This window comes from Streptomyces formicae, from assembly GCF_002556545.1.
Taxonomy (GTDB): Bacteria; Actinomycetota; Actinomycetes; order Streptomycetales; family Streptomycetaceae; genus Streptomyces; species Streptomyces formicae_A.
In genome coordinates this window covers 8,496,115-8,553,785 of the sequence record NZ_CP022685.1, presented here as the reverse complement: position 1 = coordinate 8,553,785, position 57,671 = coordinate 8,496,115, and the positions used below count along the sequence as shown (strand labels likewise).

At 72.8% G+C, this 57,671-nt stretch carries 30 protein-coding genes and 1 tRNA gene (1 of these 31 running past the window's edge); 13 read left to right on the top strand and 18 right to left on the bottom strand.

What is annotated here, in order from left to right; all coding sequences use genetic code 11:
• From KY5_RS37150 to KY5_RS37140, 3 genes are all read right to left on the bottom strand, one after another.
• A protein-coding gene (locus tag KY5_RS37150; protein WP_098246317.1) for a type I polyketide synthase crosses the window boundary here: on the bottom strand, positions 1–15,538 show its 5' portion. 3,602 nt of this gene lie to the left of the window's left edge; 15,538 of the gene's 19,140 nt are visible here — the first part of the coding sequence; the start codon lies at positions 15,536–15,538; the stop codon falls past the left edge of the window.
• A gap of 53 nt (positions 15,539–15,591) precedes the next feature.
• Positions 15,592–27,777 (bottom strand): type I polyketide synthase, encoded by a 12,186-nt coding sequence (locus tag KY5_RS37145; RefSeq protein WP_107645732.1) that lies wholly within the window; start codon positions 27,775–27,777, stop codon positions 15,592–15,594.
• A 1,215-nt stretch (positions 27,778–28,992) separates the two neighbouring features.
• A complete protein-coding gene (locus KY5_RS37140) occupies positions 28,993–29,943 on the bottom strand; it encodes a LysR family transcriptional regulator (RefSeq protein WP_098246315.1) in 951 nt (316 codons plus the stop codon).
• A gap of 101 nt (positions 29,944–30,044) precedes the next feature.
• On the opposite strand from KY5_RS37140, the gene KY5_RS37135 reads away from it, so the two are divergent.
• Positions 30,045–30,461, top strand: a complete 417-nt coding sequence (locus tag KY5_RS37135; protein WP_098246314.1) for a tautomerase family protein — start codon at positions 30,045–30,047, stop codon at positions 30,459–30,461.
• A 2-nt stretch (positions 30,462–30,463) separates the two neighbouring features.
• Positions 30,464–31,570, top strand: coding sequence for a bifunctional class I SAM-dependent methyltransferase/NUDIX hydrolase (locus tag KY5_RS43135; protein ID WP_098246313.1), 1,107 nt, complete (start codon positions 30,464–30,466; stop codon positions 31,568–31,570).
• Here KY5_RS43135 and KY5_RS37125 read toward each other — a convergent pair.
• The 6 genes from KY5_RS37125 to KY5_RS37100 form a co-directional block, all read right to left on the bottom strand.
• Positions 31,554–32,600: a methyltransferase gene (locus tag KY5_RS37125; RefSeq protein ID WP_159072692.1), complete on the bottom strand. Its 1,047-nt coding sequence runs from the start codon at positions 32,598–32,600 to the stop codon at positions 31,554–31,556. The two genes, KY5_RS43135 and KY5_RS37125, sit on opposite strands and share 17 nt — an antisense overlap.
• 108 nt (positions 32,601–32,708) lie before the next feature.
• A complete protein-coding gene (locus tag KY5_RS37120; protein ID WP_098246311.1) occupies positions 32,709–33,929 on the bottom strand; it encodes a metallophosphoesterase in 1,221 nt (406 codons plus the stop codon).
• A 166-nt stretch (positions 33,930–34,095) separates the two neighbouring features.
• On the bottom strand, positions 34,096–35,982 hold the full coding sequence (locus KY5_RS37115) for an ABC transporter ATP-binding protein (RefSeq protein ID WP_098246310.1): 1,887 nt from the start codon (positions 35,980–35,982) through the stop codon (positions 34,096–34,098).
• Positions 35,983–36,099: 117 nt separating this feature from the next.
• Positions 36,100–36,957, bottom strand: coding sequence for a GNAT family N-acetyltransferase (locus KY5_RS37110; RefSeq protein WP_098246309.1), 858 nt, complete (start codon positions 36,955–36,957; stop codon positions 36,100–36,102).
• 71 nt (positions 36,958–37,028) lie between these two features.
• The gene (locus KY5_RS37105) at positions 37,029–38,315 is read right to left on the bottom strand and encodes a CynX/NimT family MFS transporter (RefSeq protein WP_098246308.1); all 1,287 of its coding nucleotides are present in this window, start codon (positions 38,313–38,315) and stop codon (positions 37,029–37,031) included.
• Entirely contained in the window at positions 38,308–39,048 is a 741-nt protein-coding gene (locus KY5_RS37100) for a FadR/GntR family transcriptional regulator (RefSeq protein WP_098246307.1), read from the bottom strand. The genes KY5_RS37105 and KY5_RS37100 overlap by 8 nt, the downstream gene beginning before the upstream one ends.
• Positions 39,049–39,419: 371 nt before the next feature.
• On the opposite strand from KY5_RS37100, the gene KY5_RS37095 reads away from it, so the two are divergent.
• A complete protein-coding gene (locus KY5_RS37095) occupies positions 39,420–40,307 on the top strand; it encodes a glycoside hydrolase family 19 protein (RefSeq protein WP_098246306.1) in 888 nt (295 codons plus the stop codon).
• A gap of 116 nt (positions 40,308–40,423) precedes the next feature.
• Here the strand turns inward: KY5_RS37095 and KY5_RS37090 are convergent, their stop codons facing one another.
• Both KY5_RS37090 and KY5_RS37085 read right to left on the bottom strand, forming a co-directional pair.
• Positions 40,424–40,861 carry a nitroreductase/quinone reductase family protein gene (locus KY5_RS37090; protein WP_098246305.1) on the bottom strand — a complete coding sequence of 146 codons (438 nt, stop codon included), beginning with the start codon at positions 40,859–40,861 and terminating at the stop codon, positions 40,424–40,426.
• Positions 40,862–40,898: 37 nt separating this feature from the next.
• Positions 40,899–41,450 carry a TetR/AcrR family transcriptional regulator gene (locus KY5_RS37085; protein ID WP_098246304.1) on the bottom strand — a complete coding sequence of 184 codons (552 nt, stop codon included), beginning with the start codon at positions 41,448–41,450 and terminating at the stop codon, positions 40,899–40,901.
• A 170-nt stretch (positions 41,451–41,620) separates the two neighbouring features.
• On the opposite strand from KY5_RS37085, the gene KY5_RS37080 reads away from it, so the two are divergent.
• From KY5_RS37080 to KY5_RS37070, 3 genes are all read left to right on the top strand, one after another.
• Positions 41,621–42,094: a DUF1348 family protein gene (locus KY5_RS37080; RefSeq protein ID WP_098246303.1), complete on the top strand. Its 474-nt coding sequence runs from the start codon at positions 41,621–41,623 to the stop codon at positions 42,092–42,094.
• 99 nt (positions 42,095–42,193) lie between these two features.
• Complete coding sequence (locus tag KY5_RS37075) at positions 42,194–43,600, top strand: NADP-dependent succinic semialdehyde dehydrogenase (RefSeq protein ID WP_098246302.1); 1,407 nt, start codon at positions 42,194–42,196, stop codon at positions 43,598–43,600.
• Complete coding sequence (locus KY5_RS37070; protein WP_098246301.1) at positions 43,593–44,087, top strand: DUF6328 family protein; 495 nt, start codon at positions 43,593–43,595, stop codon at positions 44,085–44,087. Before KY5_RS37075 ends, KY5_RS37070 begins: the two co-directional genes overlap by 8 nt.
• Before the next feature lie 227 nt (positions 44,088–44,314).
• Here KY5_RS37070 and KY5_RS37060 read toward each other — a convergent pair whose 3' ends face one another.
• Positions 44,315–45,328 (bottom strand): NADPH:quinone reductase, encoded by a 1,014-nt coding sequence (locus KY5_RS37060; RefSeq protein WP_098246300.1) that lies wholly within the window; start codon positions 45,326–45,328, stop codon positions 44,315–44,317.
• A 257-nt stretch (positions 45,329–45,585) separates the two neighbouring features.
• On the opposite strand from KY5_RS37060, the gene KY5_RS37055 reads away from it, so the two are divergent.
• Positions 45,586–46,425: an alpha/beta fold hydrolase gene (locus tag KY5_RS37055; protein ID WP_098246299.1), complete on the top strand. Its 840-nt coding sequence runs from the start codon at positions 45,586–45,588 to the stop codon at positions 46,423–46,425.
• Between the two features lie 24 nt (positions 46,426–46,449).
• Here KY5_RS37055 and KY5_RS37050 read toward each other — a convergent pair whose 3' ends face one another.
• Positions 46,450–47,052, bottom strand: coding sequence for a hypothetical protein (locus KY5_RS37050; RefSeq protein ID WP_098246298.1), 603 nt, complete (start codon positions 47,050–47,052; stop codon positions 46,450–46,452).
• A 258-nt stretch (positions 47,053–47,310) separates the two neighbouring features.
• On the opposite strand from KY5_RS37050, the gene KY5_RS37045 reads away from it, so the two are divergent.
• The 3 genes from KY5_RS37045 to KY5_RS37035 are packed head-to-tail and all read left to right on the top strand — an operon-like array spanning position 47,311 to position 49,623.
• Positions 47,311–48,039 carry a cytidylate kinase family protein gene (locus KY5_RS37045; RefSeq protein ID WP_098246297.1) on the top strand — a complete coding sequence of 243 codons (729 nt, stop codon included), beginning with the start codon at positions 47,311–47,313 and terminating at the stop codon, positions 48,037–48,039.
• Between the two features lie 42 nt (positions 48,040–48,081).
• Complete coding sequence (locus KY5_RS37040; RefSeq protein ID WP_098246296.1) at positions 48,082–48,933, top strand: alpha/beta fold hydrolase; 852 nt, start codon at positions 48,082–48,084, stop codon at positions 48,931–48,933.
• A gap of 57 nt (positions 48,934–48,990) precedes the next feature.
• The gene (locus KY5_RS37035; protein ID WP_234363045.1) at positions 48,991–49,623 is read left to right on the top strand and encodes a DUF2461 family protein; all 633 of its coding nucleotides are present in this window, start codon (positions 48,991–48,993) and stop codon (positions 49,621–49,623) included.
• Positions 49,624–49,754: 131 nt separating this feature from the next.
• Here the strand turns inward: KY5_RS37035 and KY5_RS37030 are convergent.
• Positions 49,755–49,831, bottom strand: a tRNA-Pro gene (locus KY5_RS37030).
• Positions 49,832–49,938: 107 nt separating this feature from the next.
• Between KY5_RS37030 and KY5_RS37025 the strand changes: the two genes are divergently transcribed.
• On the top strand, positions 49,939–50,478 hold the full coding sequence (locus tag KY5_RS37025; protein ID WP_098246295.1) for a DUF309 domain-containing protein: 540 nt from the start codon (positions 49,939–49,941) through the stop codon (positions 50,476–50,478).
• Positions 50,479–50,744: 266 nt separating this feature from the next.
• On the top strand, positions 50,745–52,730 hold the full coding sequence (locus KY5_RS37020; RefSeq protein ID WP_098247729.1) for an MDR family MFS transporter: 1,986 nt from the start codon (positions 50,745–50,747) through the stop codon (positions 52,728–52,730).
• A 15-nt stretch (positions 52,731–52,745) separates the two neighbouring features.
• On the opposite strand, the gene KY5_RS37015 is transcribed toward KY5_RS37020, so the two are convergent.
• Both KY5_RS37015 and KY5_RS37010 read right to left on the bottom strand, forming a co-directional pair.
• The gene (locus tag KY5_RS37015; RefSeq protein WP_098246294.1) at positions 52,746–53,516 is read right to left on the bottom strand and encodes a sulfite exporter TauE/SafE family protein; all 771 of its coding nucleotides are present in this window, start codon (positions 53,514–53,516) and stop codon (positions 52,746–52,748) included.
• A gap of 64 nt (positions 53,517–53,580) precedes the next feature.
• Positions 53,581–53,895, bottom strand: a complete 315-nt coding sequence (locus KY5_RS37010; RefSeq protein ID WP_098246293.1) for a hypothetical protein — start codon at positions 53,893–53,895, stop codon at positions 53,581–53,583.
• Between the two features lie 94 nt (positions 53,896–53,989).
• On the opposite strand from KY5_RS37010, the gene KY5_RS37005 reads away from it, so the two are divergent.
• Positions 53,990–54,865, top strand: coding sequence for a LysR family transcriptional regulator (locus KY5_RS37005; RefSeq protein ID WP_098246292.1), 876 nt, complete (start codon positions 53,990–53,992; stop codon positions 54,863–54,865).
• Here KY5_RS37005 and KY5_RS37000 read toward each other — a convergent pair.
• Complete coding sequence (locus tag KY5_RS37000; protein ID WP_098246291.1) at positions 54,850–56,367, bottom strand: long-chain-fatty-acid--CoA ligase; 1,518 nt, start codon at positions 56,365–56,367, stop codon at positions 54,850–54,852. The two genes, KY5_RS37005 and KY5_RS37000, sit on opposite strands and share 16 nt — an antisense overlap.
• 116 nt (positions 56,368–56,483) lie before the next feature.
• On the bottom strand, positions 56,484–57,671 hold the full coding sequence (locus KY5_RS36995; protein ID WP_098246290.1) for a thiolase family protein: 1,188 nt from the start codon (positions 57,669–57,671) through the stop codon (positions 56,484–56,486).

The window sequence follows — 57,671 nt, the reverse complement described above, 5'->3', positions numbered from 1 at the left end:
CGGGCTGGACGACGTCGAGACGTTCCATCAGGGCGTCGTCGTGGATCGCGTCGATGAGGGACCAGTCGACGTGCTCCGCCAGTGCCGCCGCGCACTCCTCCATGCGGGTGCGGAACACGGGCGAGGACTCCAGGAGGTCGCCCGCCATGCCGAGCCACTGCGTGCCGTGGCCGGGGAAGACGAACACCGGTCCTGTGCCGTGGTGCTCCGCGACGCCGGTCACGACGTTGGGTGCCTCGCGGCCTTCGGCGAGGGCGGTGAGTCCGGCGAGGAAGTCCTCCCGGTCGCGGCCCACCACGACGGCCCTGCGGTCGAACGCGGAGCGGGTGCGCAGGGAGTGGGCGATGTCGGCGACCGGCGCGGCGCTCTCGTGCGCGCACTCGTCGCGGAGGCGGGCCGCCTGTTCCCGCAGCGCTTCCACAGACCGTGCCGAGAGGACCCACGGCACCACGCCGCCCGTCTCCGCGGGTTCGGTGTCGGCCTCGGTCGGCAGCGCCCGGGGGGCCTGCTCGATGACGGTGTGCGCGTTGGTGCCGCTGAAGCCGAACGACGACACGCCCGCGCGCCACGGCCGGTCCACGGCGGGCCAGTCACGCTCGTCGGTGAGCAGACGCACCGCGCCTGCCGACCAGTCCACGTGCGTCGAGGGTTCGTCGACGTGCAGGGTGCGGGGCAGGACGCCGTGGCGCATCGCCATGACCATCTTGATGATGCCCGCGACACCGGCGGCCGCCTGGGTGTGACCGAGGTTCGACTTGATGGAACCGAGCCACAGCGGCCGGTCGGCGTCGCGGCCCTGGCCGTAGGTGGCGAGGAGCGCCTGCGCCTCGATCGGGTCACCGAGGGTCGTGCCGGTGCCGTGCGCCTCGACCGCGTCCACGTCGGAGGCGGCGAGCCCGGCGCTGGCGAGCGCCTGCCGGATCACGCGCTGCTGCGAGGGGCCGTTCGGCGCGGTCAGGCCGTTGGACGCGCCGTCCTGGTTCACCGCGGATCCTCGTACGACGGCGAGCACTTGGTGACCGTTGCGCTGGGCGTCGGAGAGGCGCTCGACGAGCAGCATGCCGATGCCCTCGCCCCAGCCGGTGCCGTCGGCGGCGTCGGCGAACGCCTTGCAGCGGCCGTCGACCGACAGGCCGCGCTGGCGGCTGAACTCGATGAAGGCACCCGGCGTCGACATCACGGTCACACCACCCGCGAGTGCCATCTCGCACTCGCCCTGGTGGAGCGCCTGCACCGCGAGGTGCAGGGCGACGAGCGAGGAGGAGCAGGCCGTGTCGACCGTGACGGCCGGGCCTTCGAGGCCGAAGGTGTACGAGAGGCGGCCCGACATCACGCTGGCCGCGCTGCCCGTCGCCACGTGCCCGCCGACGTCCTCGGCGGCTCCTTCCAGGACCAGTCCGTAGTCCTGCACGTTCGAGCCGACGAACACGCCGACCCGCTCGCCGCGGATCGCGTTCGGGTCCATCCCTGCCCGCTCGAAGGTCTCCCAGGAGGTTTCGAGGAGGAGGCGCTGCTGCGGGTCCATGGCGAGGGCCTCGCGCGGCGAGATGCCGAAGAAGCTCGCGTCGAAGTCCGCGACGCGGTCGAGGAAGGCGCCCCTGCGGCTGTACGTGGTGCCCACCCCTTCGGGGTCGGGGTCGTACAGCGTCTCCATGTCCCAGCCGCGGTCGGCGGGGAACTCCGCCACCGCGTCGCCGCCCTCCCGCAGCACCCGCCACAGGTCCTCCGGGTTGGTCACGCCGCCGGGGTAGCGGCACGCCATCGCGACGATCGCGATCGGCTCGTCGGTCGCGCCGGGGGCCGCGGTCCCCGGGGCCGCGAGCGGCTCGTCCTGCGGTTCGGTGACCTCCGTCAGGAGGTGTTCGGCGAGGACCGCGGGGCTCGGGTAGTCGAAGACCACGGTCGAGGGCAGCGTCAGGCCGGAGACGGCCGTCAGCCGGTTGCGGAGTTCGACGGCGGTCAGCGAGTCGAAGCCCAGCTCGCGGAAGGCCCGGTCGGGGTCGACCGCGGCAGCCGACGTGTGCCCGAGGACGGCTGCGGCCTCGGCGGCCACGAGGCCGCGCACCAGTTCCTTCTGCTTGGCCTCGGCCAGGCCGGTGAGGCGGCGGCGCAGCGCGGCGCCCTCCTCGTCCCCGGTCGCGGCGGCGTCGGAGCTGCCTGCTCCGTCGGCGGCCCGGTCCGCGAGCGCCGCACGCGCCTCGGCGAGGTCGGCCAGCAGCGGGCTGGGCCTGCCGATGGTGAACGCGGGCGCGAACCGCGCCCAGTCGACGTTCACGACGACCGTGCTCGCCGTGCCGCCGCCGACCGCGTCGGCGAGGGCACCCACCGCGAGCTCGGGCGGCAGGGCGAGGAGACCGCGCCGGGACAGCTGCCGCTGCGCCTCGTCGTCGGCCATGCCGCCGCCCGCCCAGGGGCCCCAGGCCACCGCGGTGGCGGGCAGGCCGCGGGCGACGCGGTGTGCGGTGAGCGCGTCGAGGTAGGCGTTCGCCGCGCTGTAGCCGAGCTGGCCGCCGCTGCCCCAGATGCCCGCGATCGAGGAGTACGAGAGGAACGCGTCGAGCGGCGCGTCGGCGAGCAGTTCGTGCAGGTTCCGCGCGCCCGCCACCTTGGCGGTGACGACGTCGGCGAAGCGCGCGAGGTCCGTGGCGTCGGCGGGGACGCTGTCGTTGAGCCCCGCGGTGTGCACGACGGCGCGCACCGGGTCACCGGCGGCGGCCAGGTCGTCGAGCAGGGCGGCGAGCCGTTCCCTGTCGGCGATGTCGACGGCGGCGACCGTGACGCGGGCACCCGACTCGGCGAGTTCGGCGTCCAGTTCGGCCGCTCCCTCGGCGTCGGGTCCGCGCCTGCTCACCAGGACGACGTGTTCGGCGCCGTGCTCGGCGACCCACCGTGCGGCCCTGGCGCCCAGGGCGCCGAGACCACCGGTCACGAGGACCGTGCCGCGCGGAGTCCACGCGGAGCCCGCAGTGGCCCGCCCGGCGCGCCGGAGGCGGCGCGCGAACACACCGGTCCCGCGTACGGCGACCTGGTCCTCCGCTCCCCCGAGCAGACCGCACAGCAGCGCGGCCGCGGTCTCGTCCACCGTCTCCGGCAGATCGACGAGGCCACCCCAGCGCTCGGGGTGTTCGAGGGCCGCGGCACGGCCGAGACCCCACACCATCGACTGCGCGAACCCGCCGACCGCGTCCTCCGCGGCAGCCGACACCGCACCCGACGTCACACACCACAGCGGCGCCCGTACGTCGCTGTCGCCCAGCGCCTGGACCAGTGCGACGGTGGCCGCGACGCCGTTGGGCACGGCGGGATGGTCCGGGTGCGGCGACTCGTCGAACGCCAGCAGCGACAGGACGCCGCCGACCTCCGTGCCGGGGGCGGCCGCGCGCAGCGCGTCGGCGAGAACCTCGCGGTCCGCCCCTTCGGCCTCCACGAGGGTGAGCGAAAGGCCCCGCTCCTTCAACAACTCGCCCAGCGCGGCGGCGCGTTCGTCACCTTCGGGCGCCACGGCCAGCCAGGTGCCCGAGGGAGGCGTGGTCGCCGGGTGGTCCACGGCCGTCCAGTCGACGGTGTAACGCCACTTGTCCATGGCGGACTTCTCGCGGCTCTGGCGCCGCCACGACGACAGCAGGGGCAGCACCGCGCGGAGGGATTCAGTCTCCCCGTCGTCGGTGATCCCGAGGGACGACGCGAGCGCGCCCGCCTCCTCGCTGTCCACGGCGGCCCAGAACTCCGCCTCCTCCACGTCCGCGACGGCCTCGTTCTTTCCGGGCCGGGCGTCCGTCCAGTAGCGCTGGTGCTGGAACGCGTACGTCGGCAGGTCGACGCGGCGCGCTCCGCTGCCCGCGAAGTAGGCACTCCAGTCGACCGCCACGCCCCGCGCGTGGAGCGCGGCGACCGTGGTGACGAGGGCGACCTCCTCGGGCCTGTCCGTGCGCAGCGCGGGCAGGAACACCGCGTCGGGCGCGCTGGCGAAGCCGAGGGCGGAGAGGGTGCCGCCGGGGCCGACCTCGATGAAGGTGCCGATGCCGTCGACTGCCAGCGTCTTCACGGCGTCGGCGAAGCGCACCGACTCGCGGACGTGACGCACCCAGTAGTCCGGCGAGGACAGCTCGTCGGCGGTGGCGCGCACGCCGGTCAGGGTCGACACGATCGGTATCGAGGGGGCCTCGTAGGAGACGCTCTCAAGGACCTCGCGGAAGTCGTCGAGCATCGGGTCCATCAGCGGCGAGTGGAAGGCGTGGCTCACGCGGAGCTTGGTGACCTTGCGGCCCGCCTCACGCCACTTCTCGCCCACGGCCTCCACGTCGGCCGCGACACCGGAAATGACCACGGACGACGGGCCGTTGACCGCCGCGATACCGACCGTCTCCGACAGGGCCCCGGCGATCTCCTCTTCGGTCGCCTGAATGGCCACCATCGCACCACCCTCGGGCAGCGCCTGCATCAACGCACCTCGCGCCGACACGACCTTGACCGCGTCGGGCAGCGTCCACACACCCGACACATGTGCCGCAGCGAGCTCACCGATCGAGTGACCAGCCAGGACGTCAGGACGTACGCCCCACGACTCAAGAAGCCGGAACAGCGCCACCTCGACTGCGAACAGCGCGGGCTGCGTCACACCCGTCTCGTTCAGCGCATCCGCGTCCTCACCGAACAGCACCTCACGCACCTCAGGCGCCAGCAGATCAAGCACCTCATCCAGAGCGGCGGCGAACACCGGGAAACGGGACGCCAGTTCACGACCCATCCCCAGCCGCTGCGAACCCTGACCCGAGAACAGGAAAACCACCCGCTGCGCATCGGACGCCTCGCCCAGCACGACACCCGGCGCTTCCCGGCCCTCGGCGAGAGCGGAGAGAGCCGACAGGAACTCGGCGGGCTCAGCGGCGACGACCACCGCGCGGTGGTCGAGGGCCGCGCGTGACGTGGCGAGCGAGTAGCCGATCTCGACGGGCTCGTGTTCGTCCACGAGGGACAGGAGTCGCTCCGCCTGGCCGCGCAGCGCACCCTCGTCACTCGCCGACAGGACCCACGGCACCACACCCCCGTCGTGCGTCGCCGCCTCCACCGGCTCGACGCGCGGGGCCTGCTCGATGATGGCGTGCGCGTTCGTGCCGCTGAAGCCGAACGACGACACACCCGCGCGCCACGGCTGACCGGTCTCCGGCCACGGGCGGTCCTGCGTCAGGAGCTCCACCGCACCGGCGCTCCAGTCGACGTGCGGCGACGGCGCGTCGACGTGCAGGGTGCGGGGCAGGACGCCGTGGCGCATCGCCATGACCATCTTGATCACACCCGCCACACCGGCCGCCGCCTGGGTGTGACCGATGTTCGACTTCACCGAACCCAGCCACAACGGCCGGTCCGCGTCGCGCCCCTGGCCGTACGTGGCAAGAAGCGCCTGGGCCTCGATCGGGTCGCCCAGCTTGGTGCCCGTGCCGTGCGCCTCGACCGCGTCCACGTCGGCGGGGGCGAGACCGGCGGCCGCGAGGGCCTGGCGGATCACACGCTGCTGCGAGGGACCGTTCGGAGCGGTCAGACCGTTCGACGCGCCGTCCTGGTTCACCGCCGAACCCCGTACGACAGCGAGCACTTGGTGCCCGTTGCGCTCGGCGTCGGAGAGGCGCTCCACGAACAGCATGCCGACGCCTTCGCCCCAGCTGGTGCCGTCGGCCGCGGCCGCGAACGCCTTGCAGCGGCCGTCCATCGACAGGCCGCGCTGGCGGCTGAACTCGATGAACGCGCCCGGCGTCGACATCACGGTCACACCGCCCGCGAGCGCCATCTCGCACTCGCCCGAGCGCAGGGCCTGCACCGCCAGGTGCAGCGCCACCAGGGACGACGAGCACGCGGTGTCGACCGTCACTGCCGGGCCTTCGAAACCGAAGGTGTACGACAGGCGGCCCGAGGCCACACTCGCCGCGTTGCCGGTCGCCACATAGCCGCCGACGTCCTCGCCGGACTCGCCGAGCACGAGGCCGTAGTCCTGGGCGTTCGAACCGACGAACACGCCGACGCGCTCACCGCGCAGCGAGGCGGGGTCGATGCCCGCGCGCTCGAGCAGTTCCCAGGAGGTTTCGAGGAGCAGCCGCTGCTGCGGGTCCATCGCCAGGGCCTCGCGCGGCGAGATGCCGAAGAAGCCCGCGTCGAAGCCGCTCACGTCCGACAGGAAGGCGCCCGCGCGCAGGTACGTGGTGCCCACGGAGTCCGGGTCGGGGTCGTACAGCGCCTCCACGTCCCAGCCGCGGTCGGCGGGGAAGTCGGTCACGCCGTCGCCGCCGGAGAGCAGCACCTGCCACAGGTCGTCGGGGCTCGACACGCCACCGGGGAACCGGCAGGACATCGCCACGATTGCGATCGGCTCGTCCGCCGCGCCCGAGGCCGCCACGGGGGCGGCGGTCGTGACGTCGGCGTCCGCTCCGACCAGTTGGGTGCGCAGGTACGCGGCCAGTTCGGCGGCGGTCGGGTAGTCGAAGACCAGGGTCGCGGGCAGGGCGACGCCGGTGGCCTCGCTCAGTCGGGTCCGCAGTTCCACCGCCGTCAGGGAGTCGAAGCCCAGGTCCTTGAAGGCACGTGTGGCGGAGAAGGCGTCGGCCGAGACGTGACCGAGTACCGTGGCCGCCTCGTACCGGACGAGGTCGGTGAGCTGCCGCTCCTGCTCCGCCTCGTCCAGACCGGCGAGCCTCTGCGCGAGAGCCGACGACCCCTGCTCGGGCGTCGACGCCTCGAACACGGCCCGCACCTGCGGGAGTTCACTCAGCAGCGGGCTCGTCCGCTGCGCCATGAACGTACCGGCGAAACGCTCCCAGTCGACGTCGGCGACGACGACCCCGCCCTCGCCCCGCTCAAGCGCGGTCGCCAGGCCCGCGATCGCGACGGCCGGAGCCATCGTCGACAGACCCCAACGGTGCAGCAGCGCGGCCTGCTCGCCGGTGGCGACCATGCCGCCACCGCCCCACGGGCCCCACGCCACGGCCGTGGCGGGCAGACCGGCGGCCCTGCGGTGCGCGGCGAGCCCGTCCAGGTAGGCGTTGGCGGCCGCGTACGCGCCTTGTCCGCTGCTCCCCCAGACGCCCGCGATCGACGAGAAGACGACGAACGCGTCCAACGGCGCGTCGGCGAGCAGCTCGTGCAGGTTGCGCGCGCCGTCGACCTTGGCGGCCAGCACGCCCGCGAGCTCGTCCGCTCCCAGATCGGCGAGGGAGGCCGAACGCTCGATGCCCGCCGTGTGCACGACGGCGTCGAGTGCGGGGAGGCTCTCCAGCAGCGCGGCGACGGACTCACGGTCGGCCACGTCGCAGGCCGCGAAGGTCACTCGCGCGCCCAACTCGTCGAGCTCTGCGGCCAGTTCGTCGGCACCTTCGGCGTCGGCGCCACGACGGCTCGCCAGGGCCACGTGCTCGGCACCGTGCGCCGCGAGCCAGCGCGCCACATGCCCGCCGAGGGCGCCGAGGCCACCGGTCACGAGGACCGTGCCGCGCGGCGTCCAGCCGGATCCGGGGGCCTGCGCACTCAGCGGCGCGGGGACCAGGCGGCGGCCGAGGAGCTCGCCGCCGCGTACGGCGACCTGGTCCTCACCACTCGTCCCGGCAAGGGCCGAGACGAGCAGATCGCCGGTCGCCTCGTCGGCGAAGTCCGGTACGTCGACCAGGCCACCCCAACGGCCCGGCTGCTCCAGGGCGGCCACCCGGCCAAGACCCCACACCATCGACTGCTCGAACCCGGCCACGGCATCATCCGCTGCCGCCGCCACCGCACCGGACGTCAGGCACCACAGCGGAGCCGACACACCCGCGTCGCCGAGGGACCGCAGGAGAGTGACCGTGTGCGCGACGCCCCCATCCGCGAGCGCCAACAGGGACACCACACCACTCAGTACGGGCAGCTCGCTCAGCCGCTCGGACCAGTCGGCCGACTCCGGATCCACCTCGACGAGGCGCGCCTCGGCGCCATGTCGCGTGAGCGCGTCCCGCACCCACGCGGCCCTGTCCTCACCGACCGGCGCCACGACCAGCCACGTACCGCTCAGCTCGCGGGAACCAGCGGCCACCGGACGCCACTCGATCCCATAGCGCCAGCCATCCGCGACAGAGCGGTCCTGCTGCTCCCTACGCCACGCGGAGAGCCGGGGCAACACCGCACTCAGCGGATCGTCCGACGACACATCCAGCGTCCGGGCGAAGTCCGCGACATCGCCCTCCTCGACGGCCTCCCAGAACCGCGCCTCCACCGGAGACATCCGCCCGACGGCACCCTCACCCGCCGGCGCGACATCCAGCCAGAAACGCTCTCGCTGGAACGCGTACGTCGGCAGGTCCACCCACTGTGAGCCACGACCGGCGAGGAACTCCTCCCAGTCCACCGCCACACCGCGTACGTGCAGCTGACCCGCAGCCGTCGTCGCGGCCACTGCCTCGGGGCGGTCACCGCGCAGCACGGGTACGAAGGCGGCGTCCGGCGCGGATTCCTGGCCGAGGGCGCACAGAGCGCCGCCGGGGCCGACCTCGACGAACGTGTCGATGCCGTCGGCGACGAGCGTGCGCACGGCGTCGGCGAACCGCACGGACTCGCGCACGTGGCTCACCCAGTAATCGGGCGACGTCAGTTCCTCGGGCGTGGCCGACCTGCCGGTCAGGGTCGACACGATCGGGATCGAGGGAGCCTCGTAGGAGACGCTCTCCAGGACCTGGCGGAACTCGTCCAGCATCGGGTCCATCAGCGGCGAGTGGAACGCGTGACTCACCCGGAGCTTGGTGACCTTGCGGCCCGCCTCACGCCACTTCTCCCCCACAGCCTCCACGTCAGCCGCGACACCGGAAATCACCACGGACGACGGGCCGTTGACCGCCGCGATACCGACGCCGTCCGGCAGGTCGGCGGCGACCTCTTCCTCGGTCGCCTGGATCGCGACCATCGCGCCGCCCTCGGGCAGCGCCTGCATCAGACCCGCACGCGCCGACACCACCTTCACGGCGTCGGACAGCGTCCACACACCTGCCACATGTGCCGCAGCGAGCTCACCGATCGAGTGACCAGCCAGGACGTCAGGACGTACGCCCCACGACTCAAGAAGCCGGAACAGCGCCACCTCCACCGCGAACAACGCAGGCTGCGTCACACCCGTCTCATTCAGCGCATCCGCGTCCTCACCGAACAGCACCTCACGCACCTGAGGCACCATCAGCCCAAGGACCTCGTCCAGCGTGGCGGCGAACACCGGGAACCGCTGGGCCAGTTCACGACCCATTCCCAGCCGCTGCGCCCCCTGCCCCGAGAACAAGAAGCCCACCCGCTGCGCTTCCGCCTCACCCGTCACCACACCCGGGCCGCCCCGCCCCTCGGCGAGAGCTGTCAGGGCCGAGCGGAACTCGGAGTGCTCCGTGGCGACGAGCACCGCGCGGTGCTCAAGGGCCGCACGCGAGAACAGCAGCGCACGGCTCACGTCCGCCACCGGCAGGTCGGTCGAGGTCTCCACGAAGGACTTCAGCCGTGCGGCCTGGTCGCGCAGCCCCTCGGGGGTGTTGGCCGACAGCGCCCACGGGACGACCGTGCCGACGGGCAGCGGCTCGGGGGCCTGCTCCCGCTCGACGACAGGGGCCTGCTCCACGATCACGTGTGCGTTCGTGCCGCTGAAGCCGAAGGACGACACACCCGCCCGCCACGGCCGGTCGGCGGCAGGCCACTCGCGCTCCTCGGCGAGGAGTTCCAGGGCACCGGCCGACCAGTCGACGTGCGGCGAAGGCTCGTCCGCGTGGAGGGTCTTGGGCAGCACGCCGTGCCGCATCGCCATGACCATCTTGATCACACCCGCCACGCCTGCGGCGGCCTGGGTGTGACCGATGTTGGACTTGATCGAGCCGAGCAGGAGCGGCTGGTCGGCGTCGCGGTCCTGACCGTACGTCGCGAGGAGGGCCTGGGCCTCGATCGGGTCGCCCAGCTTGGTGCCCGTGCCGTGCGCCTCGACCGCGTCCACGTCGGCGGGGGCGAGACCGGCCGCCGCGAGGGCCTGGCGGATCACACGCTGCTGCGAGGGACCGTTCGGAGCGGTCAGACCGTTCGACGCGCCGTCCTGGTTCACCGCCGAACCCCGTACGACAGCGAGCACTTGATGCCCGTTGCGCTCGGCGTCCGACAGGCGCTCGACGACGAGCATGCCGATGCCCTCGCCCCAGCCCGTGCCGTCCGCGTCCGCGCCGAACGCCTTGCAGCGGCCGTCGAAGGACAGACCCCGCTGCTTGCTGAACTCCACGAACGCGGCAGGGGTGGACATCACCGTCACGCCGCCCGCGAGGGCCATCTCGCACTCGCCTGACCGCAGGGCCTGCACCGCGAGGTGCAGCGCCACCAGGGACGACGAGCAGGCCGTGTCGACCGTGACGGCCGGGCCTTCGAGGCCGAACGTGTACGAGAGGCGGCCGGAGATGACGCTCGCCGCGCTGCCGGTGCCGAAGTAGCCCTCGACGGTGTCCGGAGCGGCCATCATCAGGGTCGTGTAGTCCTGGCCGTTGGTGCCGACGAACACGCCGGACCGGCTGCCGCGCAGGGCGTGCGCGTCGATCCCGGCGCGCTCGACGGCCTCCCACGAGGTTTCGAGGAGGAGCCGCTGCTGCGGGTCCATGGCGAGGGCCTCGCGCGGCGAGATACCGAAGAACGCCGGGTCGAACTCGGCCACTTGGTCGAGGAAGGCGCCCTTGCGCGTGTACGAGGTACCGGCGCGGGTGGCGTCCGGGTCGTACAGCGTCTCCAGGTCCCAGCCACGGTCGGTCGGGAACTCCGACACCGCGTCGCCGCCCGACCGCAGGACCTGCCACAGGTCCTCGGGGCTGACCACGCCACCGGGGAACCGGCACGCCATGCCCACGATCGCGATCGGCTCGTCGGTCACGCCCGAGGCGGCCACGGGAGCCTGGGAGGTGAAGTCCGCGCTGGCACCGGACAGTTCGGTACGCAGGTGGGTGGCCAGCTCGGCGGCGGTCGGGTAGTCGAAGACCAGCGTCGAGGGCAGGACGATGCCCGTGACCTCGCTCAGTCGGCTGCGCAGCTCCACCGCCGTCAGCGAGTCGAAGCCCAGCTCGCGGAAGGCACGCGTCGCGGAGAAGGCGTCGCCGGACACGTGGCCGAGGACCGCCGCCGCCTCGTAGCGGACGAGGTCGGTGAGCTGCCGCTCCTGCTCGGCCACGTCGAGACCGGCGAGCCGCCGCGCGAGATCCGACGTGCCCCGCTCAGGTGCCGTGGTCGCGAACGCGGCCTGGACCTGCGGGAGTTCGCCGAGGAGGGGGCTCGGACGCTGCGCCATGAACGTACCGGCGAAACGGTCCCAGTCGACGTCGGCGAGGGTGATCGTCGCGTCGCCGTGGTCGACGGCCGCGCCGAGACCGGCGAGTGCCGCTTCGGGGGTCATCGTGTTCAGGCCCCTGCGCCGCAGGTGGGCGGCCTGCCCGGAGTCGGCGACCATGCCGCCGCCGCCCCACGGGCCCCACGCCACCGCCGTGGCGGGCAGGCCCTGGGCGCGGCGGTGCTCGGCGAGGGCGTCCAGGTAGGCGTTCGCCGCGCCGTAGGCGGGCTGACCGCCGCTGCCCCACACGCCCGCGATCGACGAGAACAGGACGAAGGCGTCCAGCGGGGCGTCGGCGAGCAGCTCGTGCAGGTTGCGCGCGCCGTCGGCCTTCGCCGCCAGTACGTCGGCGAACTCGCCCAGGTCGGACGGGTCGAGGTCCGCGAGGGCGACGGCGCGCTCGATGCCCGCCGTGTGCACGACCGCGCTCAGCTCGGGGACGCTCGCGAGGAGCGCGGCGAGGGCGTCGCGGCCCGCCACGTCACAGGCCGCGAACGTCACCCGGGCGCCCAGCTCGACGAGCTCGGCCGCCAGCTCCTCCGCGCCGTCGGCCGCTCGGCCGCGGCGGCTGGCCAGCACCACGTGCTCGGCCCCGCGCGCCGCCACCCAGCGCGCCACGTGTCCGCCGAGGGCCCCGAGGCCGCCGGTCACCAGGACGGTGCCGCGCGGCGTCCAGCCCTCCACGGGGGCGTCGCCCAGGGGCGCGGGCACCAGCCTGCGGCCGAGGAGCTCGCCGCCGCGTACGGCGACCTGGTCCTCGCCGCGCGCACCGGAGAGGGTCGACGCCAGCAGGTCACCGGTCGCCTCGTCGCGTGCTTGCGGAATGTCGACGAGACCGCCCCAACTGCCGGGCCGCTCCAGAGCGGCCGCCCGGCCGAGACCCCACACCATCGACTGGTCGAGCGCGGTCGGGGCGTCGTCCGTGCCCACCGACACGGCACCCGACGTCAGGCACCACAGCGGGGCCGAGACGCCCGCGTCGTCGAGCGCCCGCAGGAGCCCGATCGTGGCTCCGAGGCCCGGGGGGATGCCCGGCCCTTCCGTGGCGGCGAGCCCCAGGAGGGAGACCACACCGGCCAGGTCGGGCAGTTCGGTGAGCTGCTGCGACCAGTCGACGGCTTCCGGGTCCACTTCCACGAGGCGCGACTCGGCGCCGTTGCGCGTGAGGGCGTCCCGCACCCACGCGGCCCTGTCCTCACCGACCGGCGCCACGACCAGCCACGTACCGTCCAGGCGCTGGTTCCCCGCGGCGAGCGGCCGCCACTGGACGGCGTACCGCCAGCCGTCCGCCGTGGAACGCTCCCGCTGCTTCCTGCGCCAGGCGGAGAGGCGGGGCAGTACGGCGCTCAGCGGGTCGTCGGACGACACGCCGAGCGTGCGGGCGAGGTCGCCGAGGTCGCCCTCTTCCACGGTCTCCCAGAACCGGGCCTCCACCGGCGACATGGGCTCGGTGGCCGTGTCGTCGGCGGGGGCGTCGAGCCAGTAGCGCTCGCGCTGGAAGGCGTACGTGGGCAGGTCCACGCGTCGGGCGTCACCTTCGGCGAAGCAGGCGGCCAGGTTCACCGCGACGCCGCGCACGTGCAGCTGGCCGACGGCCGTGGTCAGCGCGTCGAGTTCGGGGCGGTCGCCGCGCAGGACGGGGACGAAGGCCGCGTCGGGGGCGTTGAGCTGTCCGAGGCCGGACAGGACGCCGCCGGGGCCGACCTCCAGGAAGACGTCGACGCCGTGCTCGCGCAGCGCGGCGACCGCGTCGTGGAACCGCACGCCCTCGCGGACGTGGCGCACCCAGTACTCCGGCGACATCAGGTCGTCGGCGCCCGCCAGGCTGCCGATCAGCGTCGACACGATCGGGATCGAGGGAGCCTCGTACGAAACGCTCTCCAGGACCGAGCGGAAGTCGTCGAGCATCGGGTCCATCAGCGGCGAGTGGAACGCGTGGCTCACCCGCAGTCGGCTCACCTTGCGGCCCGCATCGCGCCACTGCTCCGCGACGGCCTCCACGTCGGCGGTGGGGCCCGAGATCACCACGGATTCGGGGCCGTTGACCGCGGCGATGCCCACGTCGTCCGGCAGGTCGGGGACGACCTCGGCCTCGGTGGCCTGGAGGGCGACCATCGCGCCGCCCGCGGGCAGCGCCTGCATCAGCGCGCCGCGCGCGGAGACCACCTTGGCGGCGTCCGCGAGCGACCACACGCCCGCCACGTGCGCGGCGGCGAGTTCGCCGATGGAGTGCCCGGCCAGCAGGTCGGGGCGTACGCCCCAGGATTCGAGGAGCCGGAAGAGCGCGACCTCGACGGCGAACAGCGCGGGCTGTGTCACGCCGGTCTCGTTCAGGGCGTCGGCGTCCTCGCCGAAGAGCACCTCGCGGACCTGGGGGTTGAACTCCGCGAGGACGTCGTCCAGGGCGGTGGCGAACACCGGGAAGCGGGCGGCCAGTTCACGGCCCATGCCGAGGCGCTGCGAGCCCTGCCCGGAGAACAGGAAGCCGAGACGGTGCGTGGCGGCCTCGCCCACGACGACGCCGGGACCGCCGCGGCCCTCGGCGAGGGCGGCGAGCCGGTCGAGGGTGGCGGCCTTGTCGTCGTTGTCGGCGAGGAGCACGGCGCGGTGCTCGAACACGGCACGCGTGGTGGCCAGGGAGAAGCCGACGGCGGCCGCGTCGAAGCCGCCGCTCCCGGCACTCTCGTCGCTGTCGCGCAGGGCGGTCAGGAGGCGGTCGGCCTGGGCGCGCAGCCCGTCGGGGGTCATCGCGGACAGCGCCCACGGGGTGGCACCGGCGGTGGGCGGGGCAGTGGCCTGCTCTGGGTCCTGGTCGGCGGCGGGGCCCTGTTCCAGGATGACGTGGGCGTTCGTGCCGCTGACGCCGAACGAGGAGACGCCGACGCGGCGCGGCTCGCCGGTCTCCGGCCACGCCCGGCCCTCGGTCAGCAGTTCCACGGCGCCCGCGGACCAGTCGACGTGGCTGCTCGGCTCGTCGACGTGGAGGGTCTTGGGCAGCGTGCCGTGCCGCATCGCCATGACCATCTTGATGATGCCGCCGACGCCCGCCGCGGCCTGGGAGTGGCCGATGTTCGACTTCAGCGAGCCCAGCCACAGGGGCCGGTCCGCGGTCCTGTCCTGGCCGTACGTGGCGATGAGGGCCTGCGCCTCGATGGGGTCGCCGAGGGTGGTGCCGGTGCCGTGCGCCTCGACGGCGTCCACGTCGGCCGCGGTGAGGCTCGCGCTCGCCAACGCCTGGGTGATCACGGCCTGTTGGGAGGGGCCGTTGGGCGCGGTCAGGCCGTGGGACGCGCCGTCCTGGTTCACGGCGGAACCGCGGACGATCGCGAGGATCGGGTGGCCGTTGCGGCGGGCGTCGGAGAGCCGCTCCACCAGGAGCATGCCGACGCCTTCGCCCCATCCGGTGCCGTCGGCGCCGTCGGAGAACGCCTTGCAGCGGCCGTCCACGGACAGCGCGCGCTGCCTGCTGTACTCGACGAACGTGCGGGGCGTGGACATGAACGTGGCGCCGCCCGCGAGCGCGAGGGAGCATTCGTCGCGGCGGAGCGCCACCATCGCCAGGTGCAGGGCCACCAGCGACGAGGAGCAGGCGGTGTCCACCGTCACGGCGGGGCCGACCAGGCCGAGGGTGTAGGCGATGCGGCCGGAGGCGATGCTGCCCGCGCTGCCGTTGGCGAGGTAGCCCTCGAACCCTTCGGGGGCCTGCGGCAGGCGTGTCGCGTAGTCGTTGTACATGACGCCCGCGAACACGCCGGTTCTGGAGTCCCTGGCCTGCGCCGGGTCGATGCCCGCGCGTTCGAACGCCTCCCAGGAGGTCTCCAGGAGCAGGCGCTGCTGGGGGTCCATGGCGGCGGCCTCGCGCGGGCTGACGCCGAAGAACGCCGGGTCGAACTCCGTCGCTCCCTGGAGGAATCCGCCGTGCCGGGTGATGGAGGTGCCCGCGTGCTCCGGGTCGGGGTCGTGCAGGGTTTCGGTGTCCCAGCCGCGGTCGGCGGGGAACTCCACCACGGCGTCCCCGCCGTCCGCGACGAGGCGCCAGAGGTCTTCCGGCGAGGTGACGCCACCGGGGTAGCGGCAGCTCATCCCGATGATGGCGATGGGCTCGTGCTCGCGCTCCTCGACCTCGCGCAGGCGGCGGCGGGCGTTGCGCAGGTCGGTGGTCGCCCGCTTGAGGTAGTCGCGGAGCTTGTTCTCGTTCTCCATTTAGCGTGCGCTCCTTAAGGCGGTGCAGACGAGATCGGCGCGGCTCTGCGCGTTCACGAGGTCTCGAGTTCGTTGTCGAGGTAGCCGAAGAGTTCGTCGTCGGTGGCCGACGCGAGGTCGGAATCGGCGTCCTCGTCCGGGTCGTCGGCGCGGGCTTCGCTCCACCGGGCGAGCAGGGCGCGCAGGCGCAGGTCCGCCTTGGTGACGGCGCCGTCGTCGGTGAGGGCGAACAGGACGTTCTCCAGCTGGTCGAGCTGGTCGAGCACGTCGGTGTCCGGCTCGGTCCCGTTCTGGGCGAGCAGGGGCAGGACGTGCCGGGCGATCGCCGCGGGCGTCGGGTGGTCGAACACCAGGGTCGAAGGCAGCCGGAGGCCGGTGGCGGCCGTGAGCCGGTTGCGCAGTTCCACCGAGGTCAGCGAGTCGAAGCCGAGGTCCTTCAGGCCGCGTCCCGGCTCGACCTCGGTGCCCGCGGTGTGGCCGAGCACGGCCGCGACCTCGGCGCACACCAGGTTCAGGACCGCCTCCTCGCGCTCCTCGGCGGAGTGGCCCGCGAGGGTGTCGGCGAACGAGACGGTGGCGACGGGGTGCGCCGTCGCGGCGCGGCGGACGGGGGCGCGGACCAGGCCGCGCAGCAGGGGCGGCAGGGTGCCGTCCGCGAGCTGTTGGCGCAGCATGGTGGTGTCGAGGCGGAGCGGGGCGAGTACGGCGCGGTCGTCGCCGGCCGCGGCGTCGAGGAGCGCGAGCGCGTCCTCGGTGGGCAGTTCGAGGACTCCGGAGCGGCCGAGCCTGGCCCGGTCGCCCTCGTCGAGCCCCGCCGTCATGCCGCTCGCGGCCGCCCACATGCCCCAGGCCAGGGAGACGCCGGGCAGGCCGAGGGTGCGACGGCGGAGTACGAGGGCGTCGAGCGCGGCGTTGGCCGCCGCGTAGCTCGCCTGGCCCGCGCTGCCGAGGAGTCCGGCGGCGGAGGAGAACACGAGGAACGCGGACAGGTCGGCGTCCCTGGTCAGTTCGTCCAGGTGCCGCAGGCCGTCGACCTTCGGGGCGAACACGCGCTCCACCCGGTCGGGCGTCAGGGACTCCAGTACGCCGTCGTCGACGACGCCCGCCGTGTGCACGACCGCGCCCAGGGGCCTGTCGAGGGAGGCGAGCAACGCCGCCACGGAGGCGCGCTCCGCGACGTCGCAGGCGGCCACGGTCACCCGGGCGCCGAGCGCCGCGAGTTCGTCGCGCAGTTCCGGCGCCCCTTCGGTGGCCAGGCCCTTGCGTCCGACCAGGACGAGGTCGCGTACGCCGTGCTCGGTGACCAGGTGGCGGGCGACCAGCGTGCCGAGGGTGCCGAGGCCGCCGGTGACCAGGACGGGGCGGTCCGGGTCGGGGCGCCACGCGCTGTCGGCGGGCGGGGCGCCGGTGCCGGCGCGGGTGAGGCGCGGAACCGTCATCCGCCCTGCGCGCAGGGCGAGTTGGGGCTCGTCGGTGCCGAGCGCGGCGGGTACGGCGCGGGCGGACTCCTCGGTGCCGTCGAGGTCGACCAGGGCGAACCTGCCGGGGTTCTCGGTCGCTGCCGAGCGCACCAGGCCCCACACGGCGGCCTGGGCCGGGTCGGGCGCCTGGGGGTCGGTCGCGCCCCGGGTGACGAACACCAGGCGGGTGCCCGCGGTCCGCTCGTCGGCGAGCCAGTCCTGGGCGAGTGTCAGCGCCCAGACCGCCGCCTCGCAGGTGGCCTTGCCTTCGTCGCCGGACGGGATCGGGCAGGGGGCGAGCAGGTCGCGCACGCCGTCGAGCCCGCCGAAGTCGCGGACGGTGGGGGCGTCGATGCCCAGTTCGCCGAGATCTCCGAAACCGTCGAGAGCACCGTCGCCGAGCACGGCGAGACCGGGCGTGCTCTCCCCGGTCGCCTCGAGGGGCGTCCACTCCAGGGCGAGCAGCGACTCGGCGGTCCGCGAGGCGAGTCCGCGCAGCTCCACAGGGCGCATGACCAGCGATTCGACGCTCGCCACGGGCCGTCCCGCCGGGTCGGCGATGGTCAGTGACATGTCGTCCTGGCCCTTGGGCGACCAGCGCACCCGCAGCGTCGATGCGCCGACGGCGTGCAGCCGCACGCCGGTGAAGCTGAACGGCAGCCGGGGGCCGCCGCCCCTCTCGTCGAGGGCGCGCAGGACGGGGGCGTGCAGGGCGGCGTCGAGCAGTGCGGGGTGCACGCTGAAGCCGTCGCCGCCGGTGCCTTCCGGCAGGGCCACTTCGACGTACGCGTCGTCGTCGAGGCGCCAGGCGGCGCGCAGGGCGCGGAACACGGGGCCGTAGCCGTAGCCGAGTTCGGTGAGGCGGTCGTAGACGTCGTCGACGTCCATCGGTGTCGCGCCCTTGGGCGGCCAGACGGTGAGGTCGGCCGGCGGGGTGTCACCGGTGGTGAGCGTGCCGGTGGCGTGCTCGGTCCACGGCTCGTCCCTCTCGGCGTCCTCGGCCCGCGAGTGGACCCGGATGCCGCGTCGCCCGTCGCTCTCCGCACCGACGGTGACGCGCAGGGCGAGGCCGCCGCGTTCGGGCAGCACCATCGGGGCGTGCAGGGTCAGTTCCTCGACGGTGTCGAGGCCGCAGTGTCCCGCCGCGTGCAGGGCGAGGTCGAGGAATCCGGTGCCGGGGAACAGCACCCGGCCGCCGACGCCGTGGTCGGCGAGCCAGGGCTGGGCCCGCGTGGACAGCCTGCCGGTGAGGACGACGCCGTCGGAGTCGGGCAGCGCGACGGCGGCGCGGAGCAGCGGGTGGTCGCCCGCGGCGACGCCGAGGGCCGTGGTCGCGCCCTCGCCCGCGGGGGCGACGGCGGCGGTCAGCCAGTACCGGTCGTGCTGGAAGGCGTAGGTGGGCAGGTCGACCATGGTGCCCCGGCCGCCGATGACGGCCGTCAGGTCGATCCCGGCGCCCCTGACGTGCAGGTGTGCGGCGGCGCGGGTCAGCGCGTCCGGCTCGGGGTGCTCGGAGCGCAGCGACGGTACGAACACCGCGTCGGGGGCGCTGTCCTGGCCCATCGCGGTGAGCGCGCCGCCGGGTCCGACCTCGACCATGGTGGTGACGCCCTGTGCGACGAGCGCGGTGACGCCGTCGGCGAACCGCACGGGCTGACGCACGTGGTGGACCCAGTGGTCGGGCGATGCCAGTTCGTCGGCGCCGACCGGCGCGCCGGTGAGCGTGGACACGATGGGCAGCGTGGGCGGGTGGGCGGTGGTGCCCTCGACGACGCGGCGGAACTCGGCGAGCATCGGTTCCATCAGCGGCGAGTGGAAGGCGTGGCTGACGCGCAGCCTGGTGACCTTGCGGCCCTGTGCCTCGAGCCGGTCGGCGAGGGCGAGCACCTGCTCCGCGCTGCCGGACAGGACGAGGGAGTCCGGGCCGTTGATGGCGGCGATGCCGACGTGCTCGGAGCACTCGGGCGCGATCTCGTCCTCGGTGGCCCGCACCGCGACCATGACGCCGCCCTCGGGCAGTGCCTGCATGAGCGCGCCGCGGGCGGCGACGATCGCGCAGGCGTCGGGGAGCGAGAAGACGCCCGCGACGTGCGCGGCGGCCAGTTCGCCGATCGAGTGGCCCGCGAGCGCGTCGGGCGTCAGGCCCCAGGACTCCCACAGGCGGTAGAGGGCGACCTCGACGGCGAACAGCGCGGGCTGCGCGTACTCGGTGCGGTCGAGGGCTTCCTGGTCGTCGCCGAAGACGACGTCGCGCAGCGGCGTGGCGAGGTGCGGGTCGAGGTGGGCGAACGCCTCGTCGAGCGCGTCGGCGAACACGGGCTGCGTCGCGTACAGGCCGCGGCCCATGCCGATGCGCTGGGAGCCCTGCCCGGCGAAGAGCACGGCGAGCCTGCCGCCGTCGGGGGCGCCGCGCACCACGGTGGGCGCGTCGGTGCCCGCGGCCAGCGCGTCGAGTCCGGCGCGCAGTTCGGGCGTGCTCGTGCCGAGGACGACCGCGCGGTGGTCGAGCGCGGCCCGTCCCTTGGCGAGGGTCGCGGCGACGTCGACCGGCGAGAGCTCGGGGCGCTCGTCCACGGTGGCGGCCAGGCGCGCGGCCTGGGCGCGCAGCGCGGTGGTGTCGCGGGCGGACAGTGCCCAGGCGAGAGGTCCTTCGGGCGCGGCGGGAGCGGCCTGTTCGGACTCGTGGACCTCTTCGGCCTGTTCGATGATGACGTGGCCGTTGGTGCCGCTGACGCCGAACGCGGAGACGGCGGCCCGCCGGGGCCTGCCGACCTCCGGCCACGGCTGCTGCTCGGCGAGCAGTTCCACGGCGCCGGTCGTCCAGTCGACGTGCTGGGACGGCTGGTCGAGGTGGAGGGTGCGCGGCAGGACGCCGTGCCGGATCGCCTGCACCATCTTGATGACGCCCGCGATGCCGGAGGCGGCCTGGGTGTGGCCGATGTTGGACTTCAACGCGCCGAGCAGCAGCGGCCGTTCGGCGGGGCGCTCCTGGCCGTACGTGGCGAGCAGGGCCTGTGCCTCGATGGGGTCGCCGAGCCGGGTGCCCGTGCCGTGGCCTTCGACGGCGTCGACGTCCGGCGCGGTCAGGCCCGCGCTGTCGAGTGCCGCGCGGATGACGCGCTGCTGCGCGGGGCCGCTGGGTGCGGACAGGCCGTTCGACGCGCCGTCCTGGTTGATCGCGGAGCCGCGCACGACGGCGAGGACCTCGCGGCCGTTGGCGCGGGCGTCCGAGAGCCGCTCCAGGAGGATCAGGCCCGCGCCCTCGCCCCAGCCGACACCGTCGGCGGCGTCGGCGTAGGGCTTGCTGCGGCCGTCGGGGGCCAGGCCGCCCTGGAGGCTGAACTCGGCGAAGGGCGTCGGCGTCACCATGATCGCCGTGCCGCCCGCGAGCGCCATCGAGCACTCCCCGGACCGCAGCGCCTGCACCGCGAGGTGCAGGGCGACCAGCGAGGACGAGCAGGCGGTGTCGATGGTGACGGCGGGGCCGCGCAGGCCGAGCGTGTAGGCGATGCGGCCGGAGACGACGCTCAGCGCGTCGCCGGTCAGGCGGTAGCCGTCCATCTCGGGCGCGGCCTGCTCCAGGGTGCCCGCGTAGCTCTGCGGCGACGCGCCGACGAACACGCCGGTGAGGCTCTCGCGGACCGACGTCGGGTCGACGCCCGCCCGCTCGAAGGCCTCCCAGGCCAGTTCGAGGATCTGCCGCTGCTGGGGGTCCATCGCGAGGGCCTCGCGCGGGGCGATGCCGAAGAAGTTCGCGTCGAAGCCGCCCGCGTCGTCGAGGAAGGCGCCTTCCAGGGTGCTGCTGCGGCCCTGGGCCGCCGCGTCGGCCGGGTAGAGGCGGTCGGTGTCCCAGCCCCGGTCGTCCGGGAAGGGGCCGACGGCGTCGCGTCCTTCGAGGACGAGCGACCACAGGTCCTCGGGGCCGCGTACGCCGCCGGGGAAGCGGCAGCTCATCGCGACGACCGCGATCGGCTCGTCGGTGTCGCGGGCCGCGGTCCCGGTCCGCGCGGCGGTGGCGCGCTCGCCGAGGACCACGGTGTGCAGGTGGCGGGCGAGCGCCTCCGGCGTCGGGTGGTCGAACACGACGGTCGTGGGCAGGCGTGTGCCGGTGGCGGTGTTGAGCCGCTTGCGGACCTCGATCGCGGTGAGCGAGTCGAAGCCGAGCTCGCGGAACGCCCGGTCGGGGGTGACGGATTCGGGTCCTTCGTGGCCGAGGACCGCGGCGGCGTGGCCGCGCACCAGGTCGAGCAGGTGCCGGTGCTGGTCGGCCTCGTTGAGCCCGACCAGGCGTTCGGCGAGGGCGCCGCCCGTGGCGGGCTGCTCCGCATCGTCCTGCTCGGCGAGCGCCACGACGTCGGGTATCTCGCCGATCAGCGGGCGGGAGCGGGCCGCGGTGAAGCCGGGGGCGAAGCGGGGCCAGTCGACGTCGGCGACCGTCAGGGTCGTCTCGTCCGCCGCGAGGGCGGTGGCGAGCGCGTCGACGGCGAGCCGGGGCTTCATGGGGCGCAGGCCCCTGCGGCGCAACTGTTCGTCCAGGTCGTCGGTGACCATGCCCTTGCCCTCGCCGGCCCACATCCCCCAGGACACCGAGGTGGCGGGCAGTCCCGCCGCGCGGCGGCGCTGCGCGAGGGCGTCGAGGTAGGCGTTGGCGGCGCCGTACGCGCCGAGTTCGCCGCTGCCCCAGACCGCGGATCCGGAGGAGAACAGGACGAACGCATCGAGGTCGCGCCCCGCGCAGAGCTCGTCCAGGTGGGCGGCGCCGACGGCCTTGGCCGCGAGGGCGTGGGCGAGGCCCGGGGTGTCCGTGTCGGCCAGCGCCTTGGACACCACGACACCCGCCGCGTGGAACACCGAGCGGACGGGGGTGCCTTCGGCGTCGAGCCGCGCGAACAGGTCGGCGAGCGCGGCGCGGTCGGCCGCGTCGCAGGCGGCGACGGTGGTCCGTACGCCGAGCGCGGTCAGCTCGTCCGCCAGCTCGCGGGCGCCGGGCGCACCGGCGCCGCTGCGGCTGGTCAGGACGATGTGCTCGGCGCCGCTTGCCGCGAGCCAGCGGGCGACGTGGCCGCCGATGGCGCCGGTGCCGCCGGTGATGAGCGCGGTGCCGCCGGTGCGCCAGGCGGGCGCGGTGGCCCGTGCGGGGGCGGGGACCAGCCGTCGTACGGAGACACCGGAGGCCCGGACCGCCAGTTGGTCCTCGTCGTCGTGCCGGGTGAGCACGGCGGCGAGGCGCGTCGAGGTCCTGCCCTCGGGGGTGGTGGGCAGGTCGACGATGCCGCCCCAGCGGTCCGGGTGTTCGAGACCGACGCTCAGGCCGAGGCCCCAGACCTGGCTCTGCGTCGGGTGGGTGAGCGGATCGGAGCGTCCGACGGACACCGCGCCCGTCGTGGCCAGCCACAGCGGCGCGGCGATCCCGGCGTCGCCGAGGGCCCGCACGAGCGCCAGCGTGCCGGAGAGGCCGCTCGGGACGTCGGGCGCCTCGGGGTCGGGCCGTTCGTCCAGGGCGAGCAGGGACAGCACGCCGCTGGGGACGACGTCCAGGGCGCGCAGCGACTCGACGGATCCTTCGGTCTCGATGACGTCGGCGCCGTGGGCGCGCAGGGCGTCGACGGCGGCGGTGTGCCACGGGTGTGCCGCTTCGGTCGGCGCGCCGACCACGAGCCACGTGCCGGTCAGGACGGGCGTGTCGGTGGCGGCGGCGAGCGGGCGCCAGGCGACCTTCAGACGCCACGCGTCGACGGCGGACCGCTCCTGCCCGCGCCGACGCCAGTCGGCCAGGCTGGGCAGGACGTCGGTGAGGGGCGCGTCGGCGGGGACGTCGAGGGTCGCGGCGAGGTCGCCGCGCTCCACCGAGGCCCAGAACTCCTCGAGGGCCGGGTCGGCGGCGGCCGTCGGGCGGGCCGTGTCGTCGAGCCAGTAGCGCTTGCGCTGGAAGGGGTACGTCGGCAGGTCGACATGTCGTCCGGCGGGCACCAGGGCACGCCAGTCGAAGGGCAGGCCCTCGACGTACGCCTCGGCCGCCGACAGCAGGAACCGGTCGAGTTCGCCGTCGGTCCTGCGCAGCGTGCCGACGACGATGGCGTCACGGCCCGTCGCGTCGAGCGTCTCGCGCACCCCGAAGGTGAGGACGGGGTGGGGGCTGCATTCGATGAACGTGCCGACGCCGTGCTCCAGCAGGCCACGGGTGGCGTCCTCGAAGCGCACGGTGTGCCGCAGGTTCTGGTACCAGTACTCGGCACCGACCTCGGTCCCGGTCAGCCACTCCCCCGTCACGGTGGAGAGCATCGGGACCTGCGCGGACCGGGGCTCCACTCCGGTGAGGAGGGTCGCCAACTCCGTCTGGATCCGCTCGACGTGCGGGGAGTGGGAGGCGTAGTCGACAGGAACGCGACGGGCCCGTACCTCATCGGCGGCGCAGGAGTCCATCAGCTCGTCCAGAGCATCCGCGTCACCCGCCACGACCACCGAACCGGGACCATTGACCGCAGCGATGGAGATCCGGCCGTCCCAACGGGCGATCCGCTCACGCGCCGCCTCGACCGTCATCGCCAGGGACACCATGCCGCCCTGGCCCGACAGCGCCAGAATCGCCTGACTGCGCAACGCCACAATCTGCGCCGCATCCTCCAGCGAGAGCGCGCCCGCCACATGCGCGGCGGCGATCTCACCCTGAGAGTGACCCACCACGGCATCGGGCTCCACGCCGTACGAACGCCACAACGCGGCCAGCGACACCATCACCGCGAACAACACGGGCTGAACTACGTCTACGCGCTCCAACGCATCCGCGTCGGACAGCACGTCCCACAACGACCAGTCGACATAAGGGGCGAGCGCCTCGGCACACGCGTCCATGGAGGCACGGAACACCGGCGAGGACTCCGCCAACGCCACGCCCATCTCCAGCCACTGCGAACCCTGACCGGGGAACACGAACGCCGTCTTGCCCGCAGACCGCGCGACCCCCACCGCCACACGCGCCGACTCAGCACCCTGAGAAACCGCCGCCAACGCCTCCGCGCCGCCCGCCACCACCACAGCCCGGTGATCAAACACCGACCGCGACAACAACGCATCCGCCACACGCGCAGAACCCAACTCACCCACCACGGGAGTGAGTTGAGAAGCGTGCGCGCGCAGCGCGTCTTCCGTGCGGGCAGAGAGCACCAACGGCGTCGGCCCGGACGCCGAAGGCTCCTCGGCGGGGAAGTCGTCGGGTGCCTGCTCGAGAACCACGTGTGCGTTGGTGCCGCTGATGCCGAACGAGGACACGGCGGCCCGTCGGGGGCGGGTGACCTGCGGCCACGGCGTGGTCTCGGTGACCAGTGACACCGCGCCGGACGCCCAGTCGACGTGCGGTGTGGGCTCGGTGATGTGCAGGCTCTTGGGCAGGACGCCGTGCCGCAGCGCGAGGACCATCTTGATGAGGCCCGCGACGCCCGAAGCCGCCTGCGTGTGACCGATGTTGGACTTCACGGAGCCGAGCAGCAGCGGCTGGTCGGCGGGGTGCTCCTGGCCGTAGGTGGCGAGCAGGGCGTCCGCCTCGATCGGGTCGCCGAGGCGCGTGCCCGTGCCGTGCGCCTCGACGGCGTCGACCTCGGCGGCCGATACGCCCGCGTCGGCGAGCGCCTGCCGGATCACCTTGCGCTGCGCGGGGCCGCTGGGGGCGGTGAGGCCGTTGGACGCGCCGTCCTGGTTGATCGCGGTGCCCTTGATCAGGGCGAGTACGGGGTGTCCGTTGCGCCGCGCGTCGGACAGGCGCTCGAGGACCACCATCGTGGCGCCCTCGGCGAGGCCGAAGCCGTCCGCGCTGCCGGAGAACGCCTTGCACCGGCCGTCGGGGGCGAGCGCGCGCTGCTTGCTGAACTCGACGAACATGCCCGGTGACGGCATGACCGTGACACCGCCCGCGAGCGCGAGCGGGCACTCGCCGCGCCGCAGCGACTGCACGGCCACGTGCAGGGCGGCGAGCGAGGAGGAGCACGCGGTGTCGAGGGTCAGCGCGGGGCCCCCGAATCCGAACGTGTAGGAGAGCCTGCCGGACGCGACGCTCGCGGTGTTGCCGGTGAGGAGGTAGCCCGCCAGGTCCTCGGACGCCTCGTGAAGGCGGGGGCCGTAGTCCATCGTCATGGCGCCGACGAACACGCCGGTGCGGCTGCCGCGCAGCTCCGCGGGGTCGATGCCCGCGCGCTCGATCGACTCCCAGGCGACCTCGAGAAGGAGGCGCTGCTGCGGGTCCATCGCCTGTGCCTCGCGCGGCGATATCCCGAAGAACTCCGGGTCGAACTGGTCGGCGTCGTGCAGGAATCCGGCCTCGCGCTGGTAGTAGCCGCCGGGCCGCTCGGCAGCCTCGTCGTAGCGCCCTTCCAGGTCCCAGCCCCGGTCGGTGGGGAACGGGGTGATGCCCTCGCCGCCCTCGGAGAGCAACGCCCACAGGTCGTCGGGGCCGCGTACGCCGCCGGGCAGGCGGCAGCCCATGGCGACGACGGCGATCGGCTCGCCGTCACCGGCCGCCGCGAAGGCCGCCGTCTCGTCCTCGTCGGCCGGTGCGCCGGTCAGCACCTGGTCGATGTGCGCGGCGAGGCCCCGGCACGTGGGGTTGTCGAACACGGCGGACACCGAGATGTTCAGCCCGGTGGCCGCGTTCAGCAGGTTCCGCAGGGTCACCGCGCCCGCGGAATCGATGCCGAGTGCCAGCAGCAGCGTGTCCGCTTCGGCCTCTGCATCGGACGCTTCGGTCCCGCCGACGACGGCGGTGACCTGCGTGTGGACCAGGTCGACGAGGAAGGCGTGGCGGTCGGGTGCGGCCGCGAGCCGGTCGGCGAGCGAGGGGGCGGTGGCGGCCGAGGGGGCCGGGTGCAGGGGGTAGGCGGGCAGCGGCACGGCGCGGGCGTCCCGGCCGTCGAACACGGCTTCCCAGTCGGGGAGCACGCCGTGCGCGTGCAGTTCGCCGAGCGCGGCGGTCAGGCTGTGGACGCCGCCGCGGTCCCTGTGCAGCGCGCCGACGACGGTCGCCTCGACGCCCGCGTCCTCCGCGGTCTCCTGGACGGCCCTGGTGAGGACGGGGTGCGGGCTGGGTTCGAGGAGCAGGTGGTGTCCGTCGGCGAGGACGGCGCGGGTGGCGCTCTCGAAGTTCGCGGTGTCACGGAGGTTGTGGCACCAGTGGTCCGCGGTGAGCGTGCGCGGGTCGACCCGCGCACCCGTGGTGGCCGTGTAGACCGGCACGTCCGACGGGCGTGCGGTGATCCCGGCGAGGTCGGCGCGCAGGCCGTCGAGCACGGAGTCGACCTGTCGGCCGTGTGCCGCGATGCGGATGGCGATGCTTCTGGCTCTGACGCCGTCGGCGGCCAGTTCGGCGAGGAGTTCGGTGGCCTCGTCCTCGACGCCGGAGACCAGCACCGAGCCGGGGGCGTGCACGGCGGCCAGGTCGAGTCCGTCGTAGCGGGTGAGCCGCTCGCGCACCTCGTCGGCGGGGGCGAGGACGGAGACCATCACACCGCGTTCGAGCAGACGCACCTGTGCCTTGACGAAGTGGGCCACGACGCGGGCACCGTCCTCGACGGACAGCGCGCCCGCGACGGTCGCGGCCGTGATCTCGCCGAAGCTGGAACCGATCACGGCGCCGGGCCGCACGCCCCAGGAGCGCCACACCTCGGAGAGGGCCACCATCATGGCCCAGAGCGCGGGCTGTCCCACGTCGGGACGGTCGAGGGACGCGGGTTCCGCGGTGCCGCGCAGCGCGTCGAGGACGGGCTGGTCCAGGTGCGGCGCGAGGGCGTCCACGCAGGAGTGCAGGTGCTCGGCGAACAGCGGTGACACGGCGAGGAGTTCCTCGGCCATGCCCAGCCACTGGGGGCCGTGCCCGGGGAAGACGAAGGCGGGGTCGACCGCGGCGGCGCGGGCGGGACGTCCGGTCGCGAGTCCCGGCAGGGCCAGGTCGCCCTCGCTGAAGGCGAGCAGATCGGCGGCGAGGCGCTCGCGGTCCCCGCCGGCGAACACGGCGCGGCGGCCGAGTGCGGGCCGGGTGGTGGCGAGGGAGTAGGCGACGTCGACGAGCGGCAGTTCGGGCTCGGCGCGGAGCAGCGTGTGCAGGTCCGCGGCGTGGGCGCGCAGGGCGTCCTGGCTGTGCGCGGACAGCGGGACCGGGATCGCGGGTCCGTCGTGCGCGGTGCGGCCGGGGTCGGGGCGTCCTGCCAGTCGCGCGGCCTCGACCAGGGCGGGAACCCCGGCGGGCCAGGCGCGGTCGGTGTCGTGGTGCGAGCCGACGCGGTAGGCGAAGGTCTCGGTGCGCGGGGCGTCCGCCCGGGTCAGGACGGCGAAGGCACCGTCGGCCCCGACCAGGGCGAGGGTGCGGTCACCGGACCGCAGGGCGGCGACGGCTTCGGCGACGGGGTCGTGCGTGGTCCGGCAGCGGCCGAAGAGGCCCAGTGCGCCCGCCAGTTCGGCTGCGCCGTCGGTTGCCGCTAACGCGCCGTCCCGTGCGGCGTCGTCTCCTGCCGCGCCGTTCCGCACCACGCCGTCGTCCACCGCGCCGTTCCCTGCCGCGCCGTCCCCGGCTAAGTCGCTTCCCGCGGTGTCGGCGGCCAGAAAGACATCGATGTCTACCCGGCCGTCCACGCGGATGCCCGCGTCCTCGCAGGCCCGCCACGCGGACTCCAGTTCGGCCGTACGACCCGCGGGCAGCGCCGCGCCGGTCAGCTCGGCCAGTGCCCCCGCGCCCGATTCCGCCCGTACCGGCGCCGCGGGTGCGACGCCGATGACGGCGACAGTGTCCGTGTCCACTCGCGCCAATTCGCACATGGCAGCTTCTGCCCTCGTCAGTCGTCCACTAGAACCGAACGCATGCATGAATCCATGCATGACACACACAAGACTGGCCTGAATTGACTTCGCGCATTTCTCAGCCAATCCGCCGCGACAACGATCGCAAGTCAAGACCAGCGCTCCAGAAATTGTCAACCAAGGACTTTTGCGATCCGGGTGCGGCATGCCGCGTTGACTCGACGCCCTCGGTCGGGCAATGCCCACCCAGGACGAGCGGGCACGAACAGGGACGCACAGGCGCGCGGAACTACCATACGAACTGCCAGCTCACAGCCGTGTCAGGACCGCGTTAGGGCCGATGCCCTTTTGAACAACGGCCATGCCCTAACGGTCACGAGTTCCTTCCTGTACGACCCATAAGCCAGACACACACCAAGAGGCCGGAAAGTAAACGGCAGGCGCATTCCCCGGCACCCGCCCGTCATGAGACCGTTAAAATTGCGCCAGCCATCCCCCTGGAATGCGCCAGCCCTTCCATCCGTCAATTGGCGAGAATCCAGTACCTGTCAGGCCGAAAACAACTCACAGGTGCGACGTGTCGCAGTTCACACGGTCTTCGCGCGACGACATCCGGCCCCCAGGGCTCGCGCGAGGCGCGAGAAGGGCCAGGACCACGGACGTGACACCATGAAGTGATCATGACATTGAGAAGGCCGACGGGGTCGTAGGTGTGGGGGAAGGGTAAACGCACGACGACAACACCCTTTCGGGCTCGGCGAGAGACCGGCGTCCGGCGACAGCGACGGCACGCCCGGAAGTACGGAACCCGCCTCACGAGCCACTGAGTCTTAGTCCGCCCTTTACGTGGACTCCATGGACCCAGGGGCCTTGCGCGGGCGCCGGACTCGATACAGAGATCAAGGGAAGATGCTCGAAAAGCCCGGCCGGTTGCGCGGGCGGGTCAAAGAAAACAAGTGAATGCGCGACCCGCGCCCTGTGACCGGCTCAACGGTATCGGAGCGGACAGGGCCCGTTCCACCCAATCCGCCGGTGGTTATCAAAAGCGGAATGCTACTTCTCATTTCTCTGACACGGCGGCCTCCCCGCGCGACGAACACCCCGTCAGATATGCCGGAGCGAATCACCCGCTCCCACGCCATCAGGCATTACCGCGCGTAAGCTTCGCGACCGCGATACCGAGTGCGAGGACGCACGGCGGGCGCGGTCGGGCTCTCAGGAGAGGGTCGTCTCCGGGCCCGTCGCGCCCGTTCTGCCGCTCCCAGGACCCGTTTCCCGACCGCTTCGTGCGGCCGCCTCGACGAGCGCCCGCACCGGGAGTTGCCAAGGCCGTTCGCGGGGTCCTGTCAGCACGAGCCGTCTGCTGTGGTGCGGGACGACAGGCACCAGGACGAGGTCGTCGGGGACCAGCGGCCGCGAGACCTCCGGCAGGATCGAGACGCCGAGCCCCGCCTGGACCATGCTGATGAGCGTGCCGAGGTCGCGTACGCGGTGGGCGAGGGAGTACGCCACGCCCCCGAGCCGGTGAATGACACGGATGTGCCGTTCACAGCCGTTGGGCGAGAGGATCAGCGGGTCGTCGGCGAGGTCCCCCACGTGAACGCTCGACTCGCCCGCCAGGGGATGGTTCAGCGGCAGCAGGGCGAAGAAGGGGTCGACGCGCAGCAGAGTCCCCAACTCGCCCTCGCCATCGGCCACTTGTGGCGGATCGACCACGACCGCCGCGTCGGCGGCGCCGCCCGCGAGCCACGCGTCGATCTCCTCGCCGCTGCCCTCGAACACCCGGACCCGGACACCGGGCAGCCGCTCGGACCACTGGCGCAGCAGCGCGGGCAGGAGCCCCTGGCGGACCGTGGGCGTGGCGGCCAGGCGCACCGTGCCGCCCGTCGCCGCGTCGTGCAGGGCGGCAGCCTCACCGATCGCGTCGGTGGCCGCGAGCGCGGCGCGGGCGTGCGGCAGGACGGTGTCGCCAAGCGCCGTGGTGCGTACGGGAGCCGAGCGGACGACGAGCGACGCGCCGAGGGCGCGTTCCAGCGCGGCGAGGGCGTGCGAGACGGCGGACTGGCTCAGCCCGAGATCCGTCGCCGCCGCCCCGAAGCCGCCCGCGTCGACGACAGCGACGAAGGCACGCAGTTGCGGCAGGTTCAGCGCGTGAACCCCTCTCATGAGCCCCTCTCATACCCTCATGAACGATCCGTGTTGGACCCATCTTCGCTGACCAGGAAGGGTTGCGGTCATCCACTCCCCCCTCACGGAAGGCTCCCCGCATGCCGTACATCCGCGTCACCGTCTCCGACCCCGACCTGCCCGCCGCACACCGCGCGGCACTGGCCGAGGGCCTCACGGAGCTGGCCGTCTCCGCGCTCGGCAAGGACGCCGCCCGCACCACGGTCCAGGTGCACACGATCCCCGGTACGCACTACTTCGTCGCGGGCCTGCCGGTCGGCGGGGCCACCGGCGCACATGTGGAGGTGAGCATCACCGCGGGCACCAACAGCGCGGAGGAGAAGGCCCGTTTCATCGCCGGGGCCTACGCCCTGCTCCACGAGACACTGGAGCTTCTGCCTCCGCTCACCGGGGTCGCCCTCCACGAACTCCACCCGGAGAGCTACGGCTACAACGGCATCACCCAACTCGACCACTACCGCCGCGCCGCGCGTGCCGCGGAGGCAAGGAGCAGCTGACCGTGGGATACACCTCGCAGGAAGAGTGGGACGCGCACTACCGGAGCGGCGCCTCGTTCCGCCCGCTCGGCGACAGCGAACGGGAGCTGCTCGCCGCGCACGTCCCGGCCCCGGACGGCGCTCTCGCCCTCGATGTCGGGTGCGGCCTCGGAGAACTCGCCCGGCATCTCGCCGCGGCCGGATACCGCACCGACGCGGTCGACTACGCCCCCGCCGCCGTCGCCGCCGCGAGCGCGGTCGACGGCGTGGGCGAACTCCCGGTGGAATTCCTGCGGTTCGACGTCGAGCGCGACGACATCGCCGGTCTGCCGCACCCGGCGTACGACCTGATCACCTTCCGGCTCTCCCTGGCGTTCGTCGCCGACCGGACCCGGGTCCTGAACCGGCTGCGCGAGCGGCTCAGGCCGGGCGGTGCCCTGTGCGTGATCACGCTCCTCGCCGACCACGTGCCGGAGGGCAGGCGGGACATCGCGCTCGACGAGGACGAGATCGGCCTGCTCGGCGCGGGCTGGGGCCGGGTCGAGCGGTACGACGCGCAGGGACTCGCCTTCCTGGTGCTGCGCGACCCCGCCCCCGCCCGGGTCGCCTTCCGCGGCAAGGGACGGCCGAGGCCGCACGCGCTCACGGGCGCCGGGGTCGTGGTCACCGACGCGGCGGGGCGGGTGCTGCTCGGCCTGTCGGTCGGCGGCGCGTGGGAGCTGCCCGGTGGCAAGAACGAGCCCGGGGAGGCGTTCACCGCGGCGGCGGTGCGCGAGCTCGCGGAGGAGACGGGGCTCCGGGCCGGGGCGGACGACGCGCGTCTGCTCGCCGTCCTCATGGACGCCGTGGACGAGATGCCCCGGGTGACCGCCGCCGTCCGCGTCACCGCGCACACCGGCGAGCCGCGGGTGACGGAGCCGGAGCTGATCCGGCGCTGGGAGTGGCACGAGGTGCGCGATCTGCCCGCCCTGGGCCAGGCCCTGTTCACACCCAGCGCCCACGTCATCGACACGGTCTGGCCGGGGGTGCTGCCCGGACTGCCGCCCGTCCACCGGCACCTCGTGGTCGATCAGGCCGACCGGCGGACGGACGGGGAGTCACCCACGAGTGCCGTCAGGAATCGACCTTGACCGCCTCGACGACGCACATCGGGCCCGCCGTCTCCACGATCCCGGTGAGCCGGAACCCGGCGCCCGCGAGCAGGGCCCGCCAGTCCTGCGGGGTGCGTTCCCTGCCGTCGAGCATGCCCATCATGGTCAGGTCCAGCATCGTGGCGATCTCCGGCGCGGGGCCCTTGCCGATGACGGTCTCGACGAGGTAGAGCCGGGCGCCGGGGGCGGCGGCCTCGTGGACGCGTTCCAGGATGCGGGTGCTCTGCTTGTCGTTCCAGTCGTGGAGGATGAAGCAGGCGAGATACGCGTCGGCCCCTGCGGGAACGGCCTGGAAGAAGTCGCCGCCGCTGGTGTCGATCCGGTCGGCGAGCCCCTGCACCGCAAGGGTCGCGGGCGCGGCCGTGACGACGTGCGGCAGGTCGAAGACGGTGCCCCGCAGCCGGGGGTGGCGCCGCGCGAGGGAGGCGATGGCCGTGCCGTCGGCGCCCCCGATGTCGACGAGGTGCTCGACGTCGCGCAGGTCGATGGCGTCGAGGGCGTCCTGTCGGATGGCGCGCATCATGTTGCCCATCGCGGAGGTGAATCCGGCGACGCGGTCCGCGTCCTCGCCGAGCCAGTCGAAGAAAGGCTTGCCCAACTCCCGTTCGGCGGCCGGGACTCCGTCGTGCAGCGTGGCCCACAACTGGGCGAAGGGCCGGTAGTGGGTCTCCATCCACATGAGGGCGATGTCGCGCACGGATTCGTCGGTGTCACCGCGGAGCGTGTGGCCGAGCGGGCCGAGGGCCACCGAGTCCTGGCTCTCGTCGTACGTGAAGACCTGTTCGACGGAGAGGGTGCGCAGGAGCCTGCGCAGCAGGTCGGGCCGCAGGCCGGTGGCCTCGGCCACCCGGGGGACCCGGCGTGCTCCGTCGCACAGTTCGTCGGCGATGCCCGCGCGGGCCGCGACGTAGAGGGCCTGGGAGATCTGGAACCCGCCGAGCAGGCGCAGTATGGCGACGGCCGGGGTGCGGGTGGGCGTGGCGGGGCCGGGTGCGCTGGTCGCAGTCATGATCGCATCCATACCCCGCAAAGCGGTTCAAACCCCGCTCGCGGAATTCCAGCCTCCGCCCGCGCCCTCCTTTGGCGTGAACCGTCCGGATAGGGGGCTCGCGCCCCCTCAGACCCGCGCGCCCGCCACCGGCGTCGCCGTGCGCGTGCGGTGCGCGAGGCTCGCCTTGCGGGTCGCGACGTCGACCGTGTACGCCTCCACGGTCATCGCCCGGTCCGACACCTTGAGCAGCATGAAGCCGTGGTCGGAGAAGTTCTGCCAGGTCGAGGGGTGGTTGAAGTGGGCCTTGCCGTCACCGGACTTGGCCGCGGCGCCGCAGACGATCTGCCGGGTGCCGCCGGTGCGCGCGGTGGGCTCCAGGAGCTGCAGCGTGTGGTCGTGCCCGGACAGGATGAGGTCGGCGCGGCCGCACACCACCTCCTCGTACAGCTCCTTCAGGTGGATGCCGCTGGTGTAGTTCCCGATCACGAAACCGTCGTACGAACCGGCGCTGCCGTGCTTGCCGTTGTTCAGGTACGGGTGGTGGCCGAGGACGATCTTCCAGCGGGCCCGCGACGCCTTGAGCGCGCCGTCGAGCCAGGCCCGCTGGTCGCGCATGTACGGACCGTTCCAGTAGTAGTGCGGATCGGTCTGCATGACGTACGAGGTGACGGGGTTGGTGTCGAGCGCGAAGAACTCCACCAGTGGGTCGCCCTGTGCTCCGCCGGCGGCGGGCAGCGCCACGTTGTAGTAGCGGCTCGGCATGTACCACCGCCGGGAGCTCTTGGCGTAGGAGACCTCGCGGTCGCCGCGCGAGGGGTCGCCGCCGCTGCCGGGGATCAGCCCGGAGCAGTCGTGGTTGCCGAGGACCATCAGCCAGGGCATGTCCAGGCCGGAGTTGGGGTCCTCGAACTTGCTGGCGAACTCCGAGTCGTGGTCGGACTCGGGACCGTTCTCGTAGATGTTGTCGCCGAGGCCGACGGCGAGGCTGACGCCCTGCGCCGTGCACACCTCGCGCGCGGCGGCGGCGACCGCGTGCTGCGACTCCTCGCCCGTTCCCGCGTCGCCGGTGAGCAGGACCGCGTACTCCCCCGCACGGTTCGGTCCCGTCGGCAGCGGGAACTTCCCCGGCTCCCGCGTGCCGGCGGCCGCGGCCGCCGGCGCCTGTCCCGGCAGCACCGCGAGGGCCGCCGCCCCCGCCACCACGCCTCCGAGCACCGAGCGCCGACGCAGCGCCCGCATCTCCCTGACCCGCTGCCCCACGGGCCCTTCCCCCAGGGAGGGGTCCCGCCGCAGCCACTCGTCCTCGGTCATGTCCGCGCTCGGCGGTATCAACTCGTCATCGCACATGGGAGGTTTCTCTCACGGGAGGGTGTGTCGTTGGTGGGGAACCAATGAACTCCTGGTGGACGTCCGGGGGCTTCGCGATCTTGTGAAACGGCCCGCGCCGGGGGCGGGGTTACCGCCGGTACCGGTACGGGCCGTTTTCTCCTCGGATTTCCTCCGGGGGCTCCCCTCAGGCCGCCTCGACGACATCCGTGCCCTTGGCGAACTGCGTCCGATACAGCTCCGCGTAGCGCCCGCCGACATCGAGGAGTTCCTCGTGCGTGCCGCGTTCCACGATGCGTCCGGCCTCCACGACGAGGATCTGGTCGGCGGACCTGATCGTGGAGAGGCGGTGGGCGATCACCACGGCGGTGCGGCCCGCGAGCGCCTCGCCGAGGGCTTCCTGGACCGCGGCCTCCGAGGTGTTGTCCAGGTGGGCCGTCGCCTCGTCGAGGATGACGACGCGCTGGCGGGCCAGGAGCAGACGGGCGATGGTCATGCGCTGGCGTTCGCCGCCGGAGAGCCGGTAGCCGCGCTCGCCGACCACCGTGTCGAGGCTGTCGGGCAGCGAGCGCACCAGGTCTTCGAGGCGTGCCCTGCGCAGCACGTCCCACAGGTCGTCCTCGGTCGCCTCCGGCCTGGCGAGGAGCAGGTTGGCGCGGACGGACTCGTGGAAGAGGTGGCCGTCCTGGGTGACCATGCCGAGCGTGGCCCGCATCGACTCCGCCGACAGGTCGCGGACGTCGACGCCGCCGATGCGGACGACTCCGGAGTCCGCGTCGTACAGCCGGGGAAGCAGTTGCGCGATGGTCGACTTGCCCGCCCCCGACGAGCCGACGAGCGCGACGGTCTGTCCCGGCTCCGCGCGGAAGGAGAGGCCGTGGAGCACCTCGTCGCCGCCGCGGGTGTCGAGCGAGGCGACCTCTTCGAGGGAGGCGAGGGAGACCTTGTCGGCCGACGGGTAGCCGAAGCTGACCTTCTCGAACTCGACGGCGACCGGGCCTTCGGGCACCGGCACGGCGTCGGGCTTCTCCTCGATGAGCGGCTTCAGGTCGAGCACCTCGAAGACCCGCTCGAAGCTGACGAGTGCGCTCATCACCTCGACCCGTGCGCCCGCCAGGGAGGTCAGCGGCGCGTAGAGACGGGTGAGCAGCAGCGCGAGGGAGACCACGGCGCCCGCTTCGAGCGTGCCTTCCAGGGCGAAGTAGCCGCCGAGGCCGTAGACGAGGGCGAGCGCCAGGGCGGAGACGAGGGTGAGCGCGGTGATGAACGTGGACTGGGCCATGGCGGTGCGGACGCCGATGTCGCGCACCCGGTGGGCCCGCGCGGCGAACTCCGCGGACTCGTCGCCCGGCCTGCCGAAGAGCTTGATGAGGGTGGCGCCCGGCGCGGAGAACCGCTCGGTCATCCGGGTGCCCATCGCGGCGTTGTGGGCCGCGGCCTCGCGCTGCAGCCGGGCCATCCGGGAGCCCATGCGGCGCGCGGGCACGACGAAGACGGGCAGGAGCAGCAGCGCGAGCAGCGTGATCTGCCACGACAGGGTGAGCATGACGGCCAGCGTGAGCACCAGCGTCACGACGTTGCCGACCACTCCGGAGAGCGTGTTGCTGAAGGCGCGCTGCGCGCCGATCACGTCGTTGTTGAGGCGGCTGACGAGCGCGCCCGTGCGGGTGCGGGTGAAGAAGGCGACGGGCATGCGCTGCACGTGGTCGAAGACGGCGGTCCGCAGATCGAGGATGAGGGCCTCGCCGAGGTTCGCCGAAAGCCAGCGGGCGAGCAGGCCGAGTCCGGCCTCGGCGACCGCGATGACGGCGATGAGCAGGGCGTAGCGCACCACGGTCCCGGACTCGGCGCCGGTGACGATGGCGTTGACGACGTTCCCCGCGAGTACGGGGGTGGCCACGGCGAGCAGCGCGGTGACGACGCTCAGCAGCACGAACTGCCAGATGCGCCGCCGGTGGGGCCGTGCGAAGGCGCCGATGCGGCGCAGCGTGGCGCGGGCGAAGGGGCGGCGGTCGTCCTGCTGGGCGTTCATCACGCTGTGCAGCTGGGTCCAGGCGGTGGTTTCCATGCTCATGCGGGGAACGTTAGGACCTCAATCAAGCTTGAGGTCAACGTCTTTCCCGAACGGGGTACGGGGCGGCTGCCGCCGGGTCCCCCGGAACCCGGCGGTCCGCCCCTTCGGGCCGCCCGGCTAACCGAGTTCGAGCGTGGTGACGCCGAAGACCCGCTCCTCGGCGAAGTCCCTGACCGGTCCCGTGTACATGCGGGCGGTGTCGAACGTCGGCTTCATGCCGCGCGCCTCGGCGAGGGCGACCGCCGCCGGGTTGCTCTCGGGCACGTCCATCGCGACGGGAGCGCCGTCGGCCTCCGCCGCCAGCGCGTCCAGGAGCGCCTCGGCGTCCTCGCGGGTGTCCGCGAAGAGCGGCCCGACGCGCCGTGCGTCGCGGCCCGGGCGCAGCACGCCGTACCCGGTGAGCCGCCCGTCGACGATGCGGGCGAGCGAGCGGTGCCCCGGCGCGGCGAGCCAGGACTCCAGGAAGCGCGGCCGGTCGGCGGGCAGGCAGGCGCTGTCGTACGCCATGAGGGCCCGAAGACCCGCGGCCTCGACGGGTCGTACGTGCCGGTCGGGCACGTCGACGGCGGGCAGCGGGCCGATGTAGCGCAGGGTGCCGTGCCGCCGCTGGAAGCCGGAGCGGCGGTAGTTGTCCTGCTGGTCGGGCACGCCGTCCAGGCCCACGGTCCGCCCGCCCGCGTGCGCGAGCCCCGCCTGCCAGGTGGCCAGGCCGTAACCTCGGCCGCGCAGGTCGGGCCTGACGAGGTAGAAGCCCAGAAAGGCGTACCGCTCCCCGTAGTTGACCACCGAGACCGCTGAGACCGGCGCACCGTCGACGCGCCCCACGAAGAACCCCTCGGGGTCCTGCGCGAAGAACGAGGGGGCGTCGGCGAGACCCGGGTTCCAGCCCTCGTCCGCCGCCCATCCCGTCACCACGCGCCAGTCGTCGAGCGTCGCCCGTGAGACCACGAGCCCCCCGTGGGCCGAATCCGTCATCGCTGCACCCTTCTGATCCGACACGGTGCGCCGTGAAGAACCGCACCGGGTGCATCCTGCCCGAGTCGAGGTCAGCCGATGCCCGCCACGTGACGGTCGCGCGCCGCGCCCAGACCGGCCACGACCTGCGGCACGAGCAGCGCGCACAGCAGCACGAGCGGCACCGTCCAGCTGTGCGAGGCGTCGTGGACCGCGCCCAGGATGGTGGGCCCGGTCGCCGCCAGGATGTAGCCGAAGCACTGGGACATGCTGGACAGCTGTGCCGCGTGCCGTGCGTCGGGCGCGCGCTGCACGATGAAGAGCAGCGCGAGACTGATGGCCGCGCCCTGGCCGAGGCCGAGCAGGATCATCCAGAGGTAGGCGCCGCCGACCGGAGCGGCGAGCAGCCCCGCGAAGCCGAGCGCGCAGAGCACCGCGCCGAGTACGGCGAGGGTGCCCGAGCGCAGCCGCCGGCCGACGACGACCGGGGCGAGGAAGGACCCCACGATGCCGAGCAGCGAGGAGAAGGAGAGCATCCAGCCCGCGTCGCCCGCGCTCATCCCCGCGTCCTGGAACACGGTCGGCAACCAGGCGGCCGCCGCGTAGTAGTTGAGGGACTGGAGCCCCATGTACGCGGTGACCTGCCAGGCCAGCGGGGAACGCCACAGACCGCGTACGGGATGGGCCGCCTGTCGCGCCGCCGCCGCGCTCACCCGCGTACGCGACCGTATCTGCGGCAGCCAGACGAGCAGCGCGATCGCCGCGAGCGCGCCCCAACAGGCGAGCGTGGTGCGCCAGTTCATGCCGCTCGCCTGCTGCACGGGCAGCGTGACACCGGCCGCGAGCGCGGCGCCGCCGAACAGCGACATGGAGTACAGGCCCGTCATCAGACCCGCCTTCGCGGGGAAGTCGCGCTTGATCAGGCCCGGCAGCAGGACGTTGGCGACGGCGATGCCCGCGCCGATGACGACGGTGCCCGCGAAGAGCGCGAGCACCGAGTCGAGCAGGCGCAGGGCCGTGCCCGCGCAGATCAGCGCCATGGTGCCGAGCAGCGAACGCTCCATGCCGAAGCGGCGGCCGAGGCGCGGGGCGACGGGCGCGAGCAGCCCGAAGCAGAGCAGCGGCAGCGCGGTGAGCAGGCTGGTGGCGGCGGCCGACATGCCGCTGTCGTCGCGGATGGTGTCGGCGAGCGGCGAGACGGCGACGAGGGCGGGGCGCAGGTTGAGCGCGAGCAGGACGACGCCTACGGCCAGGTAGAGGGCGCGGCGCCCGGTCGGCAGGGTCTGGCCGGTGCCGGTGACGTCGGCGGCCGCCGCGGTGTCGGCGGCTATGTCGGTGCCGGGGCGCGCCCGCACGGCGGCGTGGGTGTCCTCAGACATGAGCCGCTCCCCCGGTGTGCATACCGTCGTCGGTGCCGTCCTGCGGCTGGTCGCGCAGCGCGGCCATGCCCTCGGCGAGATGGGCGAGCACGGCCGCCTCCGCGGCCTCGGGGTCCCGCGCCTCGATGGCGTCGACGATCGCCTCGTGGGCGTCGAGCTGGTGGCGGACCGCGTCGGGCACGGGCGCGGCGACGACGGAGTGCAGCGTCTCGCGCAGGGCGTCGCTGAGGTGCCCGTACAGATCGGCGAGGACGCTGTTGTGCGCCGCGTCGGCGACCGTGCGGTGGAAGGCGACGTCGGCGTCGATGAACGCCGCGATGTTGCCGCTCTGCCAGGCCCGGTCGCGCTCGACGAGCGCGGCCCGCAGGGTGACGAGGTCGTCCTCCGTGCGGCGCGCCGCGGCATGGCGCGCGGCGTCCCGCTCCAGGCTGGCCCGCACCTCGTACGCCTCGATGGCGCCCGCGCGGCGGAGCCTGCGCTGCACGGCGGCGCCGAAGTCGCTGCTGGCTCGCACATAGGTGCCGTCGCCCTGCCGGGGCTCCAGCATGCCGGTGTGCACGAGGGCGCGGACGGCCTCGCGCACGGTGTTGCGGCCCACGGCGAGCTGCTCCACGAGCAGCGGTTCGGCCGGAATCTTCTCGCCGACCTTCCACTCGCCGTCGGCGATGAGGCTCTCCATCTGCGCGATGACCAGATCGACGAGGTTGGTCCGTGCGGCACTGCGCAGCGGCATGGGTCGGCACCTTCTCTTTCTCTCCGAGTTTCGAGAAACATGGGAACATCCCATGTTTGTGAGTGTCAAACGGTGCCGTCGAGCGCTGAAGCCGCCCCGCCCACCGTCCGCATAGTGGACACCCGCCAAGCTTTACCTTGCCCGCCGAGCCGCACCCACCCCTCCCCGCCGCCGAACTCCCGTGGAAGTCGACCCAGTTGAGGGCGCGATTTGCCCGGCGAATTCACAGCGAAGACGCTTCTCGGCCACCGAAGCGCCTGATTCCACCCCTGGTCTAGACCTTGACAGGTCCAGACCACCTTCGCTTGAGTCACCGGCAACCCCCTGGCGGCACCGGGCCCTCCCCCTGCCCGCCCTTAAGGAGAGTTGGCATGATCAAACGAATCACCGGCTTCGCGGCCGCACTGGCCGCCCTCGGCACGATGATCGTCCTGGGTCCGGCCGCCACCACGGCGTCCGCCGCCGCGTGCGCCGCACCGTGGAACTCCTCGTCCGTCTACACGGGCGGCAAGTCCGCCTCGTACAACGGGCACAACTGGACCGCCAAGTGGTGGACCCAGAACGAGACGCCGGGCCGCGCCGACGTCTGGACGGACTCGGGCGCCTGCGGCGGCACGGACCCGGGCAACCCCGACCCGTCCGGATTCCTCGTCACCGAGGCGCAGTTCAACCAGATGTTCCCGAACCGGAACCCGTTCTACACGTACAAGGGCCTGACCGACGCGATCAGCGCCTACCCCGGCTTCGCGAACACCGGCAGCGACACCGTCAAGCGCCAGGAGGCGGCGGCGTTCCTCGCCAACGTCAACCACGAGACGGGCGGCCTGAAGTACGTCGTCGAGCAGAACCAGAGCAACTACCCGCACTACTGCGACAAGACCCAGCCCTACGGCTGTCCGGCCGGACAGGCCGCCTACTACGGGCGCGGCCCGATCCAGCTCAGCTGGAACTTCAACTACAAGGCCGCGGGCGACGCGCTCGGCATCGACCTGCTCAACAACCCGTACCTGGTCGAGCAGAACCCGGCCATCGCCTGGAAGACCGGCCTCTGGTACTGGAACACCCAGAGCGGTCCCGGCAAGATGACCCCGCACAACGCCATGGTCAGCGGCGCCGGTTTCGGTGAGACCATCCGCGCCATCAACGGCACCCTGGAGTGCAACGGCGGCAACCCCGCCCAGGTCCAGAGCCGCATCGACAAGTACAAGGCGTTCACGCAGATCCTGGGCACCACGCCGGGCGCGAACCTGAGCTGCTGAGACCACGGCCGCGCGCCCTTCCACGCGCGGCCCACCCAGCCGGGCGGACCCGCTCCCACGGGTCCGCCCGGCCCCTTGTCCCCGGACGCCTCACCTCACGCCGACGGCCCAGGACCTCACGCGAGCGGTTCGAGACGGAACACCGGATGCCCCGCCGACTCGGCGGCGAACGCCTCGTCCGTGGACTCCTGGGTCACGTCGAAGTAGGGGCGCGTCACGGGCACTTCGCGCAGATACTGCCGGAGCACCGGCACGCTCTCCTCGGGCCCGAGCTCGACCACCCGGACGCTCTCCGACCTGCCGCCGCGGCTGAGACCGATCTCTCCGGCCGCCCGCGCGTTGCGCACCCAGTCGCCCACTCCATAGGCGGCGACGACCCAGCGGCCGCCCTCGGCCGACATCACGTCGACCGGAGTGGCGTACAGGCGCCCGGACTTCCTGCCGCGCACGGTCAGGATGTGCCGGTACCCCTTGCCGATCCCGAACCGGGTCATCGTGTGGAACACCCGGTTGATCGCCCGTGTGCCGGCGGTCACGCGGTACGTCTTCGCCATCGCCCCTCCTCGTGCCGAAGTGTCGAACGCTCGGAGCTTACGTCGCGGCCAGCAACTGCGCCGCGCCGAGGCGGGCTTGACGGGCCGGTTCGGGCGAACCGGTGATCGCGGCGGTCGTCATGGCACCCTCGGCGAGCAGGACCAGCGGCCCGACGGCTCGCTCGGAGCCGCCCGCGTCCGCCACCAGAGCCGCCAGGTACTCGCGGAACGCGGCCTTGTGTGCTCGTACGGTGTCGGCCACCGCCGGGTCCACCGCGCCCAGTTCACCGAAGGAGTTGATGAAGGCGCAGCCACGGAAGTCCGGCTCGGCGAACCACGCGTACAGCCAGTCGTAGACCGCGAGGACGCGCTCGTCGGCGCCCTCGGTGCCGTCCACGTACGCGGCGAGGTGCTCGCGCCAGCGCCGGTCGCGGCGCTCAAGGCAGGCGCGCACCAGCTCCGACTTCGAGGGGAAGACCTGGTAGAGCCGCTTGAGGGAGACGCCTGAGGCGGTGCGCACCTGGTCCATGCCGACGGCCTGGATGCCGCGCTCGTAGAAGAGCCGCTCGGCGGCGTCGAGGAGTCTGGTCTCCGCTTCGGCGTGCCGCATGGAGCCCTTCCTCCGTTCGTCGGGTTTCGGTCTCGGCGAGAACGTGCGTTCTCTCAGGCTACTACGTGCTCGGGCACACCCGCGTCGTTGCGCGAGAACGAGCGTTCTCCTATCGTGGCGCACCTCGGCAGAGAACGACCGTTCTCGCCTCTCTGGTCAAGGAGACCCCCATGCCCACCGCCGCCCGGCCCCCCGTCCCGCCCTTCACCCGCGAGACCGCGATCCAGAAGGTCCGCCTCGCCGAGGACGGCTGGAACAGCCGCACCCCCGAGAAGGTGGCGCTCGCCTACAGCGAGGACTCCCGCTGGCGCAACCGCGCCGAGTTCGTCACCGGGCGCGAGGCCATCGTCGGCTTCCTGTCCCGCAAGTGGGCCCGCGAGCTCGACTACCGGCTCATCAAGGAGCTGTGGGCCCACGAGGGCCGCCGCATCGCGGTGCGCTTCGCCTACGAGTGGCACGACGACTCGGGCCAGTGGTACCGCTCGTACGGCAACGAGAACTGGGAGTTCGACGACGAAGGACTGATGCGCGCCCGGCACGCCTGCATCAACGACCTGCCGATCGCGGAGTCCGACCGCCTCTACCACTGGCCGCTCGGCCGCCGCCCCGACGACCACCCCGGCCTGACCGACCTCGGCCTGTGAGGGACGCCCGCCGCCTTGCGCGGGTGCCGGTGCCGGTTCAGGGTCGAAGGGGAGGGAACCCGATCCTGGGCCGCACCACGCACCCCGAGGAGGAACGGCATGCCCATCGCCACGGTCAACCCCGCCACCGGTGAGACGCTCAGGACGTTCGAGCCGCTGACGGCCACCGCGATCGAGCGGTGCGTCGCGGCCGCCGACGCCGCGTTCGCCGTCCACCGCGCCACGTCCTTCGCCGAGCGCGCCGGACTGCTCCACCGGGCCGCCGACCTGCTCGAAGAGGACACCGCCGACATCGCCCGCACGATGACGACGGAGATGGGCAAGCCCGTCAAGGCGGCAAGGGCGGAGGCGGCCAAGTGCGTCAAGGCCATGCGCTGGTACGCCGAGCACGCCGAGTCGCTCCTGGCGGACGAGCACCCGGCACAGGACGACGTCACCGACTCCGGCGCGGCGCGGGCCGTCGTCCGCTACCGCCCGCTCGGCCCCGTCCTCGCCGTGATGCCGTGGAACTTCCCGCTCTGGCAGGTCGTGCGCTTCGCCGCGCCCGCGCTCATGGCAGGCAACGTCGCCCTGCTCAAGCACGCCTCCAACGTGCCCCAGACCGCCCTCTATCTGGAGGACCTGTTCCGCCGCGCCGGATTCGCCGAGGGCTGCTTCCAGACGCTGCTCGTCGGCTCCGACGCCGTCGAGTCCGTCCTGCGGGACGGGCGGGTGGCGGCCGCGACCCTCACCGGCAGCGAGCCCGCGGGCCGCGCCGTGGCCTCGACCGCGGGTGACGAGATCAAGAAGACCGTCCTCGAACTGGGCGGCAGCGACCCCTACGTCGTCCTGCCGAGCGCCGACGTCGCGCGCGCCGCCGAGACCGCGGTGACCGCTCGCGTGCAGAACAACGGACAGTCCTGCATCGCCGCCAAGCGCTTCATCGTGCACGCCGATGTCTACGACGCCTTCCGTGACCGGTTCGTCGCCGGGATGCGGGAGTTGACGGTCGGCGACCCGATGGACGAGGCCACCGACGTCGGCCCGCTGTCCAGCCGGGCGGGCCGCGACGACCTGGAGGAGCTCGTCGAGGACGCGCTGGCCAAGGGCGCCACGGCGCTGTGCGGCGGGCAGCGCCCCAAGGAGCAGGAGCGGGGCTGGTTCTACTCCCCCACGGTCCTCGCCGACATCACCCCGGGGATGCGGATCCACCGGGAGGAGACGTTCGGTCCGGTGGCCACGCTCTACCGCGTCGCCGACCTGGACGAGGCGCTCGCCCTCGCCAACGACACGCCGTTCGGGCTGAGTTCCAACGTGTGGACACGTGACGACGCGGAGGCCGAACGCTGCGTACGGGACCTCCAGGCGGGCGGGATCTTCTTCAACGGCATGACCGCTTCCCACCCCGGCCTGCCCTTCGGCGGCGTCAAACGCTCCGGCTACGGGCGGGAGCTCGCGGGTCACGGCATCCGCGAGTTCTGCAACGCCACGACGGTCTGGTACGGCCCCGAGGACGTCCGTGACTGACTCGGGCGACGTGCGGCCCTGGGGGCGCGACGAGACACCGGAGGAGCGCGCCGACCGGCGCTGGGGCGATGTCATCCAGGAGGTGCGGGTGGCGCAGACCGGGGTGCAGATCCTGTTCGGCTTCCTGCTCACCGTCGTCTTCACCCCGCGCTTCGTGGAGCTCGGGGACACGGACCGGACGATCTACGTCGTGACGGTGCTCCTAGGCTCGGCCGCGACCGGCGCCCTGATCGGCCCCGTCTCCTTCCACCGCATCGTCTCGGGCCGCCGGATCAAGCCCCAGGCCGTGGTCTGGGCGTCACGGCTGACCCTGGCCGGTCTCGTCCTCCTCCTGGGCACGCTGACCTCGGCGCTGCTGCTCATCCTGCGGGTCGCCACCGACAACACCCTCGTGCCCTGGCTGGTGGCGGGCGTGGTCGCCTGGTACCTGCTGTGCTGGTTCGTCCTGCCGGCCTGGGCACGACACCGGCACACGACGCCCGACTGACCGCCGAACTCCGCGCCCCCGCCGCGTCGAGCCAGGTGCGCAGCTCGGACCAGATCCGGTCGTACGACCAGTTGTCCGGGTCGTCGCCCGGCGGGCACTCCAGGTGGTAGCGGGTCATCCGCGGGCTGCGTGCCATGTGGGCGGCGAAGCCGCGCGGATGGAGGCCGAAGACGACGCCGTGCAGCGCCACGTCGCGTACGCCGAACCGGATGTCACCGCCCGACCGGTCACGGGACGTCGAGCAGGACCTTCCCGACGAGGCCCTGTTCGAGGGCGGTGTGGGCGTCGGCGGTGCGCGCGAGTGTGAAGCGGTGCAACGGCAGTCCGGCCTCCTCGCCCACCCGCAGCGCGCCCGCCTCCACGGCCGCCGCGACGTCGGCGACGGCGTGCTGTTTCGCCACGGGCGGCACGGTGTAGACGAAGACGCTCTGCCAGCGCAGGTTCGCCGACAGCGAGGAGAGCACCGGGACGCTCAGCTGCTCGCCCTCGCCACCCGAGTAGTAGGCCACCACGGCTCCCGGCGCGGCCACCGCGATGTCGAGGGCGGCGTTGGCGCCCGGTGCGACCTCCACCACGATGTCGACGCCTTCGGGTGCGCACGCCAGGATCTCCGCCGCCGCGTCCCGCGTGCGGTAGTCGACCGCCTCGTGGGCACCGGCCGCACGCGCGAGCGCGGCCTTGGCGGGGCCGCTGACGGTGGTGACCACCCGTGCCCCGGCCCATCGGGCGAGCTGGATCGCCGCGTTGCCGACCGCACCGGCACCACCCGCCACCAGGACGGTCACCCCCCGCAGGCTGTCGGGCGCGATGCGCCCGGGTCCGCCGTCGTGAACGGTCAGCGCGCGGTGCGCGGTCAGGGCCGGGATGCCCAAGGACGCGCCGAGTTCGAACGGAGCGTGGTCGGGCAGCGCGACGGCCTGCCGGTCGGGGACCAGCGTGTACTGCTGGGCCGTTCCCCAGGGCCGCTCCCACGCGGCCTCCCAGAGCCACACCCGCTGCCCGACCCGCGCCGGGTCGACCTGCGGGCCGACCGCGTCGATCACCCCGGCACCGTCCTGGTGGGGCACCTGCTCGTCCATGCCCTGCGGAAGGGCGCGCCTGCGGCTGCGCCAGTCGGTCGGGTTGACGCCCGACACGTGCACCCGGACACGTACCTCGCCGGGCCCTGGTTCGGGGACCGGACGCTCGACGAGTCGGAGAACCTCCGGGCCACCTGCCGTCGTCCGGATGACGGACTTCATCGCTTCACCTGTCTCTCACTCGCCCCGCGGACCGCACCTCCTGTGAACTCCCGCCTCGGGCCGGGTATTCCAAGATCGAAGGGTCCCGGGGCCGAGGTCATGGCGCCGGGCGGCCCGCGGCGGTGCAGGCGAGTTCGAAGGGCGACCGAGGCGGGTTGAGCAGCGCCACCACTCGAAGGAGACCCATGGCAGGAATGTACCCATGGGTGTCTTTCTGGACTCTCGGCCCGGAGCCGCACTCCGGTCACCGTGGTCCCATGAGGGAAACCGACGAGCCGAAAGTGCTGAGGAACGCGGTCCAGGTGGACGGCGCATCGGCCAGCTATCTGACCGTGGAGCGGGACGGCCCGGCCGTGTTGCTGCTGCACGGCACGTACTGGAGCCGGGTCTGGCTCCCGGTCGTCGGCCCCTTGGCCGAGGCGGGGCTGCGGCCCGTCGCCGTCGATCTCCCCGGCCTCGGCCGCTCGGGAGGCGAGCTCACCCCGGAGACGGCCACGGTCCTCGCCCTCGCGGACTGGGTGACGCGGTTCGCGTCCGCGCTGGAACTCCCCGGGCCGATCGCCCTGGCGGGGCACGACATCGGCGGCGCCATCGCCCAGCACCTCCTCGTCCACGGCCGCCTGGACGTGTCCCGTCTCGCCTTGGTGAACTCGGTCCTCTACGACTCCTGGCCCGCTCCCCACGTGGCCCGGTTCCGGGACTCGGGAGCTGCTGCCGGGAGCACCCTCGACGACGTTCTCGCCGCCCGCCGAGAGGCGGTGACGTCGGCGCTGGCCGGTGCCGCCACCGAGGAGCGCGTCGCGGACTACCTGGACCCGTGGACCGACGCGCGGGTGCGCCGCTCCTGGACGGCCATGGCGTGCGCGGCCGACAGCCGCTACACCCTGGAACTGGTGCCCGCGCTACGACGCTCCACCACACCCAAGTTGCTGGTCTGGGGCGAGGACGACAGGCACGAGAAGGTGGCGTACGCCGAGCGGTTCACCGCGGAGATCCCCCACACCTCACTCATACGTGTCCCGGGCGCGGATCACATCCCCACGGAGAACGCGCCGGCCGAGATCGCCCGCGCGCTCATCGACTTCTTCACCGCGTAGCCGCGTTCCTCAGGTGCACACGTATCAGGCCCCGACCCACGCGACCGCGGTCAGCGCGCCCAGGGTCGCGCCCGCCACCGTCTGCCACACGGTGTGATACCGCAGGGCCACGCGTGACCAGCACACCACCACGGTCGCGGCGTACCCCACCAGCCACCACGGACTGTGCACGACCGCGAGCAGCGCGACCACGGCCGACGCGACCGCGGAGTCGACGGATATCTTCCAGACCGTGTTGACGCTCAGCAGCACGACGGTCATCGCCCAGAGCGCGACCATCGCCCTGATGACGTCCGACGGGGCGTTGCCCAGGGTCATCAGGAGTGCGCCGGTCCCGACGGACGCCAGAATGACGAGGAAGATGGGGGCACGCTTCGTGCGGTCCACCACGTGGCGGTCGCCCCAGGTCCCGCGCTTCCGCTCGAACTCGATGTAGGCGGCGGGCACAAGGCCCGCGCAGAGCGCGCCGAGAAGCCCCCACGCCAGCCCGGCGAGGCCCCCCGCGACGCCTCCGATCCCGAGCATGCCGACCACGAGCACGTTGCGGGGCTGGAGGGCATTGGTGACGAGGCGGGCGACACCGCTCTCGGAGTCCCTCGTGCCGAGTCGGGCTAGGGGCGAATGCATTCTCGTCCTTCAATGGGTCCCAGAAACAGCGAAATGGCCGTACCGGATTGCTCCAATACGGCCTCCGACCTGCTGAAAAGGCTGGTCGGCGCACGGCCAGTAATCAGGACGCGCAGCGTGCGGTCCCGCGCTTACCGTACAGGTGCGCGAACACCGTCTGATCGAAGCGGAGACATGCCAGCCGCGCGACCGTCACAGGAGGCGCCGACGCGCTCTTCGTGGCTGACGCCGAACAGAGACACCGTGAAAGAGGGAACGATGGAGCGAGGCACCCGCGGCGAGCTCATCAGTCGGCTGGCCGAGGCGATCGGGACCGTCAGGGCCGCCCACCCGCTGCGGGTCGCCATCGACGGACCGCCCGCTTGCGGCAAGACCACGCTGGCCGACGAACTCGGGGACTTCCTGCGCGCGCGGGACAGCCGCGTCATCCGCGCGGGCATCGACGACTTCCTCTTCCCCCGCGCACAGCGCTACCGACGCGGCCAGTACTCGGCCGAGGGCTGCTACTTCGACGCCCACGACCGTGCCGCGCTGTGCCGGGTCCTGCTCGATCCGCTGGGCCCGGGCGGCGACCGAAGGTTCCAACACGCGGTCTACGACAGAGACACCGACACCCCGTCGTCCCCGCCCACCGCGACCGCCCCCGCAGACGCCGTACTGCTCTTCGACGGCGTCTTCCTCCTGCGCCCAGAACTCATCGACCGGTGGGACCTGCGCATCTTCGTGTCCGTCCCCTTCGAGCAGACAGTGGATCGCGCGCGGGCCCGAGACGCAGCACTGACCGGATCCGCCACCGACACCACCGCCATCGAACGGTCCTGGCGCAACCGCTACATCCCCTCGCAACAGCTCTACTTCGCCACGGCCCGCCCAACCGACCACGCCGACATCATCGTGTACAACGATCAGCTCCAACGACCGGCCTGGGACATCCGACCGCACGGCGACGGCTGTCAGGGCGAGGAGGCTCGGGCGAACAGGCCCTAGGCTGACGGGAGTCGACGTTCCTCAGCTTCGGGAGGGTGACCCATGGCCGTGCACGTGACCGTGTGGGACGACCGCGAGCGGGTGGCGGGCGGGCGGGCCCAGGCGGCTTCGACGGGCCCGGTGACCACGGCGGCCGCGGCCCCGGCCCTGTTCGTCCACAACATCTTCACCTGGGGCAGCGACTCCACGTACGGGTTCGCCGGGCAGCGCCCCCTCGCCGACGGTCGGCGACTTCTCCTCATGGACCGCCGGGGTTACGGCGACAGTGCCGACACCGCGCGCAGCGACTTCGACATCGACGCCGAGGACGTCGTGGAGGTGCTCAGCGACGAGGCGTTCGCCGCGGGGCCGGGCGGCGCTCATCTCGTGGGGCACGGGAACGGCGCCGTCGCCGCGCTCATCGCAGCGGCGCGCCGACCCGACCTCGTCCGCTCCCTCGCCCTCATCCAGCCCTCCGCCTTCACCGCCGCAGCGCACCATCCCGTAGTCGCCGGTCTCCTGGACCGGGTGCGCGACGGCGCCCCTGGCATCCCGGACGGCGTCACGCCGGAGCAGTATCTGCGGGCGTCCACCGAGGGGTTGGGGATGGACATGCCCGAGCCCACGCCCCGCCGACTCCGCGCCGTCGCCACTTCCATGAGGGAGCGTCCCATCTGGGAGGCGGACATCCCGCTGACGGCGATCCGGGACGCCGCCCCGCCGGTCCTGGTGATCTGCGGAACCTGGGAGCACGCCCCGGCCGCGTACCGCGAGCACGTGGGGCTGCCCCTCACGACCGTGGCCGAGTCCCTCGCCGACTCCCTCGACGGTCGGCTCCTGCGGGTCCCCGGGTACTACCCGCACACCCAGGAGCCCGTTCTCGTCAACGCCGCCCTGCGGGAGTTCTGGGACTGAGCCGAGCAGCGTCCTCGCCCTCCGCCCGCGGGCCATGCCGTGAGCTAACCTGCCCGCATGCGCGGACAGTTCACCGGCTGGCCGGAACAGGCCATGGACGTGTTGTGGCAGCTCCAGGGCGAGCCGAGCCACGCGGTCCGCGAGCGTTGCCGCGCGGACCGCGAACGCCTGGTCCGGCAGCCGATGATCGCCCTGCTCAACGAGGTCGCGGACGCCGACCCCCGTTACGAGGACTTCTCCGTCTGGCACTACCGCACCGACTCCTGGTGGTGGCAGCACCAGAGCGCGGTGATCCGGCTCGGCCGCAAGATCGAGATCGGTCTCCGGTTCTCCCTGGACGGCCTGCGGATCCAGGGCGCCTGGTGGTACCCCGATCCCGGCCAAGTGGACATGTTCCGTAAAGCCGTCGCTTCCGAGGGGAGCGGCCGCGAGCTGTCCGCCATCGTCGAGGACGTACGGAAGAAGGGCTACGACATCTCCGGGGACGTGATGAAACGCCCCCCACGCGGCTATCCGGCGAACCATCCCCGTGCGGACCTGCTGCGCCACCGTTCGCTGATCGCCGCCCGTCCCCTCGGCTGCGAGGAGTGGCTGCACACCCCCGAGGCGGTGAACCGGACCCTCTCGGCCGCCGCCGACCTGGACGCGCTGCTGATGTGGCTGGTCCGCCACGTCAAGCGCGCCGCCTGACGGTGGCACGGTGGCACCGGCCGAGGACATCGGCCCCCACCCGATGCCCACCCGATCCCCAACTGGTCCCCAGAAACAGCGAAAAGGCCGTACCGGATTACTCCGATACGGCCTCCGACCTGCTGAAAAGCTGGTCGGGACGACAGGATTTGAACCTGCGACCCCTTGACCCCCAGTCAAGTGCGCTACCAAGCTGCGCCACGTCCCGATGTGTTCTTCGCGGTGCCCCGCGTGATCACAAGAAGAACTCTACCCCACCTCGGAGGGTGCTCCGTTCCCCGGTGACCGCCGTCAGGTACGCGCGACAATCGCCGTATGAGCACCGCACCTGGACCCCGTGACCGTGGCCGCGAGCGAGACCGTGACGAGGAGGGCAGGGCCCGCAACCAGCGGCCTCGCGACGGGCTCGGGCGCCCGTTGCCGTACGGCGCGGAGGGCGTCGACCGGCAGCCGGAGGGTGTCGTGCGCACGCCCGAGGAGTCCGTCGCTCAGGCGCAGGCCCTGTTGGACGCGGGACGGCCCTTCCACGCCCACGAGGTCTTCGAGGACGCGTGGAAGACGGGCCCCGAGGCGGAGCGCGGCCTGTGGAAGGGCCTGGCCCAGGTCGCCGTGGGGCTCACGCACTCGGCGCGCGGCAACACGAAGGGCGGTGCCAGGCTGCTCCTTCGGGGGGCGGAGGCCGTCGCCGAGTGGAGCGCGACGAGTGGCCTGCCTCGGCCGTACGGCATCGATGTCGCCGAACTCGCCGACTGGGCACGGGAGTTGTCCGCCCGTGTCGCCGAGAACAGCGATGATGCCGTTCCGATCGACGCGGCGGCCCACGCGCCGCGGCTGCGAGGGGGCACCCCGGAGTAGCGTCACCCGGCGCTCGCGGAGAGCCCCGACGGCGACCGGGCGCGCCCTGCGGCGCGACGCCCCGCGCCGACCTCCCGCTCAAGGCCCCCGGCCCGCCCCGTCACCGAACCGGCCTCACCCCGCATGCACGGGCCAGGCCCCGGTGTGAGGGTGGCCGTGTGACCACCACCGATCAGTCGGCCGCCGGTTCCGCCCCCGCCGCCGCGCAGCCGCAGGCGCCGCCCGTCCTCGACCGGCGCCGCCGCAACGTCGTCTTCGTGACGATCATGCTGGGCATGCTGCTCGCCGCCCTCGACCAGACCATCGTCGGCACCGCGCTGCCCACGATCGTGTCGGACCTGGGCGGGGCCGAGCACATGTCGTGGGTCGTCACCTCGTATCTGCTCGCGGAGACCGTCGCGACGGTCCTGGTCGGCAAGTTCGGTGACCTGTTCGGGCGAAAGGTCGTCTTCCAGCTCTCGGCGATCATCTTCATCACCGGGTCCTTCCTGTGCGGCCTCTCGACCAACATGACGCTGCTCATCGCCTGGCGGGCGATGCAGGGCATCGGCGCGGGCGGCCTGATGGTCACGTCCATGGCGCTGATCGCGGACGTCATCCCGCTGCGCGAGCGCGGCAAGTACCAGGGTGCGATCGGTGCCGTGTTCGGAGTGTCCACGGTGATCGGGCCGCTGCTCGGCGGGCTCTTCACGGACCATCTGAGCTGGCGCTGGGCGTTCTACGTCAATGTGCCCATCGCGATCGTCGTGGTCATCGCGGCCGCCAGGACCATCCCCGTGGTGAAGTCGGCGGTGCGGCCCGTCATCGACTACCTGGGCATCGCGCTCGTCGCGGTGGGGGCGAGCGCGCTGATCCTGGCCACGAGCTGGGGCGGCAACCAGTACGCGTGGGGGTCACCGACCATCATCGGTCTCTTCGTCGGCGGCGTGCTCGCGCTCGCGCTGTTCTGCGCCGTCGAGACACGGGCGGCCGAACCCATGCTGCCGATGCGTCTCTTCGGCAATCCCGTCTTCACGGTCTGCTCGATCCTCAGCTTCATCGTGGGCTTCGCCATGCTCGGTGCGATGACGTTCCTGCCGACCTATCTCCAGTACGTCGACGGGGACTCGGCCACCATCTCGGGCGTGCGCACGCTGCCCATGGTGATCGGTCTGCTCATCGCGTCCATCTTCAGCGGCAACGTGGTCAGCAAGACCGGCACGTACCGGATCTTCCCGATCGTCGGCGCCCTGGTGATGGCGCTGGGGCTCTATCTGCTCTCCCTCATGGGCAGCGCCACCAGCACCTGGCTGGAGTCCCTGTACATGTTCGTGCTCGGCACCGGCATCGGCCTGTGCATGCAGGTCCTGACGATCGCCGTGCAGAACACCGTCCCGTACACCGATCTGGGCACCGCCACGTCCGGCGTCACCTTCTTCCGTACGCTCGGCAGCTCCTTCGGCACGGCCGTGTTCGGCACCATCTACGCCAATACGCTCGCGCCGAACCTCAAGGACGGGGTCGCCGCCGCCGTACGGGCCGGGGGCGGGGATCCGGCCGCCGTCGGCAAGGCGGCGCAGAGTCCGGAGGGGCTGCACGAGCTGCCGGCATCGGCGGCCGCGCCGATCGTCGAGGCGTACGCGGACACCCTGCACACGGTCTTCCTGTGGACCGTTCCCGTCGCGCTGATCGGGTTCGTCGTGGCCCTCTTCCTCAAGCAGGTCGAGCTGCGCGACAGCGCGCGCATGGGCGCCCCCGACATGGGCGAGGGCTTCGCGCAGCCGACGAGCGGCGACTCGGGGCACCTCCTGGAGCGGGGCGTCGCCAACATCATCCGCAACGTCGGCATGGACACCGCGCGCGGCATCATCAGGGACTCCGACACCCGCCTGGACATCGCGGGCGCCTGGGCGGTCATGCAGGTGTCGCTCTTCACCCGGATGGTCGGGCACGCCAACCTCAGCCTCATCGGCGCCCGGCGCAGGATTCCGCCCGAGGTCCTCGTGCCCGTCTTCGACCGCATGGTCGAGGAGGGCTATCTGACCCGCACCGGCACGTACTTCTCGCTCACCCCGGCCGGTGAGCGCGAGGCGGAGGTCATCTCGGGGGCCTGGTCGGGGTGGCTCGGCCAGGAGATCGAGAAGGACCTCGGCAGGCCGCCGGACAAGGAGCTCACGGTGGCACTGGACTCGATCGCCAAGCGGCTGCTCGCCGAGGACCTGGAGCACGGGCTCTCCCCGGAGACGGCCGGGGCCTCGGTCGGCTCGCGCTGAACAGGCGATCGCGCCTCAGCGCAGCAGGAGCTGCAGCCCGCCGAGGACGGTCGCGCCGATCACCAGCTGTTCGAAGAGGCGCTGGTTGATGCGGCCCACGGCGTACCTCCCGAGGACGGCGCCCGGCACCACGAAGAGCACCAGGGCCGCGTCCAGGAGAAGGGACTGGGCGTCGATCAGGCCGAGGCCCACGCTGAACGGCACCTTGGTCGTGTTGACGATCAGGAAGAACCACGCGGACGTGCCGAGGAATCCCAGCTTCCGGAAGCCCGCCGAGAGGAGATACATCGACATCACGGGCCCGCCCGCGTTGGCGACCATGGTGGTGAAGCCGCCGAGTACGCCGTAGGAGGGGGCCTTGAGGCGGCCTCCCCGCACGTCGGCGTCCTCCGCCGGTTCGGCGCGGGCCGCCGCTCTGCGCCGGGCGATCGTGACGCCCGCCATGAGCAGCAGGATCGCCCCGATCGACGTACGCATCACGGAGTCGTCGGCCCACACGAGGAAGACGGTGCCGACGACCACCCCCGCGGCGACCGCGGGGAACAGCCGCCACAGGGTGGGCCAGTGGGCGTGTCTGCGGTAGGTGAGCACGGCGAGGACGTCGCCCGCGATCAGGATGGGGAGCAGGACTCCGGTCGACGCGCGGGCGGGCAGGACCGCGGCGAAGACCGCGAGGCTGATGGTGTTGGCCCCGCTGACGGCCGTCTTCGAGAAGCCGACGAGCATCGCCGCCGCGGCGAGCGCGGCGAACTGTCCCGGCGTGATGTCCCACAGTGATATGTCCATGCCGGAAACACATGCTAGGCCCAACTATCCCCGTGGTGCCGCCCGTCGGTGTGACGCCGGGCGATCAGAGTGCTTCGTGGTTCGCCCAGACGACCTTGTAGGGGTAGCGGGGCTGCCAGCGCTTGTTGATCTCCATGATCCCGGGCAGGGCGAAGACGGCGTTCAGCGCGTCGAGGTCGGCGAGGTCGAGCTGGGCGATCACGGTGGCGACGCAGAGCGGGCTGTGGTCGTCACCGGGCACGCGGATGTGCTGCCGGGCCGAGAACCTCTCGACGCGACCGGAACCCATCATCAGGTTTTCGATGTCCTTGAGGTATTGATGCAGCTCCGTTTCCGGGATGTCGGAGTCGAACGAGACGATCATCGTGTGCTGGATCATGCGTCCATTGAAGGCCCGGAAGGGCTCCGGCGTCCAAGACCCGTTGGTTCATCGGCGATGAACCTCGGGCATCGATCGCCGCTACCCTTGCGCCATGGCTGATCTGGAGACACGGGAGCTCGAGTACGTCGTCGCGGTCGCCGAGGAGCTGCACTTCGGGCGGGCCGCCGAGCGGCTGTCCATCGCGCAGCCCGCGCTGTCCAAGGCGATCCGGCGCGTCGAATCCCGCCTCGGCGTTCCGCTGTTCGTCCGTACGAGCCGTCATGTCTCGCTCACCCCGGCGGGCGAGGCGCTCCTTCGGCACGGGCGGCACGCGCTCGACGCGGTCAGTGCCGCGGCCCGCAGCGCGCGCCGGGCCGGGGACGCGCAGGCGCGGCTGCGCCTGGTGATCAAGCCGGGCGGCGACGGCAACCTGCTGTCAGGGATCCTCGCCGAGTACGCCCGCACGCCCGACGCGCGCCGGGTCGACATCCTCTTCGGCGGGGCCACCGACCGGGCCGACCACGTGCGCGACGGCCGGGCCGATGTCGCGCTCCTGTACGCGCCGTTCGACGATCTCACCGACCTCCACCACCGGACGCTCGCGGTGGAGGGACGGGTCGCGGTCCTGCCGCGCGGGCACCGCCTCGCCACCCGCGACGAGCTGCGCCTCGCCGATCTCGACGGCGAGCCGCTGCCGCGCTGGAAGGGCGTGCACCGCGCGGGGGTGGTCGACGAGGGAAGCGGGCCCGAGATCACGGACGTGCCGCAGCTGATTCAGCTGATCATGGTGGGGCGCACGGTCGCGGTGCTGCCCCGTTCGCTCACCGAGCCCGCACACCCCGACCTGGTGTACCGGCCGGTGGTCGACGCGCCGCCCAACCACATGGTCGTCGCGTGGTCACGGCTCGACCAGCGCCCGCTCGTCGCCTCATTCGTCGAGGCCGCGGTCGCCGCAGGGCGCTTCCGGGACGCTCAGGAAACGGCGTAGGCGGCGCGCAGCTCCCTCTTGAGGACCTTCATGCTGGGGCCGAGCGGCAGCGCGTCGGTGAGCTCCACGCGGCGCGGGTACTTGTGCTTGCCCAGGTGCTCCTTCGACCAGGCGACGATGTCCGCCGGGTCCGGGGACGCGCCGGGCGCCGCGACGACGACCGCGCAGACCTCCTCGCCGTGCACCGGGTCGGGCAGGCCGATCACGGCGACCTGGGCGACGTCCGGGTGGCGGACGAGGACCTCCTCGACCTCGCGCGGGTAGACGTTGAAGCCGCCTCGGATGATGACGTCCTTCTTGCGGTCGACGATGGTCAGGAACCCCTCGTCGTCCTTGGTGCCGAGGTCGCCGGTGCGGAACCAGCCGTCGACCAGGGCCTGCGCGCTCGCCTCCGGCCTGCCCAGATAGCCGGAGAAGACGTTGTGGCCGCGGACGACGACCTCGCCGAGCTCGCCGGTGGGCAGGAGTTCGACCCGGTCGTCGACGTCGGCGCGGGCGATCTCCACGTCGACGCCCCAGAGCGGGTGGCCGATGCTGCCCGCCTTGGTGCCGAAGTCGGGCTGGTTGACGGAGGCCGTCGGGGAGGTCTCGGAGAGCCCGTACCCCTCGTACACGGGCGTGCCGAAGGCCTTCTCGAACTGTTCGAGCACGGCGACGGGCAGCGAGGCGCCGCCCGAGATGCAGATCCGCAGCCGCGGCAGATCGGTGGCGGCCGCGGCGGCGGCCACCAGGCCGACGAACATGGTGGGCACGCCGTGGAAGGTGTTGACGCCCTCCGCCACCATCAGCTCGATGGCGCGCGCCGCGTCGAAGCGCGGCAGCAGGACGAGGGTGGCGCCCGCCCGCCAGGTGGAGTTCATGGAGACGGTCTGGCCGAAGGCGTGGAAGAGCGGCAGCGCGCCGAGCGCGATGTCGTCGGGGCGGATGTCGTTGGCGTCGAAGGCGTTGACCGTCGCGTTCATCACCAGGTTGAAGTGGCTGAGCACGGCGCCCTTGGGGACGCCTGTGGTGCCGCTGGTGTAGAAGACGACAGCCGGGTCGTCCGCCTCCCTGGTGACGTACGACGCGAGCGGCTCGCTCTCGCGCGCGAGGGCCGCCAACTCGCCCCGCTCGCCCAGGTCCAGCATGCGCACCCCTGTGGCCTCTGCGGCCGCGCCGCCCGTCGCCGTCTGCGCGGGATGGCACAGGAGGAGCGTGGCGCCGCTGTCCCGCAGCACGTGCTCGACCTCCTCCGCGGAGAGCAACAGGTGTACGGGGACGACGACTCCGCCCGCGGCGAGGATCGCGTAATAGGCCATCGGGAACTCGGTGGTGTTGGGCGCCATCAGGGCCACGCGGTCCCCCGGCCGCACCCCGAGCCCCACGAGGGCGGCGGCCTGGGCGCGGGCCGCGTGCCACGTCTCCTTGAAGGAGAGCCGGAGTTCGCCCTCCACGAGGGCGGTGCGGTCCGGGTGGCGGCGTGCGGGCTCGGCGAGGATCGCGGCGAGGGACAGCGTTGCCATGGGGGTGGTGCTCCGTTTCCGTGCGGCCTGTGGCGGATCGTTCTGCGGCTCGGCGGTGGTGCCCGCCCGGCGGGGGCGGGCACCACGGGGTCGACAGGGTCGACGGAACCGACGGGTCAGTCGCGCTCGACGAGCAGCGCGCTGCCCTGGCCGACGCCGACGCACATGGTGGCGAGGCCCCGGGTGGCGCCCGTACGACGCATCCGGTGGAGCAGCGTGGTGAGGATGCGGGCGCCGGAGCAGCCGAGGGGATGGCCGAGCGCGATGGCGCCGCCCGAGGGGTTCACCAGCTCGGGATCGATGCCGATGGCGTCCACGCAGGCCAGCGCCTGGGCGGCGAACGCCTCGTTGAACTCCGCCTCTTGGAGGTCCCCGACGCTCCAGCCGACGCGGTCGAGTGCCTTGCGCGTGGCGGGCACGGGGCCGATCCCCATGACGTCGGGGTGCACGCCGGCCGAGGCCCCTGCCGCGTACCGGCCGAGCGATTCGAGGCCCAGTTCGTTGAGGGCCTCCTCGCTGACGAGCAGGAGACCCGCCGCGCCGTCGTTCATCGGCGACGCGTTGCCCGCCGTGACCGAGCCGCCCTCGCGGAACACGGGTCGCAGGCCGCTCAGCTTCTCGTACGAGGTGTCCTCGCGCACGCACTCGTCGGTGTCCACGACGACGCCGTCCTGGCGGGTGACGGGCAGCAGTTCGTCGTCGAAGTGGCCGTCCTTGCGGGCGGCGGCGGCGCGCATATGGCTGCGCAGGGCGAAGGCGTCCTGGCGCTCGCGCGGCACCCCGTAGCGCTCGGCGACCTCCTCGGCGGTCTCCCCCATGGACAGGACGCCGTGCAACTCCCGCATCTTCGCGTTCGTCAGGCGCCAGCCGAGGCGGGTGTCGGCGGTCTCCATGCGGTGCGGCAGCGCCTCGTCGGGCCGGGGCAGTACGAAGGGGGCGCGGCTCATCGACTCGGAGCCGCCCGCGACGACGACCTCGGCCTCGCCTGCCGCGATGGTGCGCGCGGCGGTGGTGACGGCTTCGAGCCCTGAGGCGCAGAGCCGGTTCACGGTCGCACCGGGCACGGACTCCGGGAGGCCCGCGAGGAGCGCGGCCATGCGGGCCACGTTGCGGTTGTCCTCGCCCGCCTGGTTGGCGGCGCCCCAGTAGACGTCGTCGATCCTGGCGGGATCCAACTGGGGGATGTCGGCGATGAGGCCGCGCACGACGCCCGCGGCGAGGTCGTCGGGGCGGACGGTGGACAGGGCGCCGCGGAGCTTGCCGATGGGGGTGCGGCGGGCGGCGGCGAAGTGGACGGTGCGCAC

Coding starts and splice junctions, on each gene's coding strand:
- KY5_RS37140 (WP_098246315.1), bottom strand. CDS start 29,943: ATGAGAGGGGTTCACGCGCTGAACCTGCCGCAACTGCGTGCCTTCGTC.
- KY5_RS37135 (WP_098246314.1), top strand. CDS start 30,045: ATGCCGTACATCCGCGTCACCGTCTCCGACCCCGACCTGCCCGCCGCA.
- KY5_RS37125 (WP_159072692.1), bottom strand. CDS start 32,600: ATGACTGCGACCAGCGCACCCGGCCCCGCCACGCCCACCCGCACCCCG.
- KY5_RS37120 (WP_098246311.1), bottom strand. CDS start 33,929: ATGTGCGATGACGAGTTGATACCGCCGAGCGCGGACATGACCGAGGAC.
- KY5_RS37115 (WP_098246310.1), bottom strand. CDS start 35,982: ATGAGCATGGAAACCACCGCCTGGACCCAGCTGCACAGCGTGATGAAC.
- KY5_RS37110 (WP_098246309.1), bottom strand. CDS start 36,957: ATGACGGATTCGGCCCACGGGGGGCTCGTGGTCTCACGGGCGACGCTC.
- KY5_RS37105 (WP_098246308.1), bottom strand. CDS start 38,315: ATGTCTGAGGACACCCACGCCGCCGTGCGGGCGCGCCCCGGCACCGAC.
- KY5_RS37100 (WP_098246307.1), bottom strand. CDS start 39,048: ATGCCGCTGCGCAGTGCCGCACGGACCAACCTCGTCGATCTGGTCATC.
- KY5_RS37095 (WP_098246306.1), top strand. CDS start 39,420: ATGATCAAACGAATCACCGGCTTCGCGGCCGCACTGGCCGCCCTCGGC.
- KY5_RS37090 (WP_098246305.1), bottom strand. CDS start 40,861: ATGGCGAAGACGTACCGCGTGACCGCCGGCACACGGGCGATCAACCGG.
- KY5_RS37085 (WP_098246304.1), bottom strand. CDS start 41,450: ATGCGGCACGCCGAAGCGGAGACCAGACTCCTCGACGCCGCCGAGCGG.
- KY5_RS37080 (WP_098246303.1), top strand. CDS start 41,621: ATGCCCACCGCCGCCCGGCCCCCCGTCCCGCCCTTCACCCGCGAGACC.
- KY5_RS37075 (WP_098246302.1), top strand. CDS start 42,194: ATGCCCATCGCCACGGTCAACCCCGCCACCGGTGAGACGCTCAGGACG.
- KY5_RS37060 (WP_098246300.1), bottom strand. CDS start 45,328: ATGAAGTCCGTCATCCGGACGACGGCAGGTGGCCCGGAGGTTCTCCGA.
- KY5_RS37055 (WP_098246299.1), top strand. CDS start 45,586: ATGAGGGAAACCGACGAGCCGAAAGTGCTGAGGAACGCGGTCCAGGTG.
- KY5_RS37050 (WP_098246298.1), bottom strand. CDS start 47,052: ATGCATTCGCCCCTAGCCCGACTCGGCACGAGGGACTCCGAGAGCGGT.
- KY5_RS37045 (WP_098246297.1), top strand. CDS start 47,311: ATGGAGCGAGGCACCCGCGGCGAGCTCATCAGTCGGCTGGCCGAGGCG.
- KY5_RS37040 (WP_098246296.1), top strand. CDS start 48,082: ATGGCCGTGCACGTGACCGTGTGGGACGACCGCGAGCGGGTGGCGGGC.
- KY5_RS37035 (WP_234363045.1), top strand. CDS start 48,991: ATGCGCGGACAGTTCACCGGCTGGCCGGAACAGGCCATGGACGTGTTG.
- KY5_RS37025 (WP_098246295.1), top strand. CDS start 49,939: ATGAGCACCGCACCTGGACCCCGTGACCGTGGCCGCGAGCGAGACCGT.
- KY5_RS37020 (WP_098247729.1), top strand. CDS start 50,745: ATGCTGGGCATGCTGCTCGCCGCCCTCGACCAGACCATCGTCGGCACC.
- KY5_RS37015 (WP_098246294.1), bottom strand. CDS start 53,516: ATGGACATATCACTGTGGGACATCACGCCGGGACAGTTCGCCGCGCTC.
- KY5_RS37010 (WP_098246293.1), bottom strand. CDS start 53,895: ATGATCCAGCACACGATGATCGTCTCGTTCGACTCCGACATCCCGGAA.
- KY5_RS37005 (WP_098246292.1), top strand. CDS start 53,990: ATGGCTGATCTGGAGACACGGGAGCTCGAGTACGTCGTCGCGGTCGCC.
- KY5_RS37000 (WP_098246291.1), bottom strand. CDS start 56,367: ATGGCAACGCTGTCCCTCGCCGCGATCCTCGCCGAGCCCGCACGCCGC.